General features: G+C 37.5%; 55 protein-coding genes, 1 pseudogene and 2 other annotated features (2 of these 58 cut by a window edge). Of the genes and pseudogenes, 46 read left to right on the top strand and 10 right to left on the bottom strand.

The window, feature by feature from the left end; all coding sequences use genetic code 11:
• Window positions 1–1097: the 5' portion of an IscS subfamily cysteine desulfurase gene (locus AC1DKZ_RS03950; RefSeq protein WP_002034158.1), read on the bottom strand. The gene continues 46 nt to the left of window position 1, outside the view; 1097 of the gene's 1143 nt are visible here — the first part of the coding sequence; its start codon is at window positions 1095–1097; the stop codon falls past the left edge of the window.
• A 153-nt stretch (window positions 1098–1250) separates the two neighbouring features.
• Between AC1DKZ_RS03950 and nadB the strand changes: the two genes are divergently transcribed.
• From nadB to AC1DKZ_RS03925, 5 genes and pseudogenes are all read left to right on the top strand, one after another.
• The gene (gene nadB, locus AC1DKZ_RS03945) at window positions 1251–2780 is read left to right on the top strand and encodes an L-aspartate oxidase (RefSeq protein WP_476995665.1); all 1530 of its coding nucleotides are present in this window, start codon (window positions 1251–1253) and stop codon (window positions 2778–2780) included.
• A 19-nt stretch (window positions 2781–2799) separates the two neighbouring features.
• On the top strand, window positions 2800–3633 hold the full coding sequence (nadC, locus tag AC1DKZ_RS03940; RefSeq protein WP_476995664.1) for a carboxylating nicotinate-nucleotide diphosphorylase: 834 nt from the start codon (window positions 2800–2802) through the stop codon (window positions 3631–3633).
• A 30-nt stretch (window positions 3634–3663) separates the two neighbouring features.
• Window positions 3664–4770 (top strand): quinolinate synthase NadA, encoded by a 1107-nt coding sequence (nadA, locus tag AC1DKZ_RS03935; RefSeq protein ID WP_242307585.1) that lies wholly within the window; start codon window positions 3664–3666, stop codon window positions 4768–4770.
• Between the two features lie 224 nt (window positions 4771–4994).
• Window positions 4995–5151: pseudogene (gene safA / locus AC1DKZ_RS03930) on the top strand (SafA/ExsA family spore coat assembly protein); the annotation flags it as partial.
• Window positions 5152–7166: 2015 nt separating this feature from the next.
• Window positions 7167–7811: a YhcN/YlaJ family sporulation lipoprotein gene (locus AC1DKZ_RS03925; protein ID WP_016100589.1), complete on the top strand. Its 645-nt coding sequence runs from the start codon at window positions 7167–7169 to the stop codon at window positions 7809–7811.
• Window positions 7812–7843: 32 nt separating this feature from the next.
• Here AC1DKZ_RS03925 and AC1DKZ_RS03920 read toward each other — a convergent pair whose 3' ends face one another.
• Window positions 7844–8278, bottom strand: coding sequence for a branched-chain amino acid ABC transporter substrate-binding protein (locus AC1DKZ_RS03920; RefSeq protein WP_476995663.1), 435 nt, complete (start codon window positions 8276–8278; stop codon window positions 7844–7846).
• A gap of 433 nt (window positions 8279–8711) precedes the next feature.
• Here AC1DKZ_RS03920 and AC1DKZ_RS03915 point away from each other — a divergent pair, with 433 nt between their 5' ends.
• On the top strand, window positions 8712–9227 hold the full coding sequence (locus AC1DKZ_RS03915) for a BofC C-terminal domain-containing protein (protein ID WP_113935639.1): 516 nt from the start codon (window positions 8712–8714) through the stop codon (window positions 9225–9227).
• A 13-nt stretch (window positions 9228–9240) separates the two neighbouring features.
• On the opposite strand, the gene AC1DKZ_RS03910 is transcribed toward AC1DKZ_RS03915, so the two are convergent.
• Entirely contained in the window at window positions 9241–10185 is a 945-nt protein-coding gene (locus AC1DKZ_RS03910; protein ID WP_219303582.1) for an iron-hydroxamate ABC transporter substrate-binding protein, read from the bottom strand.
• 189 nt (window positions 10186–10374) lie between these two features.
• Here AC1DKZ_RS03910 and ruvA point away from each other — a divergent pair, with 189 nt between their 5' ends.
• Genes ruvA through yajC form a run of 6 tightly spaced genes read left to right on the top strand, consistent with a single transcriptional unit; the run spans window position 10375 to window position 14708 of the window.
• On the top strand, window positions 10375–10992 hold the full coding sequence (ruvA, locus tag AC1DKZ_RS03905; RefSeq protein ID WP_016096077.1) for a Holliday junction DNA helicase RuvA: 618 nt from the start codon (window positions 10375–10377) through the stop codon (window positions 10990–10992).
• Between the two features lie 5 nt (window positions 10993–10997).
• Window positions 10998–11999 (top strand): Holliday junction branch migration DNA helicase RuvB, encoded by a 1002-nt coding sequence (gene ruvB, locus AC1DKZ_RS03900; protein WP_000344470.1) that lies wholly within the window; start codon window positions 10998–11000, stop codon window positions 11997–11999.
• Window positions 11996–12196, top strand: a complete 201-nt coding sequence (locus AC1DKZ_RS03895; protein WP_000138161.1) for a DUF2905 domain-containing protein — start codon at window positions 11996–11998, stop codon at window positions 12194–12196. Before ruvB ends, AC1DKZ_RS03895 begins: the two co-directional genes overlap by 4 nt.
• Before the next feature lie 19 nt (window positions 12197–12215).
• Window positions 12216–13268 (top strand): tRNA preQ1(34) S-adenosylmethionine ribosyltransferase-isomerase QueA, encoded by a 1053-nt coding sequence (queA, locus tag AC1DKZ_RS03890; RefSeq protein ID WP_113935637.1) that lies wholly within the window; start codon window positions 12216–12218, stop codon window positions 13266–13268.
• Between the two features lie 12 nt (window positions 13269–13280).
• Entirely contained in the window at window positions 13281–14420 is a 1140-nt protein-coding gene (tgt, locus tag AC1DKZ_RS03885; protein ID WP_002015319.1) for a tRNA guanosine(34) transglycosylase Tgt, read from the top strand.
• Between the two features lie 27 nt (window positions 14421–14447).
• Complete coding sequence (gene yajC, locus AC1DKZ_RS03880) at window positions 14448–14708, top strand: preprotein translocase subunit YajC (RefSeq protein WP_002015317.1); 261 nt, start codon at window positions 14448–14450, stop codon at window positions 14706–14708.
• A gap of 37 nt (window positions 14709–14745) precedes the next feature.
• On the opposite strand, the gene AC1DKZ_RS03875 is transcribed toward yajC, so the two are convergent.
• The gene (locus AC1DKZ_RS03875) at window positions 14746–15129 is read right to left on the bottom strand and encodes a TIGR04086 family membrane protein (RefSeq protein ID WP_002034133.1); all 384 of its coding nucleotides are present in this window, start codon (window positions 15127–15129) and stop codon (window positions 14746–14748) included.
• 103 nt (window positions 15130–15232) lie between these two features.
• Between AC1DKZ_RS03875 and AC1DKZ_RS03870 the strand changes: the two genes are divergently transcribed.
• Window positions 15233–15889 (top strand): DUF421 domain-containing protein, encoded by a 657-nt coding sequence (locus AC1DKZ_RS03870; protein ID WP_002015314.1) that lies wholly within the window; start codon window positions 15233–15235, stop codon window positions 15887–15889.
• Between the two features lie 29 nt (window positions 15890–15918).
• Here the strand turns inward: AC1DKZ_RS03870 and spoVB are convergent, their stop codons facing one another.
• Window positions 15919–17478: a stage V sporulation protein B gene (spoVB, locus tag AC1DKZ_RS03865; RefSeq protein WP_002034136.1), complete on the bottom strand. Its 1560-nt coding sequence runs from the start codon at window positions 17476–17478 to the stop codon at window positions 15919–15921.
• Between the two features lie 186 nt (window positions 17479–17664).
• Here spoVB and AC1DKZ_RS03860 point away from each other — a divergent pair, with 186 nt between their 5' ends.
• The 11 genes from AC1DKZ_RS03860 (at window position 17665) to AC1DKZ_RS03810 (ending at window position 32703) form a co-directional block, all read left to right on the top strand.
• On the top strand, window positions 17665–17949 hold the full coding sequence (locus AC1DKZ_RS03860; RefSeq protein WP_002015311.1) for a post-transcriptional regulator: 285 nt from the start codon (window positions 17665–17667) through the stop codon (window positions 17947–17949).
• Window positions 17950–18231: 282 nt separating this feature from the next.
• Entirely contained in the window at window positions 18232–20496 is a 2265-nt protein-coding gene (gene secDF / locus AC1DKZ_RS03855) for a protein translocase subunit SecDF (protein WP_476995662.1), read from the top strand.
• A gap of 306 nt (window positions 20497–20802) precedes the next feature.
• The gene (locus AC1DKZ_RS03850; RefSeq protein ID WP_476995661.1) at window positions 20803–21696 is read left to right on the top strand and encodes a cation diffusion facilitator family transporter; all 894 of its coding nucleotides are present in this window, start codon (window positions 20803–20805) and stop codon (window positions 21694–21696) included.
• Between the two features lie 101 nt (window positions 21697–21797).
• The gene (gene recJ / locus AC1DKZ_RS03845; RefSeq protein WP_002138444.1) at window positions 21798–24119 is read left to right on the top strand and encodes a single-stranded-DNA-specific exonuclease RecJ; all 2322 of its coding nucleotides are present in this window, start codon (window positions 21798–21800) and stop codon (window positions 24117–24119) included.
• A 65-nt stretch (window positions 24120–24184) separates the two neighbouring features.
• A complete protein-coding gene (locus tag AC1DKZ_RS03840; RefSeq protein ID WP_002015305.1) occupies window positions 24185–24697 on the top strand; it encodes an adenine phosphoribosyltransferase in 513 nt (170 codons plus the stop codon).
• A gap of 211 nt (window positions 24698–24908) precedes the next feature.
• Window positions 24909–27092: a GTP diphosphokinase gene (relA, locus tag AC1DKZ_RS03835; protein WP_002015304.1), complete on the top strand. Its 2184-nt coding sequence runs from the start codon at window positions 24909–24911 to the stop codon at window positions 27090–27092.
• Between the two features lie 17 nt (window positions 27093–27109).
• A complete protein-coding gene (locus tag AC1DKZ_RS03830) occupies window positions 27110–27550 on the top strand; it encodes a D-tyrosyl-tRNA(Tyr) deacylase (RefSeq protein ID WP_016092357.1) in 441 nt (146 codons plus the stop codon).
• A 289-nt stretch (window positions 27551–27839) separates the two neighbouring features.
• On the top strand, window positions 27840–28016 hold the full coding sequence (locus AC1DKZ_RS03825; RefSeq protein ID WP_001242605.1) for a hypothetical protein: 177 nt from the start codon (window positions 27840–27842) through the stop codon (window positions 28014–28016).
• Between the two features lie 54 nt (window positions 28017–28070).
• Window positions 28071–28301, top strand: a binding site (T-box leader).
• Window positions 28302–28370: 69 nt separating this feature from the next.
• A complete protein-coding gene (gene hisS / locus AC1DKZ_RS03820; protein ID WP_476995660.1) occupies window positions 28371–29642 on the top strand; it encodes a histidine--tRNA ligase in 1272 nt (423 codons plus the stop codon).
• 12 nt (window positions 29643–29654) lie between these two features.
• Window positions 29655–31430, top strand: coding sequence for an aspartate--tRNA ligase (gene aspS, locus AC1DKZ_RS03815; RefSeq protein ID WP_002067242.1), 1776 nt, complete (start codon window positions 29655–29657; stop codon window positions 31428–31430).
• Between the two features lie 505 nt (window positions 31431–31935).
• Window positions 31936–32703 carry a tRNA threonylcarbamoyladenosine dehydratase gene (locus AC1DKZ_RS03810; protein WP_000903181.1) on the top strand — a complete coding sequence of 256 codons (768 nt, stop codon included), beginning with the start codon at window positions 31936–31938 and terminating at the stop codon, window positions 32701–32703.
• A gap of 156 nt (window positions 32704–32859) precedes the next feature.
• On the opposite strand, the gene AC1DKZ_RS03805 is transcribed toward AC1DKZ_RS03810, so the two are convergent.
• Together AC1DKZ_RS03805 and AC1DKZ_RS03800 are read right to left on the bottom strand one after the other, a co-directional pair.
• The gene (locus tag AC1DKZ_RS03805) at window positions 32860–33501 is read right to left on the bottom strand and encodes an RsfA family transcriptional regulator (RefSeq protein WP_002145629.1); all 642 of its coding nucleotides are present in this window, start codon (window positions 33499–33501) and stop codon (window positions 32860–32862) included.
• 37 nt (window positions 33502–33538) lie between these two features.
• Window positions 33539–34825 carry a replication-associated recombination protein A gene (locus tag AC1DKZ_RS03800; RefSeq protein ID WP_002067244.1) on the bottom strand — a complete coding sequence of 429 codons (1287 nt, stop codon included), beginning with the start codon at window positions 34823–34825 and terminating at the stop codon, window positions 33539–33541.
• 395 nt (window positions 34826–35220) lie between these two features.
• Between AC1DKZ_RS03800 and cymR the strand changes: the two genes are divergently transcribed.
• The 7 genes from cymR (at window position 35221) to AC1DKZ_RS03765 (ending at window position 41627) form a co-directional block, all read left to right on the top strand.
• Window positions 35221–35637, top strand: a complete 417-nt coding sequence (gene cymR / locus AC1DKZ_RS03795) for a cysteine metabolism transcriptional regulator CymR (RefSeq protein WP_000704117.1) — start codon at window positions 35221–35223, stop codon at window positions 35635–35637.
• A 35-nt stretch (window positions 35638–35672) separates the two neighbouring features.
• Window positions 35673–36818, top strand: coding sequence for a cysteine desulfurase family protein (locus AC1DKZ_RS03790; protein WP_431181723.1), 1146 nt, complete (start codon window positions 35673–35675; stop codon window positions 36816–36818).
• A gap of 16 nt (window positions 36819–36834) precedes the next feature.
• Window positions 36835–37950, top strand: coding sequence for a tRNA 2-thiouridine(34) synthase MnmA (gene mnmA / locus AC1DKZ_RS03785; protein WP_431181722.1), 1116 nt, complete (start codon window positions 36835–36837; stop codon window positions 37948–37950).
• A gap of 110 nt (window positions 37951–38060) precedes the next feature.
• Window positions 38061–38720, top strand: coding sequence for a tetratricopeptide repeat protein (locus tag AC1DKZ_RS03780; protein ID WP_476995659.1), 660 nt, complete (start codon window positions 38061–38063; stop codon window positions 38718–38720).
• A 107-nt stretch (window positions 38721–38827) separates the two neighbouring features.
• Window positions 38828–41164, top strand: coding sequence for an SF1B family DNA helicase RecD2 (gene recD2, locus AC1DKZ_RS03775; RefSeq protein WP_002015289.1), 2337 nt, complete (start codon window positions 38828–38830; stop codon window positions 41162–41164).
• Window positions 41165–41291: 127 nt separating this feature from the next.
• Window positions 41292–41480 carry a hypothetical protein gene (locus tag AC1DKZ_RS03770; RefSeq protein WP_429683394.1) on the top strand — a complete coding sequence of 63 codons (189 nt, stop codon included), beginning with the start codon at window positions 41292–41294 and terminating at the stop codon, window positions 41478–41480.
• 18 nt (window positions 41481–41498) lie between these two features.
• Window positions 41499–41627: a YrzQ family protein gene (locus AC1DKZ_RS03765; RefSeq protein WP_002015286.1), complete on the top strand. Its 129-nt coding sequence runs from the start codon at window positions 41499–41501 to the stop codon at window positions 41625–41627.
• 36 nt (window positions 41628–41663) lie between these two features.
• Here the strand turns inward: AC1DKZ_RS03765 and AC1DKZ_RS03760 are convergent, their stop codons facing one another.
• On the bottom strand, window positions 41664–41876 hold the full coding sequence (locus tag AC1DKZ_RS03760) for a hypothetical protein (RefSeq protein WP_002015285.1): 213 nt from the start codon (window positions 41874–41876) through the stop codon (window positions 41664–41666).
• A 158-nt stretch (window positions 41877–42034) separates the two neighbouring features.
• Between AC1DKZ_RS03760 and AC1DKZ_RS03755 the strand changes: the two genes are divergently transcribed.
• The gene (locus AC1DKZ_RS03755) at window positions 42035–43120 is read left to right on the top strand and encodes an AI-2E family transporter (RefSeq protein ID WP_219303574.1); all 1086 of its coding nucleotides are present in this window, start codon (window positions 42035–42037) and stop codon (window positions 43118–43120) included.
• 44 nt (window positions 43121–43164) lie between these two features.
• On the opposite strand, the gene AC1DKZ_RS03750 is transcribed toward AC1DKZ_RS03755, so the two are convergent.
• Window positions 43165–43509 carry a PH domain-containing protein gene (locus AC1DKZ_RS03750; protein ID WP_476995658.1) on the bottom strand — a complete coding sequence of 115 codons (345 nt, stop codon included), beginning with the start codon at window positions 43507–43509 and terminating at the stop codon, window positions 43165–43167.
• A 238-nt stretch (window positions 43510–43747) separates the two neighbouring features.
• Window positions 43748–43966 (top strand) — a binding site (T-box leader).
• A gap of 41 nt (window positions 43967–44007) precedes the next feature.
• Between AC1DKZ_RS03750 and alaS the strand changes: the two genes are divergently transcribed.
• The 12 genes from alaS (at window position 44008) to AC1DKZ_RS03690 (ending at window position 56131) form a co-directional block, all read left to right on the top strand.
• Complete coding sequence (gene alaS, locus AC1DKZ_RS03745; protein ID WP_476995657.1) at window positions 44008–46650, top strand: alanine--tRNA ligase; 2643 nt, start codon at window positions 44008–44010, stop codon at window positions 46648–46650.
• Between the two features lie 78 nt (window positions 46651–46728).
• Complete coding sequence (locus AC1DKZ_RS03740) at window positions 46729–46995, top strand: IreB family regulatory phosphoprotein (RefSeq protein WP_000348591.1); 267 nt, start codon at window positions 46729–46731, stop codon at window positions 46993–46995.
• 3 nt (window positions 46996–46998) lie between these two features.
• Window positions 46999–47412: a Holliday junction resolvase RuvX gene (gene ruvX, locus AC1DKZ_RS03735; RefSeq protein ID WP_001221204.1), complete on the top strand. Its 414-nt coding sequence runs from the start codon at window positions 46999–47001 to the stop codon at window positions 47410–47412.
• Window positions 47413–47424: 12 nt separating this feature from the next.
• The gene (locus tag AC1DKZ_RS03730) at window positions 47425–47703 is read left to right on the top strand and encodes a DUF1292 domain-containing protein (protein WP_002034112.1); all 279 of its coding nucleotides are present in this window, start codon (window positions 47425–47427) and stop codon (window positions 47701–47703) included.
• 241 nt (window positions 47704–47944) lie between these two features.
• Window positions 47945–49015, top strand: a complete 1071-nt coding sequence (mltG, locus tag AC1DKZ_RS03725) for an endolytic transglycosylase MltG (RefSeq protein ID WP_476995656.1) — start codon at window positions 47945–47947, stop codon at window positions 49013–49015.
• A 215-nt stretch (window positions 49016–49230) separates the two neighbouring features.
• Window positions 49231–49872: an O-methyltransferase gene (locus AC1DKZ_RS03720; protein ID WP_012261742.1), complete on the top strand. Its 642-nt coding sequence runs from the start codon at window positions 49231–49233 to the stop codon at window positions 49870–49872.
• A 7-nt stretch (window positions 49873–49879) separates the two neighbouring features.
• The gene (locus AC1DKZ_RS03715; protein WP_002015276.1) at window positions 49880–50809 is read left to right on the top strand and encodes a peptidase U32 family protein; all 930 of its coding nucleotides are present in this window, start codon (window positions 49880–49882) and stop codon (window positions 50807–50809) included.
• Between the two features lie 18 nt (window positions 50810–50827).
• Window positions 50828–52108: a peptidase U32 family protein gene (locus AC1DKZ_RS03710; protein ID WP_002015275.1), complete on the top strand. Its 1281-nt coding sequence runs from the start codon at window positions 50828–50830 to the stop codon at window positions 52106–52108.
• Window positions 52109–52125: 17 nt separating this feature from the next.
• Entirely contained in the window at window positions 52126–52764 is a 639-nt protein-coding gene (udk, locus tag AC1DKZ_RS03705) for a uridine kinase (protein WP_002015274.1), read from the top strand.
• Window positions 52765–53040: 276 nt separating this feature from the next.
• A complete protein-coding gene (greA, locus tag AC1DKZ_RS03700) occupies window positions 53041–53517 on the top strand; it encodes a transcription elongation factor GreA (RefSeq protein WP_078213491.1) in 477 nt (158 codons plus the stop codon).
• 92 nt (window positions 53518–53609) lie between these two features.
• The gene (locus AC1DKZ_RS03695) at window positions 53610–55364 is read left to right on the top strand and encodes a peptidoglycan D,D-transpeptidase FtsI family protein (RefSeq protein ID WP_476995655.1); all 1755 of its coding nucleotides are present in this window, start codon (window positions 53610–53612) and stop codon (window positions 55362–55364) included.
• 116 nt (window positions 55365–55480) lie between these two features.
• Complete coding sequence (locus AC1DKZ_RS03690) at window positions 55481–56131, top strand: YrrS family protein (protein WP_476995654.1); 651 nt, start codon at window positions 55481–55483, stop codon at window positions 56129–56131.
• A 36-nt stretch (window positions 56132–56167) separates the two neighbouring features.
• Here the strand turns inward: AC1DKZ_RS03690 and AC1DKZ_RS03685 are convergent, their stop codons facing one another.
• Window positions 56168–56383 (bottom strand): YrzA family protein, encoded by a 216-nt coding sequence (locus tag AC1DKZ_RS03685; protein WP_002015268.1) that lies wholly within the window; start codon window positions 56381–56383, stop codon window positions 56168–56170.
• A gap of 137 nt (window positions 56384–56520) precedes the next feature.
• On the opposite strand from AC1DKZ_RS03685, the gene AC1DKZ_RS03680 reads away from it, so the two are divergent.
• Together AC1DKZ_RS03680 and mtnN are read left to right on the top strand one after the other, a co-directional pair.
• Window positions 56521–57159 (top strand): class I SAM-dependent DNA methyltransferase, encoded by a 639-nt coding sequence (locus tag AC1DKZ_RS03680; protein ID WP_219303571.1) that lies wholly within the window; start codon window positions 56521–56523, stop codon window positions 57157–57159.
• A gap of 14 nt (window positions 57160–57173) precedes the next feature.
• Window positions 57174–57671, top strand: partial view of a 5'-methylthioadenosine/S-adenosylhomocysteine nucleosidase gene (mtnN, locus tag AC1DKZ_RS03675; RefSeq protein ID WP_002015266.1) — the 5' portion only. The gene runs 198 nt beyond the window's last position; only the first 498 of its 696 coding nucleotides appear in the window; its start codon is at window positions 57174–57176; its stop codon lies beyond the right edge, outside the window.

Here is a 57671-nt window from a genome sequence, read left to right as displayed (position 1 = left end):
GCATGAATAGTTGTATCAATTTGTTCTTTCGTTGTGTGATGTCCGAAAGAAAAGCGGACATATTGTTTTGCCTCTTCATACGTTTTTCCAATTGCAAGCATTGTTTTTGAAGGGTCTTGTTTACCGACTTGGCAAGCACTTCCAGTTGAAATGGCTATACCATGACGGTTACATTCTAACATTGTATACTGACCTTCTATTCCTTTTATTGTAACCCCAATAATATGTGGTAAACAAGAAGTAGAATGTCCTTTCACTTCAATTTCTAGAGGAAGTGTTTGTAATTGCTCTAAAAAATAAGATCGTAATTGTTTAAAACGAAAGCTCTCTTCCTTTTGATTCTTTAATATATGCTCTGCGGCTGTTAAAAAAGCAGCGATTCCAGGAACGTTCACTGTACCAGGGCGAAAGCCTTTTTCATGAGAAGTTCCCGGAAATACTTGTTCCCAGCGAACTTGCGGATTTATATAGCAAGCTCCAACTCCTTTTGGTCCGTATATTTTATGAGCTGAAACAGAGAGACTATCAATCTCCATCGCTTTAACGTCTATTGGAAGTTTACCAAACGTTTGAACACAATCCGAATGAAATAAAACATTATATTTTTTTAAAAGTGCTCCGATCTCTGCAATGTTTTGAACGGTCCCGATTTCAGAGTTTCCGTGCTGTATACTTGCTAGAGCAGTATCTTCTGTAATAGCTGCTTCTAAATCTACTAAATGAATTATCCCACTTTTATCAACAGGAATCTCAGTAATAGTATAACCTTGCGATTGTAAGGATTGAAAATAACTTCGAATCGATGCGTGTTCCATAGGTGTCGTAATAATGTGCTTTCCATTCCTAGCATTTAGAAGGGATTGAATCGCAAGGTAGTTAGATTCTGAACCGCCGCTTGTAAAGAATACACCTTGTTCCTTACCCCCAATCATTTCTGCAAATGTTTCTCTACAAACTTGTAATAAAGATGATGCGCTTCCGCCGATATCGTGTAAACTTTGTTCATTTCCAAAATATGTTTTTGCCGCTGCTATATATGTTTCTAAAGCTTCTTCGCTCATAGGGGTTGTCGCTGCATAATCTAGATATATCATCATGTAATTTCCTCTCTTCAGTAAGAGTGACATTTGTTTTCGTTTTTAGAATGGTAGTGAAAATAAGAATTGTAAAAAAACTCTTGTCATTATTTTAAAACTATGTAAATATAGGTGTCAAGACAGTTGAAAAGTGTAAAGTAGGAGGCAACAATTATGCCAAGTGCAGATGTCTTGATTATCGGAAGCGGCGTTGCAGCGCTTCGTGTTGCGAAAGAGCTTTGTCACGAAAAGAATGTGATAATTATCACAAAAAAAACAGGACGTAATAACAATACACATTTAGCTCAAGGAGGAATTGCAGCAGCTGTTGCTACATATGACGATCCGAGTGGGCATTTTGAAGATACATTAGTGGCAGGTTGCCATTATAACAACGAAGAAGCAGTTCGTTATTTAGTTGAAGAGGGACCGAAAGAAATAAGTAAGCTTATTACGAATGGAATGAAATTTGATGGGGATGAAAAAGGGATCCACCTTGGTAAAGAAGGGGCGCATCGAAAACGGCGCATTTTACATGCCGGAGGAGATGCAACTGGTAAAAATCTATTAGAGCATTTAATACAAGAAGTAGTTCCGAACGTTACTGTCGTTGAGCATGAAATGGTACTCGATTTTATTATAGAAAATAATAAATGCATAGGAGCTTTAACGCGAAATAGTGAAGGGAAGCTGAAGCGTTACTATGCTGATAATACGGTGTTAGCATCAGGAGGAATAGGTGGTTTGTACGCCTTTACATCGAATGATGAGACAATTACAGGCGATGGACTTGCGATGATATATCGAGCTGGGGGAGAACTTGTTGATTTAGAATTTGTACAATTTCATCCGACAATGTTATATGTGGACGGGCGATGTTGTGGTCTCGTTTCTGAAGCAGTCCGTGGTGAAGGAGCTGTCCTTATAAATGGAAAAGGACAGCGTTTTATGATGGATATACATCCCGGGAAAGATCTCGCACCGCGTGATATAGTGGCAAGGGCTATTCATGAACAACTTCTTGCGGGTGAAACAGTGTACTTAAACATCGAAACCATTCAAAACTTTGAACAACGTTTTCCGACCGTCTCATCATTATGTAAAAAGAATGGTATTGATTTAAAAGAAAATTCTATTCCGGTCGTACCAGGTGCTCATTTTCATATGGGCGGCGTGAAGACGAATTGTGACGGAGAGACGTCCATTTCAAACTTATATGCGGTCGGTGAAGTGGCTTGTAATGGAGTTCATGGTGCGAATAGATTGGCGAGTAATTCATTATTAGAAGGTCTTGTGTTTGGAAGACGAATAGGAAAACACATTTTAGCTAAGCCAGCAGAGGAAAGAAAAAATGTGCCGGAAGAGAGAGGGAAAAGTTTTATAGCTCTTAATGATTTACCGTTGAAAGAAGAAATACAAGAATACATGATGAAGCATGTTGGGATTGTGCGAACTGAGAAAAATTTATCATATGCTCAGAGATGGTTTAGTAGGTACGGTGTGCGAAATATGATCTTACAATATGATGCACTTACAAATGAAGAGATAACGCTTATTAATATGTTAACAGTTTGTGAGCTTATAACAGTATCAGCTTTGCAAAGAGAAGACAGTGTTGGTGGTCATTATCGCATTGATTATCCAGAAAGAAATAGCGTAAAAAAAGAGATTATCCGAGTGAGAAGAAAACTACAACTTGTTTAATAAGGGGAAGAGGGATTTTATGAATACGTTAAAAGTTAAGGAAGCATTAAATCGATTTTTTCTAGAAGATATAGGAGAAAGAGATGTAACATCTCAGCTTATCTTTCCCGATAATGCACTTGCGAAAGGAACGTTTCTTGTAAAGGATACAGGGGTATTTGCAGGGGGCTTAGTAATTGAAGAAGGATTTAAATTAATTGATCAGAGAATTGAAGTTGAACTTCATAAAAAAGATGGGGATCTTGTAGAAAAAGGCGAAATAATTGCAACCGTGCAAGGCCCAATCGCATCATTATTAACGGCAGAGCGCGTTATATTAAACGTTATTCAGCGTATGAGCGGGATAGCGACGATGACACGTAAGGCGTTTTTTGCTTTAGATAGCAGTCATACACGCATTTGTGATACGAGAAAAACGATGCCAGGACTACGTATGTTTGATAAATATGCTGTAGTATGCGGGGGCGGATTTAACCACAGATTCGGTTTATATGATGGTGTCATGATTAAAGACAATCATATTGCTTTTGCTGGCTCGATTACAAAAGCTGTTACATCGGTGAAAGAAAGATTGGGACATATGGTGAAAGTAGAAGTCGAAACAGAGACAGAGGCGCAAGTAAGAGAAGCAGTAGAGGCCGGCGCAGATGTTATTATGTTCGATAATCGTACGCCAGAAGAGATTCGTGAGTTTTCAAAAATTGTACCAAGTGCCATCGTTACGGAGGCTTCAGGTGGTATTACAATTGAAGATTTATCAAAATACGGAAAAACAGGGGTAGATTATATTTCACTTGGAGCGTTAACACATTCAGTGAAAGCACTTGATATTAGTTTTAATATTGAGGCCTAATGAGAGTGGTTTAGAGGGGGAGAATCATAAATGGGTATTTTAGAGAAAGTTCAGCCAATCGAAGTAATGTTACCAGAGCGTTATCAAACGATGTCTACATTAGAGATGGAAGAGCGTGTCCGTGAAATTAAAGAAAAAATGGGGGCATTACTATTTATTCCAGGACATCATTATCAAAAAGATGAAGTGGTGCAATTTTCAGATGCAGCAGGGGACTCACTGCAACTCGCGCAAGTTGCAGCGAGTAATAAAGAGGCAAAATATATTGTGTTTTGTGGTGTGCACTTTATGGCAGAAACGGCAGATATGTTAACGACAAATGATCAAATTGTCATCTTACCAGATATGCGCGCCGGCTGTTCTATGGCAGATATGGCAGATATTGAACAAACAGAAAGAGCGTGGAAAGAGCTCACGAAATTATTTGGGGATACGATGATTCCATTAACGTATGTAAATTCAACAGCTGCGATCAAAGCGTTTTGTGGTCGTAATGGAGGGGCAACAGTAACCTCTTCTAATGCAAAACAAATGGTGTCTTGGGCGTTTACACAAAAAGAGCGTCTCGTCTTTTTACCAGACCAACATTTAGGAAGAAATACAGCGTATGATTTAGGTATTCCGTTAGAAAAAATGGCAGTGTGGAACCCGCATACAGATTCATTAGAGTACGATGGAGATATAGAAGAAATTCAAGTGATTTTATGGAAAGGCCATTGTTCTGTTCATCAAAACTTCACTGTGAAAAATATTGAAAATGTGCGAAAAAATCATCCGGATATGAATATTATTGTTCACCCTGAATGTTGTTATGAAGTAGTTGCTGCTTCTGATTATGCAGGATCAACGAAATATATTATTGATATGATTGAAGCAGCTCCGGCGGGAAGTAAGTGGGCGATTGGTACAGAGATGAATTTAGTGAACCGAATTATTCAGCAACATCCAGATAAAGAAATTATTTCGCTAAATCCGTTTATGTGTCCTTGCTTAACGATGAACCGAATTGACTTACCTCACCTGTTATGGGCACTTGAGAACATAGAAAGAGGAGAACAAATTAACGTTATTCGCGTAGAGAAACAAGTAACAGAAGAGGCAGTTCTTGCATTAAATCGTATGTTAGAGCGCGTTTAAAGCAGCGGGATTTCCGTTGCTTTTTTTCGTACATATAATCATAACAAGGATGAAATAGGCATACATTGTGTTGAGGAAATCATTGCGGTTTTTCTATGCTTATTCCACTTCGAATCATATTGAAAATAGAAGAAGTGATAAAAGTAAAAGAAGTTAATGTTGTTTAGAAAGTGTTACTTCAAAGTGTTTTTACTTATAGATAAGTTATACAGGAGGGGGAAAATTTGAAAATTCATATCGTGCAAAAAGGGGAGACCCTTTGGAAAATTGCAAAAAAGTACGGAGTGGATTTTGAAACGCTAAAAAAAACAAATACACAGCTTAGTAATCCAGATCTAATTATGCCAGGGATGAAAATTAAAGTGCCATCGCATAGCGTTCATGTGAAACAACAAACTGGATCGGGTTCAGCGCCCCCGAAACAATATGTAAAAGAGGTGCAGCAAAAAGAGTTTGCATCAACACCAACGCCACTTGGAATAGAAGATGAAGATGAGATCACGTATCAATCAACACCTATTACACAACAACCAGCTATGCAACAAACGCAAAAAGAAATGCAGATAAAACCGCAAAAGGAAATACAGGTGAAGCCGCAAAAGGAAGTGCAAGTGAAGCCGCAAAAAGAAGTGCAAGTGAAGCCACAAAAAGAAGTGCAAAAAGAAATTCCGATTCAAAAAGAGAAGCCAGTTGAAAAGCCGCCTGTCATTCAAAAACCACCTGTTGTAGAGAAAGTAGAAAAACTAAAACCTACTACGAAAGAAAACACTAAATTTTCTATCAATGTGTTACCACAGCCACCGCAACCACCAATTAAAGCGAAAAAAGAATATAAAATTTCAGATGTAATAAAAAAGGGAAGCGAGTTAATTGCTCCTCAAATTAATAAAATGAAACCTAACAATGTCATTTCTCCGCAAACGAAAAAAGAAAATGTAGGGAATATAGTGTCGCCGCAAGTGAAGAAAGAGAATGTAGGGAATATAGTGTCGCCGCAAGTGAAAAAAGARAATGTAGGGAATATAGTGTCGCCGCAAGTGAAGAAAGAGAATGTAGGGAATATAGTGTCGCCGCAAGTGAARAAAGARAATGTAGGGAATATAGTGTCGCCGCAAGTGAAGAAAGAGAATGTAGGAAGCATAGTCTCGCCACAAGTGAAGAAAGAAAATATAGGAAGCATAGTCTCACCAAACGTATCAAAAGAAAGTGTTATTATCCCGCAAGTAATACCGCCTAATATTCAAGTGCCGAATATAATGCCAATAATGGATAACAATCAAATGCCAAATATAATGCCAATAATGGATAACAATCAAATGCCAAATATAATGCCAATAATGGATAACAATCAAATGCCAAACATGATGCCGATAATGGATAACAATCAAATGCCAAACATGATGCCGATAATGGATAACAATCAAATGCCAAACATGATGCCGATAATGGATAACAACCAAATGCCAAACATGATGCCGATAATGGATAACAATCAAATGCCAAACATGATGCCAGTAATGGATAACAATCAAATGCCGAACATGATGCCGATAATGGATAACAATCAAATGCCAAATATGATGCCAATAATGGATAACAACCAAATGCCAAATATGATGCCGATAATGGATAACAACCAAATGCCAAACATGATGCCGACAATGGATAACAACCAAATGCCAAACATGATGCCGACAATGGATAACAACCAAATGCCAAACATGATGCCGATAATGGATAACAATCAAATGCCAAACATGATGCCAGTAATGGATAACAATCAAATGCCGAACATGATGCCGATAATGGATAACAATCAAATGCCGAACATGATGCCGATAATGGATAACAATCAAATGCCAAACATGATGCCATATCAACAGCCAATGATGCCACCATATCCGCAGTATCAGCAACAAAATCCATACAATCAAATGCCGTATCAACAAATGGCGCCGCAATATACTTCTATGCCAAATCCAAATATGATGCCAATGGATAATAATATGCCACCACTCGTGCAAGGTGAAGAAGATTGTGGATGCGGAGGAGAAAGTAGGTTATATAGTCCACAACCGGGTGGACCACAATATGCTAATCCTTTATATTATCAACCAACTCAGCCAGCATATGCACCACAGCCAGGAACGATGTATTATCAGCCGGACCCACCAAACGTATTTGGAGAACCAGTTTCAGAAGAAGAGGAAGTTTAAAAAAAGGTGGGGTTATTCCCGCCTTTTTTGTATTCGTGATAGTCAGGAATATGATGAATTTACATTAAGTGTTAGAAAATTCCTAGTGAAATATTAACAGTGTAAAAACTCTCTCGGTTACTCATCATAAGGGGGAGCTTTTCGAAAGAGAAGTTCATTCTAACAGAGGGGGTTTTTGTATTGAATACGAAAGTAAAAGTTATTGCTGCTTCTTTGTTAGTTACCAGTGCATTAGCTGCATGTGGTACACCAAAAGATAATAATGCGATGGATGGACGTAACTATAATTACGAGCGTACATCTTATAATGATACACACCGATATAATGATAATGTAACGCGTAACGATCGTTATACAGATTATGTAACATATAGAAACGGTCGTAATGACGCAGGATCCAACTATTATCGTGATGTAAATTACAACGGGCAAATTGCTAATCCACACCCAACTCGTAATATTACAATGAACAATTCATACATTAACAATGATGGTAAAACTGCGGAGAAAATTACGAATCGTGTGAAACGTATGAATAACGTAGACCGAGTTTCTACAGTTGTATATGGAAACGATGTAGCGATTGCGGTAAAACCGCGTAATACAGCGACGAATGAAACAGCAATGGCGAACGAAATTCGTCAAGCTGTTGTGAATGAAGTTGGAAATAGAAACGTATATGTTTCTGTAAGAAATGACATGTTTACTCGTGTCGATGCAATGAGTACGCGTTTACGTAACGGCACAGCTACAAACGATTTTAATCGTGACATAACAAATATGTTCCGAGACATTCGTTACGGTCTGACTGGTACTATGCGATAACAAATTAAAGAGGAAGGGCTAGCCCTTCCTCTTTATTCATCGTTGTCTTGTAAACGTCGTTTTTTTATAAAATAACTAATGGAGTAAGACGCTAAAAAGCATATGAAGAGAATACCACCTGTTAAAATAGCTTCAAATAGAGGTCTTTCTGGACTGAAAATGATATAAATAATAGCCATGATAATTCCTACAATAAGAGAGCGTAAAATAATTTTGTAATAAGGAGTTAACTTTATTTCCTTTTCGCTTTCTTCTACATCGATAGAAACGCTTAACTGTAAATAACTAAGTACAATACTTGTAAGAATAAATAATAACCACAATGGAGATTTCGTAATTTGATCCATTCCTTCTGTGAATCCGATATAGCCTAAAATTCCGATTATACCAATTGATTGAAAAAGAAAGGCAATACGTATGTTTTTTAACGTTTGAAGTATGAGGCGTTCATCTTTAATTTTTTTCAAGGCATTCATCCCCTGTTTATATTTATAGTATTAATTGTAATATATATATTACATTAATCAATTTATAGTTTACATAAATTTCAATTGGTTGAAAGAGGAAGAAAAATATATTTAGAAATATATTGCGCTTCTACCTTGTTAATGTTATATTAGCAAAGCGATGAGCTAATTTACGTAAGTCGAGAGATATGCTTAAGTGCTAAACACGCGAATGTGGTCGCCTGGTCTTTCGCCGTAAACGCATCAGACGCCTGCTTTGCAGGCGTCTTTCATTTTATATAAAAGTAAATGATACATGCAGATGAGGATTAACCCTTATCTGCATTTTTTATTTTCCTTAGAAATTTAATGCTATTGTTTATATGGATAAAACCCCCATTTCCGGAAAAGCTACAAATGAAAGTATGATTTTGCCTAGAAGAGGTGAACGGAAATGAAATGGATGCTAATTGCAGTGCAAGCTTTTGTTGTGATGTTTTGCTTAGCTTATGGATCCGATGTGAGGGCAGAAATAACAGAAAAAGTACCTGAAGTTACAATTTTATTAGAGCGTATGTATGTTGATGGAGAAGTAAGCGAGGAAATACTGACAGAAAAAGTAGCGGATTTAGAAAAGTTTTTGCAGCAATATAAAGAATGGCAACTTGTTGATCGTGATGATGTGCAAATCGTATTACAAAGGAAAGTTGATGATATTTCTCCTTTACTGAAAACGAGCGGTTATTTTGGTGTTTCAGAGGAAGGGATATTGCAAATTTTTAAAGGGGTACCGAAAAGTGATAACGCGATCCATTCCTTCTTTCAAATTGATATGAAAAAGCTTGAAAGTTATGAGCGTGCGGAATTGAAACGTGGTATTCGCATAAAATCAAAAGAAGGTTTTGTAAAGACAATCGAAAAAATGAAGCAGTACGCAGTGCAAAATAAGAAAAAAAGCAGCTCAGGGTGAGCTGCTTTTTTTCTTATTTATTCTTAGCTAAAATCTCTTTTGCGATTTCATCAATTAGCATATCTTTTCCGATTGGATTGAATGCTTTCGTATTGAAGATTTCATTCGATACTTCATATACGTGATTGTTTTTTACTGCTTTATTATCTTTCCAAACCGCACTGTTTTTATAGTCTTCGTACACTTTATCAGCTTCTCCGCCGAAGTTTACAATAAACATTTGATCAGGCTGGAATGCAACAAGGCCTTCAAGTGATACTTGTGCCATCGTTTGTTTTAAATCTGTGCCTTTTGTTGCTGGAAGTTTTAAGTCGTTAAAGATGATGTCACCATATCCGAAGCTACCGTATACACGGAAGTTTTGTGGTGTTACTGCAACGAACATAAAGTTCTCATCTTTTGTTTTCTCTTTAATTTTTTTAGATAAAGAGTCTGCTTTTTTATCGTAATCTGCAATCCATTTGTCGGCTTTCTTTTCTTCGCCAAATAGTTTACCTACTTCTTTAAACTTACCGCGCCAGTCTTCTAGATTTGTTTCTAGAACAACTGTCGGTGCCACTTTTTCTAGTTGATCATAAATTTTCAATTGACGATTGTTTAAAATAATTAAGTCTGGTTTTAAAGCTGTAACAGCCTCTAGGTCAACTTTAGGTGCCCAGTACCAGCCGACTGCCTTTACCCCGTCTAGCTTGTCCGTTAAGTGATTTTGGATTTTATCTTTATATGTGTTTGCTGTGCCAACAGGTTTATGTCCAAGGATTAATAATTCCTCTGTTGATCCAGATAAATCAACAATTCTCTTTGGATTAGCTGGAATTGTTGATTCCCCTTTAGCATGTTTTACAACTTTTGTTTTCGGTTGTTCTTTTGCTTTTGCTTCTTCTTTTTGAGAAGAACAGCCAACGATAGAAAGAACAACTAGCATAATAGTAAATAAAATAAATAGCTTTTGTTTCATCCTGATGTAACTCCTTTAATTAATATTGATAATCATTATCGACTTCTGTATATTAATGTTCTTTTTGTATTTATGTCAATAGAAAAAAACGGAAATTGTAAACGGGGAACATTTGTTGGGGCAGTCTCGCTTTTCTATTGTTAAATATGTTAAAATGGAATACATGATTTGAGAGGGAGAGATCGTATTTTGTTTGAATATGTTACAGGTTACGTGGAGTATGTAGGACCGGAATATGTCGTAATTGACCATAATGGAATTGGTTATCAAATTTTCACACCAAATCCGTATGTATTTCAAAGAAGTAAGCAAGAAATCCGTGTCTATACATATCATTATGTGAGAGAAGATATTATGGCACTTTACGGGTTTAAAACACGTGAAGAGCGTTTATTATTTACAAAATTGTTAGGTGTATCGGGGATTGGACCAAAAGGTGCTCTTGCAATTTTAGCTTCTGGTCAAACCGGACAGGTCGTTCAAGCGATTGAACATGAAGATGAGAAGTTCTTAGTGAAGTTCCCAGGCGTCGGAAAGAAAACAGCGCGCCAAATGATTTTAGATTTAAAAGGAAAACTAGCAGATGTTGTACCAGATGCGTTTGTTGATTTGTTCTCAGATACTGAAAGTTTTGATGCGAAGAAAGGTTCATCAGTTGAACTTGATGAAGCACTGGAGGCACTGCGTGCACTTGGCTATGCAGAACGAGAAGTCTCTCGCGTTGTACCAGAGTTATTAAAAGAATCACTAACGACGGATCAATATATTAAAAAGGCACTTAGTCTTTTACTAAATGGTAAGAGGTGAGTATAATGGACGAACGTCTCCTTTCAGGGGAATCTGGATACGAAGATGCGGATTTAGAGTATTCATTACGGCCACAGACGCTCCGTCAGTATATTGGCCAAGATAAAGCGAAACATAATTTAGAAGTGTTTATTGAAGCGGCGAAAATGCGTGAAGAAACGTTAGATCACGTACTTTTATATGGCCCACCTGGACTTGGTAAAACGACGCTTGCGAATATTATTGCCAATGAAATGGGTGTTAACATTCGAACGACGTCAGGTCCCGCAATTGAAAGACCAGGAGATTTAGCGGCTGTATTAACAGCACTTCAGCCAGGAGATGTATTATTTATTGATGAAATTCATCGTTTGCATAGATCTATTGAAGAAGTGCTATACCCAGCGATGGAAGACTTTTGCCTTGATATCGTTATTGGGAAAGGACCGTCAGCTCGCTCTGTACGTCTAGATTTACCTCCATTTACGCTAGTTGGGGCAACGACGCGTGCAGGTGCATTATCAGCACCACTTCGTGACCGTTTCGGTGTACTTTCACGATTAGAGTACTATACAGTAGATCAGCTTTCTGCGATTGTAGAACGTACAGCAGAAGTGTTTGAAGTTGAAATAGATTCGTTAGCAGCATTAGAAATTGCAAGACGTGCCCGTGGTACACCTCGTATTGCGAATCGTCTATTACGACGTGTACGTGACTTCGCACAAGTTCGCAGTGACGGAACGATTGCGATGGAAATTACACAAATGGCGTTAGAACTATTACAAGTAGATAAATTAGGACTTGATCATATCGACCATAAATTACTGCTTGGTATTATTGAAAAGTTCCGCGGTGGTCCAGTTGGATTAGAAACTGTTTCAGCAACGATTGGAGAAGAATCGCATACGATTGAAGATGTGTATGAACCGTATTTATTACAAATTGGCTTTTTACAAAGAACGCCAAGAGGTCGGATCGTAACACCGCTTGCATATGAGCATTTCGGAATGGAGATGCCAAAAGTATGACGGAGATGCCAAAGCTGCTTATTACAGCTGGTATTTTGCTCATTGTTGTTGGATTAGCTTGGAAGTTCATAGGAAGGCTTCCAGGCGATATTTTTGTGAAAAAAGGTAACGTTACCTTTTATTTTCCTATCATTACATGTATTGTGTTAAGTATTGCATTATCTTTCATTATGTATATAATAAATCGATTCAAATAAGAAATAGGTGGATACAGTTATGGATATTAATCTGTTTGATTTTCATTTACCAGAAGAACTCATTGCACAAATTCCGCTTGAAGAGCGTGAAACATCAAGATTGATGGTGTTAGACCGTGAAACAGGAGATATTGAGCATAAACATTTTACGGACATTCTTTCTTACTTACAAGAGGGGGATTGCTTAGTTTTAAATGAAACGAAAGTGATGCCAGCTCGCTTGCACGGTGTGAAAGAAGATACAGGTGCACACATTGAAGTGCTTCTTTTGAAACAAGAGGAAGGCGATAAGTGGGAAACGCTTATAAAGCCAGCGAAGCGTGTAAAAGAAGGAACTGTCATCTCTTTTGGTGAAGGAAAGTTAAAAGCAACTTGCATTGGAACAGCAGATCAAGGTGGGCGTCAACTTGAGTTTTCATATGACGGCATCTTTTATGAAATTTTAGACGAGCTTGGAGAAATGCCACTTCCTCCATATATTAAAGAGACGCTAGAAGATCGCGATCGTTATCAAACGGTATATGCGAAGGAAATCGGTTCAGCAGCAGCACCGACGGCTGGCCTTCACTTTACAGAAGAGTTACTTGAGAAATTGAAGCAAAAAGGCGTCGGGTTAGCATTCATTACACTCCATGTAGGACTTGGAACATTTAGACCAGTTTCTGCAGATACTATTGAAGAGCATCATATGCACGCAGAGTATTACCATATGTCTGAAGAGACTGCGGCTTTATTAAACCGCGTGAAAGAGGATGGCGGCCGTATTATTACTGTAGGTACGACATCAACACGTACGTTAGAAACGATTGCGACAGATCATAGTGGTAAGCTTTGCGCAGCTTCTGGCTGGACAGATATTTTTATGTACCCAGGATATGAATTTAAAGCAATTGATGGTTTAATTACAAACTTCCATTTGCCGAAATCAACATTAATTATGCTTGTAAGTGCATTTTCAAATAGAGATAATGTACTTCATGCTTATAATGAAGCAGTAAAAGAAAAATATCGTTTCTTTAGTTTCGGTGATGCGATGTTCGTTGCATCTCACGCTAAAATGAGAAACAAATAAAAGGAGTAAATTATGACAGCAATTCGTTATGAATTTATTAAAACTTGTAAACAAACGGGTGCGCGTTTAGGTCGAGTGCACACGCCACACGGCTCATTTGATACACCGACATTTATGCCAGTTGGTACACTTGCAACAGTTAAAACAATGTCACCAGAAGAATTAAAAGCAATGGATTCTGGCATTATTTTAAGCAATACGTATCATTTATGGCTACGTCCAGGCCACGAAATTATTCGTGAAGCAGGTGGCTTGCATAAGTTTATGAACTGGGATCGTGCAATCTTAACGGATTCAGGTGGATTCCAAGTATTTAGCTTAAGTGATTTCCGACGCATTGAAGAGGAAGGTGTTCATTTCCGCAATCACTTAAATGGCGATAAATTATTCTTATCTCCAGAAAAGGCGATGGAAATCCAAAATGCATTAGGTTCAGATATCATGATGGCATTTGATGAGTGTCCACCGTTCCCTGCTACTTTTGAATACATGAAAAAGTCTGTAGAGCGTACAAGCCGCTGGGCAGAGCGTTGCCTAAAGGCGCATGAACGTCCACAAGATCAAGGTTTATTCGGTATTGTACAGGGCGGGGAGTTTGAAGAGCTTCGTCGTCAAAGTGCGAAAGATCTTGTTTCAATGGACTTCCCTGGCTATGCTATAGGCGGTCTATCTGTTGGTGAACCGAAGGATATTATGAATCGTGTTCTTGAGTTTACAACACCACTTCTTCCTGATGATAAACCACGTTACTTAATGGGTGTAGGTTCTCCTGACTCGTTAATTGATGGTGCGATTCGCGGTGTTGATATGTTTGACTGCGTACTTCCAACTCGTATCGCTCGAAATGGTACATGTATGACAAGTGAAGGTCGCTTAGTTGTGAAAAATGCGAAATTCGCTAGAGACTTCGGGCCGCTTGATCCGAACTGTGATTGCTACACATGTAAAAACTATTCTCGTGCGTACATTCGTCACTTAATGAAATGTGATGAAACGTTCGGAATTCGTTTAACGTCTTATCACAACCTTCATTTTCTGTTAAACTTAATGGAGCAGGTGAGACAAGCTATTCGTGAAGACCGTCTTGGCGATTTCCGCGAAGAGTTCTTTGAACAGTATGGCTTTAATAAACCGAATGCTAAAAACTTCTAATACATAATTTAAAAGGAGGAACACAAGATGAATGCAGGTATGATGAATATCGTTATGATTGTTGCGATGTTTGCGATTTTCTATTTCTTATTAATTCGCCCGCAACAAAAGCGTCAAAAAGCAGTTGCACAAATGCAAAATGAAATCAAAAAAGGTGATGCTATCGTAACAATCGGTGGTTTACACGCTACAATCGAATCAGTGGATGAAACAAAAATTGTTGTTAAATCTGGTGGTGCACACTTAACTTTCGATCGCAATGCGATTCGTGAAGTTGTGAAAAACTAATGATGAAGGCCCTGCATGAAATGTGCAGGGCCTTTTTTTAACTATTTTGTTTTGACATATTTACACCGAAAATACCTCCGAGTGTACTCGCACCCATTAATGCTAATTGGTAGAGTAACTGTGAGTTCGATAAAGTTTGAGAGAAGCCTAAATAGTTAACGAGAAAGACGAGAATAGCGAATGTAAGGCCTGTTGTGAAACCTACTAGCCATCCTTTTCCTTGTGCCTTTTTACCAGCAATAAATCCAGACATAAGCATAGACAGAAGGGCTATTATAAAAATAATAATTACTAATGTCCCTTCATTAATATTCGTAAATTTTAATAAAAGAGCCATGACCATACTTGTAATAGATGCGAGGATTAATAGGGTAATAATACCGAAGCCGATTGCGCTCGATAATTTTTTCGTTCCATCCATTATGCATTCCCCCTTTTTAATACAAGCATATTTTCATTTTGTTTAAGTTAGACTAGTTTCTTTTTTGTAGGGGAGCCTATAAGTAAAAAAAGGGGATGTAGAAATGGAATGGGTATCAATAATCGGACGAACAATGCTTTTGTATATAATCATTTTAATTATTTTTCGTCTTATGGGTAAACGTGAAATTGGAGAATTAAGTGTATTAGATTTAGTTGTATTCATTATGCTCGGTGAAATGGCTGTAGTGGCAATTGAAAATACAGATAAATCACTTTGGCATCAATTAGTTCCAATGACTTTTCTTATGTGTATACAAATCATTTTGTCGGTCATTTCTTTAAAGTTCCAGCGTTTTCGGCATTTAATAGAAGGGGAGCCTGCGATTCTTGTGAATGCAGGTAAAATTGATGAAAAAAAGATGCGGAAGCAGCGATATAACATAGATGATTTATTGATGCAACTACGTGAGCAAGGAATCGGAGATGTGCGTGATGTAGAATACGCTATTTTAGAACCATCTGGAAAGTTGTCTGTCTTTCAAAAACAAAAAAGTAAAAAGAGCAAAAATGATACACCAATTTTTACACTCCCACTAATTATTGATGGAGAAATTCAATACAATCATTTGCAAATGATTGAACATACAGATGGGTGGCTCGTTGAGAAACTGAATAACTTAGGTTATAAAGATGTGAAACAGATTTTATATTGTAGTTTTCAAAATGGACAGTTTTTCGTTGATTTGAAAGAAAATTAGAGGCTTACCATTTTGAATGGCAAGCCTGCTTACTTCAAAAATGAAAGTTTCCGAATGATAGGGAGACGACTTAATTCTTCTTTTCGAATGAGTTTGAAAACGAAGAGGAGAACGATATAAACGATTGTTGTTAAAGTGATTTCCCATAATGTTTGTATGCCAAGTGAATGAGAAAAAACGATATACTTATGAAGATAAAAACCGAAGGTACCAGCAATCCCGATAGCAATTCCGCCGAAAATATAGTCTTTTGCATAAATGGTAAATGCAATTTTCTTTAAAACAGTGGCGTAGTGAAGGAATGTTACGGTTACTATATTTGCTGCGATGGCGAGGGCAACCCCCATCATTTGGAACTCTGGGCGTGAAGCGAGTACAAAGATAACGATTAATTTTACGATAGCGCCAATGAATGTGTTCATCATAGCAGCGCGTGCTAAGTTTAAAGCTTGCAGCACAGATGTAAGGGGACTTTGAAAATAATGAAATAAAAAGCAAGGTGCAAGAAGCTGGATGAACGCGGCCGCGTTGTCTGATCCGTACATGAGAGTTAAAACTGGAGAAGCAAATACATATAATATAACGACCGACCATCCGCCGGTTATTAAGGAAATTCGAAGTGCTTGTTGTAATCGGTGTTCTACTAATTTGTGCTGTCTCTTTGCCATTGCCTCGCTAATTGATGGGACGAGTGCTGTAGAAAGAGCATATGTAATAAAGGCTGGCAGTGATAGAAGTGGGAACGCATATCCGTTTAATATACCGTATTGCTGAGTTGCGACAGAAGCAGCAACGCCGGCGATCGCTAAGCTTTGCATAACGACGATAGGTTCAAAGAAATAAGAAACGGAACCAATTAAACGGCTTCCTGTAGTTGGTAAAGCAATGTCCATAAGGGAATAAAATGTATTTTTACTCTCCTTTACAGTAGTGAAAAATCCAGAGCGTATAGATAAATGTTTTTCGCGTTGGAATAAAGTAAGTAAAAATAATAAAGATGCAACTTCACCTAGAACAGCTGATAGCATAGCACCGGCTGCAGCATATTCTACGCCGTAAGGTAAAAATAAACGAATGCATACAGCGATAATTGTAATGCGGACAACTTGTTCTATGACTTGAGCGTAAGCGCTCGGCTTCATGTTTTGTTTCCCTTGGAAATAACCACGTAAAACAGAAGAAACTGCAATAACGGGGACGACAGGTAAAATAGCCATTAATGGATAGTAAGTTCTTTCATCTGTTAATAATGTTTTTGCTAAAATAGGTGTGAGTAGCATAATCCCAATTGTTAAAATGATACTAATAACGGATGTAACGGCTAGCGAGACAGTTAATATTTTTTTAACTCTTTGCTTATCGTTCACTGCTTCCGCTTCTGCTACAAATTTTGCAATTGCAACAGGAAGGCCAATTTGTGTTAATGTAATTGCTAAAATGAAGGTGGGGACAGCCATCATATAAAGGCCAACGCCTTCTTCGCCTAAAATACGTGCCATTACAATGCGGTTAATAAATCCAAGGATTTTTGTAATAAAACCGGCTATCATTAAAATAAATGCACCTTTTAAAAAGCTTTGTCTCGTCATACTCTTCTCCTACCTTCTCAAAATCAATGGAATGATTTACAATAATTTATATGCACGTATGAGACAAGAATGACAAGCATTTAAGAGAGTGAAGTATGAATTGTACTCTTGAAAGAAGTTATTGCTGTCCATTAGAGCGGGATTAAAAGCGACTTTTCGTGCTGAAATAAGAAGGAGATGTTATATATGTTGGATAAAGAGGCTTTGGTAGAATCATACCGCGGACAGTTACAAGTCGTTTTAGAAAGTAAAGTAGAAGAGTTTCAGTTGTTCGGTTACGACCGAGTGACAGATAATGATATTTGGAAGTTTCTCAAGGCGAAAAAGTGGAAAAAGATAGACAGTGATGTTAGGTTATATGAATTAGTAAATGATGTATTAAGAGTAAGTACTAATGAATATATGAATTATTTAACTGTTGAAGCATATCAAGCGCCACTTTGGTCGTTTGATGAATATGAAAATAAATAACCGACTGTAATTGGTTTGTTCTTCCTTTTGCAGTATAATGATAGGTATTGATAAAGAGGAATTAATTATGTCTAAGATTATATATAAAGGAGGTAGTGAAGAGGAAAAATAAATAATGAATAGTGTAGGTATTGTGAAAAGCTTACCGACACAGCTAGTGATGAACTAGCGAAAATACATGTATTTTATAGAAAGTAAGTCTACTAACTAGGCGTATGCACACGTGCGAAAATGAATCGTAAGAGATTTATTGGAAGTGTTAGTAGCAGAAAGAGGGTACATATGGCAAAGCGTGGTACAAGAATTGCCGCCTTTTTCCTCATCGTTTTATTAATTGGTGGAGTAATTGGTGCGGCAGGAAAAGACATAGCAAAAGGAATTAGTCTAGGACTAGACCTTCGCGGTGGTTTTGAAATTCTGTATGAAGTAAAACCAGCCAAAAAAGGTGATAAAATCGATCGTGATGCACTTGTAAGTACAGTAGGTGCTCTTGAAAATCGTGTCAATGTTCTTGGTGTAAGTGAGCCGAACATTCAAATCGAAGGGGAAGATCGAATTCGTGTACAGCTTGCTGGTGTACAAGATCAGCAAAAAGCACGTGAAATGTTATCAACACAAGCGAAACTAACATTCCGTGATGTGGATGATAACCTTCTTATGGACGGAACGGATTTAAAAGGCGGCGGAGCGAAGCAAACATTTGATGAGCAAGGCCGTGCGAGCGTAGGTCTTACACTAAAAAGCGCTGAAAAATTCCGTGAAGTAACTGAAAAGATTTCAAAAATGCCACCACCAACGAATTTAATGGTAATTTGGCTTGATTTTGAAGAAGGAAAAGATTCATATAAAGCAGAATCTGCAAAACCGAATCCGAAGTTTTTATCAGCAGCAACAGTAAGCCAAGTATTTAACCAAGCTGAAGTATCTATCGTAGGTGGAAACTTTACAGTTGAAAGTGCGAAAGAACTTTCATCTTTATTAAATGCAGGTGCACTTCCTGTTGATTTAAAAGAAATGTATTCAACATCTGTTGGAGCGAAATTTGGTCAACAAGCATTAGAGCAAACGATTTTCGCTAGTGCGATTGGTATTGCTATTATCTTCTTATTCATGCTTGTATTCTACCGTTTACCAGGACTTGTAGCGGTTATTATGTTAGGTTTATACATTTTCGTTACATTACTTGTCTTTAACTGGATGCATGCAGTTCTTACATTACCAGGTATTGCGGCATTAGTGCTCGGGGTTGGTATCGCAGTTGATGCGAATATCATTACGTACGAGAGATTGAAGGAAGAGCTTAAAATTGGTAAGTCGATGATGTCAGCATTCCGTGCTGGTAACCATCGTTCATTATCGACAATTTTAGATGCGAACATTACAACAATTGCAGCAGCTGGTGTATTATTCGCTTACGGTAATAGCTCTGTAAAAGGATTCGCAACAAGTTTAATCGTAAGTATTTTAGTTGGTTTCATTACGAACGTATTCGGTACTCGTTTCTTACTAGGTTTACTTGTAAAGAGCCGTTACTTTGATAAGAAACTATCTTACTTTGGTGTTAAGCAAAAGGATATTATTCCAATAACAAAAGGTGCAGTACATCCACCGACGAGATTTGATCGTATTAATTTCGTAAATATCGGTCATAAATTTTTCTTATTCTCAATTGTAGTTGTAATTGCTGGGGCAATTATATTACCGATTTTCAAAATGAATCTTGGTATTGACTTTGCAAGTGGTACACGTATCGACTTGCAATCAAAACAAGCAACTACTGTTTCTAATGTTCATAAAGATTTGAAAGAATTGAACATCGATGTGAAGGAAGAAGATATTGTACCGACCGGAGATGACAATAAAGGTTTCGCTGTTCGTACGTTAGGCGTTTTATCGAAAGATGAAATTGCGAAAACAAAAACATTCTTTAACGATAAATACGGTACAGAGCCAAACGTAAGTACAGTTTCGCCGACAATCGGTAAAGAGATTGCACGAAATGCATTCATCGCGGTTCTGATAGCTTCATTGGTTATCATCTTATACGTAAGTATTCGTTTCCGCTTCACATATGCATTATCTGCGGTAATCGCATTGTTACATGATGCGTTCGTTATGATTGTTGTGTTTAGTATTTTCCAATTGGAAGTAGACTTAACGTTTATTGCGGCAGTATTAACAATCATTGGTTATTCCATCAATGATTCGATTGTTACATTCGATAGAAACCGTGAGTTATACAAACAGAAAAAACGAGTTCGCGACATAAAAGACCTAGAAGAAATCGTAAACTCAAGTATTCGTCAAACAATTGGTCGTTCAATTAATACAGTGTTAACAGTGTTATTCCCAGTAATCGCACTACTTATTTTTGGTAGTGAATCACTGCGTAACTTCTCACTTGCATTATTAATTGGATTAGTTGTAGGTACGTACTCTTCTATTTTCGTTGCTTCTCAAATTTGGTTAATGCTTGAAAACCGCCGTTTGAAAAAGGGCAAAAACAAGAAGAAGGTTGAGAAAGAAGAACCTGAACCGCAAGTATAAAAAAGATGATGTCTCATTATGAGGCATCTCTTTTTTCGTTTGTGGATACAATAAGATAGCAACTTTTGAAAGAATGAAATGGAATAAAGTGGTGATGTTATCGCTGATTTTGTTAAAATAAAGTGAAACTTTAATAAATGGGGGTTTTGTTCATCCCCACTTATTATTAGCCCTCACCAATCGGGCTTTTACGGGCAGTTGATCTCCCACCTAACTTCCTTGTATTTGCCGGATTTTGAGGTGGGGGCTTACTGCCCGCAAATAGCGGGATAAAAAGATAGGTTAAGAAAAGAAGGGATTTTAATTATGGAAAAAGATGAACGTTTTAAACAGGCCGAATTTGGTGCTATTGTCGGAATCGTTGGTAATATTATATTAGCGATTGTAAAAGCGGTAATTGGTTATATTGGAAACAGTAAGGCACTTTTAGCGGATGCAGTGCATTCTGGATCAGATGTAATTGGCTCGTTAGCTGTACTTTTTGGATTACGAGCAGCAAAGCAACCGCCTGATGAAGATCATCCGTATGGTCATGGTAAAGCGGAATCGATTTCAGCGATTATTGTTGCGGTATTATTATTTATTGTTGGAATAGAGATAGCGATTTCGTCTATAAAAGCTTTTTCACAAGATTTAGAACCACCAAAAGGAATTACGATTTTTGCAGTTATTCTTTCGATTGTAGTGCAAGAAGGGATGTTTCAGTATAAATATCGATTAGGGAAGAGGATAAATAGTGATGCAATTATTGCAAATGCATATGAGCACCGTTCGGATGTGTTTTCTTCAATTGCAGCTTTAATCGGCATTTGTGCAGCTATTATCGGTGGTAAGTTAGGTATAGATTGGCTTGTATATGCCGATCCAATTGCAGGATTATTTGTCTCAATTCTCGTTGCTAAGATGGCGTGGAGTATTGGAGCAGAAGCTATTCATGCAACGCTCGATCATGTTCTGCATGAAGAAGATGTTGTTCCGCTTAGGGAGGCAGTTTTTCAAGTGGAAGGTGTGAAGAAAATCGGCTCTTTATATGCAAGAGAACATGGCCACTATGTTATTGTTGATATTAAAGTATCTGTAGATCCATATATCACTGTAGAAGAAGGTCACCGCATCGGAAAACATGTAAAAGAAAAACTTATGAAACAAGATAACGTACAAAATGTTTTTGTACATATTAATCCGTATTCTCCAAATTAAACATAACGGATATTTAATTATATAGATATCGAATCGTAGTTTGCATTATATTGTCACCCCTTAATCTGTCTTGTATAATGGATAGGTTAAGGGGTGATTTCGTGTTACAACCGAAGACGCGTTGGAAAGAAAAAGAATATAATGAGGAACTAGTGAGTGAATTAGCAAATAAATTGCAACTATCACCTCTTGTGACTTCATTATTTCTTGGCAGAGGCTTAAATACAGAAGATAAGATTGTAGACTTTTTAAATACAGCAGATCAAGAATTTCATGATCCATTTTTACTTGAAGGAATGGATCGGACTGTAGAACGTGTGAAAAAAGCTATTGAAAATGGAGAACAAATATTAATATTTGGCGATTACGATGCGGACGGAGTAAGTAGTACGACTGTGTTATATCTTGCTCTCAAAGAATTAGGTGCAGAAGTAGAGTTTTATATTCCAAATCGTTTTACTGAAGGCTATGGGCCAAATGAAGAAGCGTTTCGTTGGGCACACAGTGCAGGGTTCTCACTAATTATTACTGTCGATACTGGTATCGCAGCGGTACATGAAGCGAAGGTAGCGAAGGAACTTGGAATAGATCTTATTATTACAGATCATCATGAGCCACCACCAGAATTACCAGAGGCACTTGCGATTATTCATCCGAAATTAGAAGGCGGTGTTTATCCGTTTCATTATTTAGCGGGTGTTGGTGTTGCATTTAAAGTTGCACATGCACTTTTGGGGCGTGTACCAGAGCATTTGTTGGAAATTGCAGTAATCGGTACGGTAGCCGATTTAGTATCGCTTCACGGTGAAAATAGATTATTAGTACAGCGTGGACTGAAGCATATGCGAATGACTCGAAATATCGGTTTAAAGGCGTTATTTAAAGTCGCTAACGTTTCGCAAAGCGAAATTACAGAAGAAAGCATCGGATTCTCACTCGCACCTCGTATTAATGCGGTTGGTCGTTTGGAAGATGCAACACCTGCTGTACACCTTTTATTATCAGAAGATCCAGAGGAAGCGAAAGAGCTAGCTGAAGAAATTGATGAGCTGAACAAACTTCGAAAAGATATTGTAAAGCAAATTACTGAAGAAGCTATCGCTGAAGTCGAAAATAATTTCCCGCCAGAAGAAAACAAAGTATTAGTCCTTGCAAAAGAAGGTTGGAATCCAGGGGTAATTGGAATTGTCGCTTCTAAGTTAGTTGAACGTTTTTATCGTCCGACGATTGTATTAAGCATTGATCCTCATAAAGAAACAGCAAAGGGATCGGCTCGTAGTATTGCAGGATTTGATTTGTTTGCAAACCTTTCAGATTGCCGTGAATTGTTACCGCATTTCGGAGGTCATCCGATGGCAGCGGGAATGACGCTTAATATGAATGATGTGGATGAATTAAGACGCAGGTTAAATGAGCAAGCAGATGTAATTTTAACAGCAGAAGATTTTATTCCGATTACAGCAGTGGATGCATTTTGTAAAGTAGAGGATGTAACGCTTGCCGCGATTGAGGATATGCAAAAGTTAGCGCCATTTGGCGTAGGAAATCCGAAACCGCGTATTGCGGTGAAAGATGCCGACTTAGAAAGTATCCGTGCAATTGGATCTGATGGTTCGCATTTAAAAATGGCTCTTCGTGATGGACAAGCAACACTGGACACGATTGGATTTGGATTTGGTACTTATGCGAAAGAAATCTCTCCAGTTGCGAAGGTTTCTGTAGTAGGAGAAGTGTCCATTAATGAATGGAATAACTTTAAAAAGCCGCAATTAATGGTGCAAGATATTGCTGTAGAGGCATGGCAATTATTTGACTGGCGTAGTATGCGTAATGTAGAAGCAAATTTAGCAGAACTTCCGAAAGAAAAAATAACAATGGTGTATTTTTCTGAAGAGGTATTGAATAAATTTTCTTTAGAAGGCTATAAAGAACAGCTCGTGCATGCATCAGAGGTAGCTCATTTTGATGATCAATACATTGTGCTACTTGATTTGCCGAAAGGAACAGATGAATTAGGTGATGTATTTAAGGCTGGATTCCCAGCTCGAATTTACACGCTATTTTATCAAGAGAATAATCATTTATTTAGTACGGTCCCAACGAGGGAACATTTTAAATGGTACTATTCTTTCTTAAGCCAAAAAACACCATTTTCTTTAAGGCAATATGGGGAACAACTGTGTCGTCATAAAGGTTGGTCAAAAGATACAGTAAATTTCATGACACAGGTGTTTTTTGAGTTAGAATTTGTTACAATAAAAGACGGTGTCATTTTTATGGCAGACAAAAAACAAAAGCGTGATTTAATTGAATCGAACACATATCGTGAGAAAATGAACCACTTACAATTAGAGAAAGAATTGGTTTATAGCACATATCAGCAACTATATACATGGTTTGAAACGATTCGTGATCATAAATAAGTAGAACAGTTAGGGTAAAGGATTTGTATTTACAAACCTTTTATATCTGAGGAGGATTCAGAAATATGGATTTCAAGCAACATATCGCAATTGTACCAGATTATCCGAAAGAAGGTATTGTGTTTAAAGACATTACACCTTTAATGAACGACGGAAAAGCATATAAAGCAGCAACAGATGCAATCGTTGAGTATGCAAATAAAAGAGACATTGATGTTGTAGTAGGACCAGAAGCGCGTGGTTTTATTATTGGTTGCCCAGTTTCTTATGCGTTAGAAGTAGGTTTCGCACCAGTTCGTAAATTAGGAAAATTACCACGTGAAGTAATTACAGTTGACTACGGTAAAGAATATGGAACGGATGTTTTAACAATCCATAAAGATGCAATTAAGCCAGGCCAACGTGTATTAATTACAGATGACTTATTAGCTACAGGTGGAACAATCGAAGCGACAATTAAACTAGTTGAAGAACTTGGTGGAGTTGTAGCAGGAATTGCATTTTTAGTAGAGCTTACTTACTTAGATGGTCGTAAAATGTTAGATGGTTACGATGTATTAGTATTAGAAAAATACTAATCATTATATAGGTGAAACTACGGTGATAAAAAAGTACCCGTGAATCTCTTGGAGAGGAGCGGGTACTTTTGTATAATTGCACAAAAAAACATGGTGAAATGTCAGTAAAATCTTTTCCTTTTCACAATTCACAATCATTGGGTTATAATGATAGAATATAATTTATTCTATTCAATAAAGATAAAGTCAATTTTCAATAAAAGGTGATTCGATGGCAAATGAGCAAGTACTAACAGCTGAACAGGTACTCGAGAAAGCAAGTCAATATTTAGCGGATGGAGATATTGAGCTAGTGGCACGTGCCTATGAATATGCGCGTGATGCACATAGCGAACAATATAGAAAATCGGGTGAACCATATATTATTCACCCAATTCAAGTTGCAGGTATTTTAGTTGATTTACACATGGATCCGGCTACAGTATCGGCAGGTTTCTTACATGATGTAGTGGAAGATACAGAAATTACATTAGAAGACATTGAACGGGAATTTAATAAAGAAATCGCTATGCTTGTCGATGGTGTTACAAAGCTTGGAAAGATTAAATATAAATCCCATGAGCAGCAACAAGCAGAAAACCATCGCAAAATGTTTATTGCAATGGCTCAAGATATTCGAGTTATTTTAATTAAACTAGCTGATCGTCTTCATAACATGCGTACATTGAAACATTTGCCTCAAGAGAAGCAGCGTCGCATTGCGAATGAAACGTTAGAAATCTTTGCACCTTTAGCACATAGACTCGGAATTAGTACTATTAAATGGGAGTTAGAGGATACGTCACTTCGCTATTTAAACCCGCAGCAATATTATCGTATTGTGAATTTAATGAAGCGTAAACGTGCAGAGCGTGAAGAATATTTAGATGAAGTAATGACTGGCATTCGCGAGAAATTAAAAGAGGTTTCAATTCAACCTGAGATTTCTGGAAGACCAAAACATATTTACAGTATTTATCGTAAAATGGCATTGCAAAATAAACAATTCAATGAAATTTACGATTTACTAGCTGTACGTGTCGTTGTGAATAGTATTAAAGATTGCTATGCGGTGCTTGGAATTATTCATACGTGCTGGAAACCAATGCCAGGTCGTTTTAAAGATTATATTGCAATGCCGAAAGCAAATTTATATCAATCTCTTCATACGACTGTAATTGGACCAAAAGGTGATCCGCTAGAAGTGCAAATTCGTACGAAAGAAATGCATGAGATTGCAGAATTCGGAATCGCGGCACATTGGGCGTATAAAGAAGGTAAAGCAGCAGAAACAACGGGTACATTAGAGAAGAAACTAACTTGGTTCCGTCAAATATTAGAATGGCAAAATGAAGCTTCTAATGCAGAAGAATTTATGGAGTCATTAAAAATTGATTTATTCTCTGACATGGTATTCGTCTTTACACCAAAAGGCGATGTAATGGAATTACCACTTGGCTCTGTTCCAATTGATTTTTCGTATCGTGTCCATTCGGAAATTGGAAACAAGACAATTGGTGCAAAAGTAAATGGGAAAATGGTGACGCTTGATTATAAGTTGAAAACTGGTGACATCATTGAAATTTTAACATCGAAACATTCGTATGGTCCAAGTCAAGATTGGGTAAAGCTTGCTCAAACATCTCATGCGAAAAATAAAATACGTCAATTCTTTAAGAAACAACGTAGAGATGAAAATATTGAAAAAGGCCGTGAACTTGTTGAAAAAGAAGTGCGTGGCTTAGAGTATGAGATGAAAGAAGTATTAGCGCTTGATAATTTAAAACGTGTCGCTGAGAAGTTTAACTTTGCAAATGAAGAAGATATGTTTGCAGCAGTTGGATATAACGGAATTACAGCAGCGCAAATTGTTACGCGACTAACGGACAAGTTCCGTAAACAACGTGAAGAAGAAGACATCGTTGAAGTTAAAGAAGTTCGTAAACCGATGAAAATTCGAAAATGGGATTCTGGTGTAAAGGTAAGTGGTGCAGATAATTTGTTAATTCGTTTATCAAAATGCTGTAACCCAGTTCCAGGTGATGATATCGTTGGGTATATTACGAAAGGTCGAGGCGTATCAATTCACCGTTGCGATTGCGTCAATGTGCATACAGAAGAAGCGGTGGAGCGTTTACTAGAAGTAGATTGGGAAGGTAGTCCTGAAAAAGAAATTGAGTACAATGTTGATATTGAAATTTCAGGCTATGATCGTCGTGGTTTATTGAATGAAGTATTACAAGCTGTTACAGAAACGAAGACGTATATCTCAGCTGTTTCTGGTAGAAGTGATCGTAATAAGATGGCAACGATTAACATGTCGATTTCTATTCGAAACTTACAACACTTGAAAAAAGTAGTAGAGCGCATTAAACGTGTTCCAGAAATTTATGCCGTACGACGCATGATGCATTAATAGGGAGTGTAGAAAAGATGAGAGTTGTTTTACAACGATCAAAGGAAGCGTCTGTCACAGTAGATGGCGAGATTGTAGGACAAATTCCATTCGGTTTAACATTACTAGTTGGCATTACGCATGAAGATACAGAAAAAGATGCGACTTATATCGCAGAAAAAATTGCAAACCTACGTATTTTTGAAGATGAGAGCGGAAAGATGAACCACTCTGTACTTGATATGAAGGGACAAGTTCTATCTATTTCGCAATTTACATTATACGGAGATTGCCGCAAGGGAAGACGTCCAAACTTTATGGATGCTGCGAAACCTGATTATGCAGAACATTTATATGATTTCTTTAATGAAGAAGTTCGTAAACAAGGACTGCATGTGGAGACAGGACAGTTCGGAGCAATGATGGACGTGTCTTTAATCAATGATGGTCCGGTGACCTTAATTGTGGATAGTAAATAGTGTTGCTTAAGAAGAGGGGATTATATAATCCTCTCTTTTTTATACATTGTTGTATGTTTTGTTTATTTATCCCGCTATTTGTGGGAGTAAGACTCTCATCTCAAAATTCGGCGACTGCGAGGGAGTTAGATTGGGAGTCGGACGAATAATCAGTGGAGATGGACAAAACCCACTGATTAAAGTTTCACTTTAATTGGAATCAATAGCTGTTTTCAGTTATGTATAACTCTTTCATCAATATGGAACAATAACAAGTAAAACATCCATATTGAATGTGAGGGATATACGTATGCGTATGAATGAAAAAGGGCATTCTGTTACAAATGGTGCAAATCAACTGTTTAACGTGAATTTTCATGATTTTATTTCAAAAGAGCAAAACAATACTTCAATGGAGCTTGCTTCAGAGTTCGGAATTTCACTGCAAGATGTAAAGCGCCTAAAGAAGCAAATTGAGCGCTCTTAGAGCACTTGACAATCCTACTCAACAAACGTATAGTAATTTTATATTTACATATGAATATAGCCGTTGATAGAGGAGAGTAAATGAGATACACATGGAAAGAGAAGAAATGTCCTAGGCTGAAAACATTTCTACATGATGACTGATTGAATGACACTCTGTAGGTTTCAACTTGAAAGGCTTATACGCTTAGTAGAGATGAACGCAAATTTAAGCGTTATTAAAAAAGTGGAAGCATACGTGCTTCAATTAGGGTGGCACCACGGGTATAATACTCTCGTCCCTACTGTTCAAACAGTAGAGGCGGGAGTTTTTTTATTTTTATTAAGATTAAAACAATTTGAGGAGGAACTGAATATGTCTATTCAAATCCCACGCGGAACGCAAGATATTCTTCCAGGTAGTGTTGAGTTATGGCAGTATATCGAAGGGCAAGCGCGCGACATTTGCCGTCGTTACAATTATAAAGAAATTCGTACACCAATTTTTGAGCACACAGAGCTATTTTTACGTGGTGTTGGTGATACGACAGATATCGTACAAAAAGAAATGTATTCATTCCAAGACCGTGGAGAGCGTAGTTTAACATTACGTCCAGAAGGTACTGCACCTGTTGTACGTTCTTACGTTGAGAACAAAATGTTCGGTGATGCAACACAACCAACAAAATTATACTATATCGGCCAAATGTTCCGTTATGAAAGACCACAAGCAGGTCGCTATCGTCAATTCGTACAATTCGGTATTGAAGCAATTGGTAGTAACGATCCAGCAATTGATGCAGAAGTAATTGCACTTGCTGTAGAGTTTTACCGCGGTATGGGTTTAAAAAATATTAAAGTTGTATTAAATAGCTTAGGTGATGCAGCGAGTCGTCAAGCACACCGTGATGCGTTAATTGCTCACTTTGAGCCGCGCATCGGAGAATTCTGTTCTGATTGCCAATCTCGCTTAGAAAAAAACCCTCTTCGTATTTTAGACTGTAAGAAGGACCGTAATCATGAATTAATGAGCACGGCACCATCTATTACAGAATACTTAAACGAAGATTCAGCAGTATACTACGACAAAGTACAAGAACTACTAACGATGATGGATGTTCCATTTGAGAAAGATCCGAATTTAGTACGTGGTTTAGACTACTACCAACACACTGTTTTTGAAATTATGAGTGAGGCAGAAGGTTTCGGTGCTATCACAACATTAAGTGGCGGTGGCCGTTATAACGGACTTGTACAAGAAATCGGTGGACCGGAAATACCAGGTATCGGTTTTGCGATGAGTATTGAGCGTTTAATTATGGCGCTGAAGGCTGAAAATATTGAGTTACCAATTGAACATAGTATTGATTGTTACGTTGTAGCACTTGGTGAAAAAGCGAAAGACCGTGCTGCAAAAGTTGCGTTCGATCTTCGTAAAGCTGGATTATCAGTTGAAAAAGATTATTTAGATCGCAAAATGAAAGCACAATTTAAATCTGCAGATCGTTTAAATGCGAAATACGTAGCTGTATTAGGGGAAGATGAGCTAGATAAAGGCATCATTAACTTAAAAGATATGGCAACAGGCGGACAAGAAGAAGTAGCGTTAGATGTATTTGCTTCATATGTAGCAGAGAAATTAATATAGGGGGAACTTAAAGTGGCTGAAAGAACACATGCATGCGGGAAAGTAACAGTAGAAGCGGTTGGACAAACAGTTCAATTAAAAGGTTGGGTACAAAAACGCCGTGATTTAGGTGGATTAATCTTTATCGACTTACGTGACCGTACAGGTATCGTACAAGTTGTATTTAATCCAGAAACATCAAAAGAAGCGTTAGAAGTAGCAGAAACGATTCGTAGCGAATACGTATTACACGTAGAAGGTACAGTTGTTGAACGTGGTGAAGGCGCAATTAATGATAATATGGCAACTGGTCGTATTGAAGTACAAGCATCGAAAGTAAATGTATTAAACGCAGCGAAAACAACGCCAATCATTATTGCTGATGATACAGATGCATCAGAAGATGTGCGTTTAAAATATCGTTACTTAGACTTACGTCGTCCTGCAATGTTCAACACATTCAAAATGCGTCATGACGTAACGAAAACAATTCGTAACTTCTTAGATACAGAAGAGTTCTTAGAAGTTGAAACACCAATTTTAACGAAGAGCACGCCAGAAGGAGCTCGCGACTATTTAGTACCAAGCCGTGTGCATGATGGTGAATTTTATGCATTACCTCAATCTCCGCAGCTATTTAAACAGCTTCTTATGGTCGGTGGATTTGAACGTTACTATCAAGTAGCACGTTGTTTCCGTGACGAAGATTTACGTGCGGACCGTCAACCGGAATTCACGCAAATTGATATCGAGGCATCATTCTTAACACAAGATGAAATTTTAGAAATGATGGAGCGTATGATGACGAAAGTCATGAAGGATGCAAAAGGTGTAGAAGTTAGTGCACCATTCCCTCGTATGAAATATGCTGATGCAATGGCTCGCTTTGGTTCTGATAAGCCGGATACACGCTTTGAAATGGAACTAAAAGACCTATCTGAATTTGCAGTAGGTTGTGGATTTAAAGTATTTACAAGTGCTGTAGAAAACGGCGGACAAGTAAAAGCGATTAACGCAAAAGGTGCAGCGAGCAAATACTCTCGTAAAGACATCGATGCATTAACTGAATTCGCCAAAGTATACGGTGCAAAAGGTCTAGCTTGGCTTAAAGTTGAAGAAGACGGCTTAAAAGGACCGATTGCGAAATTCTTCGGTGAAGAAGATGCAAACGTGTTAATGAGTACATTAGAAGCGGATGCTGGTGACTTATTACTATTCGTAGCAGATAAGAAAAGCGTTGTTGCAGATAGCTTAGGTGCACTTCGTTTACGTTTAGGTAAAGAGCTTGAGTTAATTGACGAAAGTAAATTTAACTTCCTATGGGTAACTGATTGGCCACTTCTTGAGTACGATGAAGATGCAGATCGTTACTTCGCAGCTCACCACCCATTCACAATGCCATTCCGTGAAGACGTTGAGTTATTAGAAACAGCACCAGAAAAAGCACGTGCACAAGCATATGACCTTGTATTAAACGGTTATGAGCTTGGTGGTGGATCACTTCGTATTTACGAGCGTGACGTACAAGAAAAAATGTTCAAGGCACTTGGATTCTCACAAGAAGAAGCACAAGAACAATTCGGATTCTTATTAGAAGCATTCGAATACGGTACACCACCACACGGCGGAATCGCATTAGGTTTAGACCGTCTTGTTATGTTACTTGCAGGTCGTACGAACCTTCGTGATACAATTGCATTCCCGAAAACAGCAAGCGCAAGCTGCTTATTAACAGAAGCGCCAAGCCCAGTTGCAGAAGCTCAGCTTGAAGAGCTAAGCTTAAAATTGAGCTTGAAAGAAGAGAAGTAAGAATAGAGTCTAGATGGTTATACTAACCCCATCTAGGCTTTTTTTATAGAGGTTGTTTAAAAAGTCCGGTTCAGATAACCGTCGCATCTCATCGTTGCTTATGCTAGTCCGGTGCTCGAGTAGTAAAGCTACACTGTGCTCCTCCTAGCATAAGTGCCTCGATCTGCTCGGTTCTCTAAATCCACCTTTTTAAACGTATATTGAAGAGGTTGTTTAAAAAGTCCGGTTCAGATAACCGTCGCATCTCATCGTTRCTTATGCTAGTCCGGTGCTCGAGTAGTAAAGCTACACTGTGCTCCTCCTAGCATAAGTGCCTCGATCTGCTCGGCCATCTGAATCCTCCTTTGTAAACTTGCATTTAGGAAGAAGTAAAAGCCCGGTTTACACTATGTTTTCATTTTTAAAATATGTATTTTTAAGGATTCTATAACTTTTTCTATACAAATAGTCGGAAAAACGCTAGAATACATGGTAGACCATTTTTGTAATAGGAGTGTAGAGCTGAATGTTACATCAATTTTCACGTAATGAATTAGCCTTTGGAAAAGAAGGCCTTGAAATATTAAAAAATAGTACAGTCGGTATTTTAGGTATTGGCGGCGTAGGATCATTTTCGGCAGAAGCGTTAGCACGTTCTGGCGTAGGACGTCTTGTATTAGTTGACAAAGATGTTGTAGATATTACAAACGTAAACCGTCAAATTCACGCGTTAGTATCTACTGTAGGACGTTCAAAAGTAGAATTAATGAAAGAGCGTATTGCAGATATTAATCCAGAGTGTGAAGTAATTGGACTAGAGATGTTTTATACAGATGAAACATATGAAGAGTTCTTTAAACACGGTTTAGATTTCGTAGTAGATGCATCTGATACGATTACGTTCAAAATTCATTTAATTAAACAATGTTTACGTCGTAAAATCAAAATTATCTCATGTATGGGTGCGGCAAATAAAATGGACCCAACTCGTTTCCGTATTGCGGACATTTCTAAAACACATACAGATCCAATTGCGAAAGTAATTCGTACGAAGCTTCGTAAAGATGGTATTAAAAAAGGTGTAAAAGTTGTCTTCTCTGACGAAAACCCAATCGTAATTCGTGAAGAAGTACGTAAAGAAATCGTACCAGACGAAAATGCAAAAATTCGTAAAGCAAAATTACCACCTTCTTCAAATGCGTTCGTACCATCTGTGGCTGGTTTAATTATGGCAAGTCACGTTGTACGTGAGCGTATTAAAAACGTAGAAGTGAAGCGTGTAGGGCAAGAATAAAAAGGAAGCATATATCGTTTAGGATATATGCTTTTTGTATGTTTTAAAGAAATATCGATGTCGAATCGTTAATATAATTACATTTACTGTGGTGCTTTTTCACTAAGGGAAAATAAACAGGGATGTCACTTAGTTGAAAAAGTGGCATCCCTGTTTTTAGTTTTCTGCAGAATATATAATATCTAAATTTCCATTTTGATCGGTTTTGAAAATCGGAGCAATTTGCTCTTCTTGTTCTTCGACCGAAACAAGTTTTCGAGCACGATCCATAATTCTAACAAGCATTGCATAATCTTCTTCGATTGCTTGTTGTTTTTTTGTGAGAACAGCTAATTTTGCTTCGAGTTCATTATTCGTTTTTTTCAGGGAAGTGAGCTGATCTTGTAATACGTCATTTTCAGTTTGTAACTTTGCGAGTGAAGGGTTATTGTGCTCCAAGTTTTGCAAAAATGAGATGACATTTTGCATTGTAAGATCTTGTTTATTTGGGGCGATATCTTCTGAAAACTCGGCATCGATTACGAGTTGCCGAGTTTGTGTGAACTGCTCTTTTTCTATTTTAGCTTCCGAACGCTTTAATTCTTTACGTTGTTTTTTTGCAATTTGCACCGCATCTTCATAATATGGTCTTACTTCAGCATTCCATCTAAATCCACAAGCTGCTGAAGTTCGGTTTAATGTATCACCAACTTCATCGAATGCTTTTATTTGTGTACTTCCGCTGCGAATATGTCGTAAAACAGTTTCTGCTAAAAGGAGATCGTCTTCTTTTGTCCATGCATCTTGACGTGTTTTCATAAGCGAACCCTCCGTAATGGTGACGTTTTCGCTTATATTACCCTTTATTCTTCGTTTTATGCGAACTTTGTAATCTTTCATAAACAGTAGAAAGTGCTTGTTCAAATTTTCCTGTCGTTTTCGGTTTATAATATTGCTTGTTTTTAATTTTATCAGGTAAGTATTGTTGTTGTACCCAACCGTTTGGGTGATCGTGTGGATATAAGTATCCGATGCCTCTTCCTAACGATTCGGCTCCTTTATAATGACTATCTTTTAAATGACTTGGAATATCGCCTGTTTGGCCATTACGTAAATCGTGTAGTGCGGCATCGAGTGCTTTATAGGCCGAATTTGATTTCGGTGATAGACAAAGTTCAATAACAGCATTTGCAAGTGGTATGCGTGCCTCTGGGAAGCCGACCCGTTCAGCTGATTCAATCGCAGCAAGTGTACGTTGTCCAGCTTGTGGGCTAGCAAGTCCGATATCTTCATATGCCATAATAAGCAGACGTCTACCGATGCTTTGTAAGTCACCAGCTTCAATAAGACGTGCTAAATAATGAAGTGCGGCGTTCACATCACTTCCGCGTACTGATTTTTGAAAAGCAGATAAAACGTCATAGTGAGCATCGCCACCTTTGTCGTGAACGAAACTCTTTTTCTGTAAGCATTCTTCTGCGATTTCAAGTGTAATTTCCGCAGCTTTGTCGTCAGTTGTAAAGCTAGATAAAACAGCTAATTCAAGTGCATTATAAGCTGAACGCATATCTCCGCCTGACGCATTTGCAAAGTGATGTAATGCTTCATCCGTAACAGTTACATCATATTCCCCAAGCCCTTTTTCTTTATCTTCAAGCGCTCGTTTTAAGCCAATTAAAATATCATCTTCTGTTAATGCGTGTAATTCAAAGATTTGACAACGACTTCGAATAGCAGAATTAATAGCATGGAACGGATTGCTTGTCGTTGCACCAATTAAAGTAAGAAGTCCGCTTTCTAAATGGGGTAATAGAAAGTCTTGCTTCGCTTTATCTAGCCTATGAACTTCATCCAAAATTAAAACGAGGTGCCGATGCATCTTCGCTTCTTGTACGACAACTTCCATATCTTTTTTATTATGAGTAACAGCGTTTAAGAGGCGAAACAGGGTTCCAGTACTTCCTGCAATTGCGCTAGCGATTGATGTTTTTCCTGTGCCTGGAGGACCGTATAAAATCATTGATTGAAAATGATTTGCTTGGACCATTCGCCATAAAATCTTGCCTTCACCAACTAAATGCTGTTGTCCGATAATTTCTTGAATATTTGTAGGGCGCATTCGATGTGCGAGTGGTTGTTTCATTTGACCCTCTCCCTTAATGTATAATCTCATTCTATCGTATCATTTTTTTTGATGAAATTTGAAATATGATGCTGTTTTGTGGGGAAAATGAATACGAATATTCCTATTTTTCTTTCAATTGTAATAATTTCCGAGTTTTTCAATGTGATTTTATGTTATCATTTTGATACACAAGTTGAAATTTCTTATAATACTATATTATGCTATAATTTCATAGGATTTTAAATTGTGTTCTTTTATAAAGTGAAACTTTAATTAGTGGGGGTTTTGTTCATCCCCCACCTAACTTCTTTGCTCCAGCCGAATTGTGAGGTGGGAGTTTTACTGCCCGCAAATGGCGGGATAAATAAGATATAACCAATAGAAGTGAAAATTTGAAAAGAGGTGCAAAATAGATGAAGATTTCAACAAAAGGCCGCTACGGCTTAACAATTATGATCGACCTTGCAAAAAAGTTTGGTGAAGGCCCAATTTCATTAAAATCAATTGCACAGGCACATGACCTATCTGAGCATTACTTAGAGCAATTAATTTCACCACTTCGTAACGCTCGCCTTGTAAAAAGTACGCGCGGGGCATATGGCGGATATGTATTATCTGATCAGCCAGTCAACATTACAGCTGGAGATGTAATCCGTGTACTAGAGGGTCCAATTAGTGTTGTAGAAATGATAGAAGAAGAAGAACCAGCACAACGCCAATTATGGATGCGTGTTCGTGATGCGGTGCAAGAAGTATTAGATAGTACAACTTTAGAAGATTTAGTACGTTATGAGGAAGAAAATCACGGGGGCTATATGTTTTACATTTAATTCCTTGTGAAACGATTTGGAAAGAAGGAGATTTAATGGAACGCATTTACTTAGATCATGCTGCGACATCTCCGACTCACCCAGAAGTGGTCGAAAAGATGATTCCATATATGACAGAAACATTTGGAAACCCGTCTAGTATTCACTTTTATGGGCGTCAAACGCGCCATGCGGTAGATGAGGCGAGACGTGTGTGTGCACGTAGCATTCACGCGAGTCCAAATGAAATTATATTCACGAGCGGTGGTACAGAAGCTGATAATTTAGCGCTTATAGGTGTAGCGCGTGCGAATCGTCATAAAGGTAACCACATTATTACAACGCAAATTGAACATCATGCGATTTTGCATACGTGTGAATTGTTAGAGCGTGAAGGATTTGAAGTGACGTATTTACCTGTTGATGAAACAGGGCGTGTTCAAGTTTCTGACATACAAAAGGCACTAACGGAAGAGACGATTCTTGTATCTATTATGTTCGGGAATAATGAAGTAGGGACAATACAACCAATTGTGGAAATAGGAAAGTTGTTAAAAGAGCATCAAGCTTATTTCCACACAGATGCTGTACAAGCTTACGGTTTAATAGAAATAGATGTGAAAGAGTTTGGTATTGATTTATTATCGATTTCCGCTCACAAAATTAACGGCCCAAAAGGTGTAGGGTTCCTATATGCTGGTGCAAATGTGAAATTTGAACCGTTATTAATAGGCGGAGAGCAAGAAAGAAAACGTCGTGCTGGTACTGAAAATGTACCTAGTATTGTTGGACTTCAACATGCAGTTTCGCTAGCTGAAAAAACTCGTGAGCAAAAAAATGCCCAATATGAAGAGTTTAAAGATATAATGGTATCTGTCTTCAAAAATGAGGACATTCATTTCGAGGTAAACGGAGACTTGGAATATCGCTTACCACATGTGTTTAATATAAGTTTTACAGGAATGAATATTGAACCGTTTCTTGTAAACCTAGACTTAGCTGGTATTGCAGTATCAAGTGGTTCTGCTTGTACAGCTGGTTCGATTGATCCATCACATGTATTAGTGGCGATGTTCGGAAAAGACTCCGATCAAATACGTTCATCCGTACGCTTTAGTTTCGGATTTGGAAATACGAAAGAGCAAATTGAAAAAGCGGCGTACGAAACAGTGAAAATCGTGAAGCGATTAACACAAAATTAGCATGGGAGGTGACATGATGAACAAACTACCTCAAGAAACACGCGTTGTCATCGGGATGTCCGGTGGCGTCGATTCATCTGTAGCAGCTCTTTTATTAAAAGAGCAGGGTTATGATGTAATCGGAATTTTTATGAAAAACTGGGATGATACAGATGCAAATGGTGTCTGCACAGCAACAGAAGATTACAATGATGTAATTGAAGTGTGTAACCAAATCGGCATTCCGTATTATGCAGTAAACTTTGAAAAACAATACTGGGATAAAGTATTTACGTACTTTTTAGATGAGTACCGAGCTGGTCGTACACCAAACCCAGATGTAATGTGTAACAAAGAAATTAAATTTAAAGCATTTTTAGAGCATGCAATTGCACTTGGTGCTGATTATGTAGCAACAGGTCATTATGCACGCGTTGCTTATATGGACGGCGAATATAAAATGCTTCGCGGCGTTGATGACAATAAAGATCAAACATATTTCTTAAATCAATTAAGCCAAGAGCAACTATCAAAAACAATGTTCCCATTAGGTGAATTAAAGAAACCACAAATTCGCGAAATGGCGACAGAAGCTGGTTTAGCGACAGCGGCGAAGAAAGATAGTACTGGTATTTGCTTCATCGGTGAGCGTAACTTTAAAGATTTCTTAAGTAACTATTTACCGGCGCAACCAGGTATGATGCAAACATTATCTGGTGAAGTGAAAGGGAAACATGATGGTTTAATGTATTATACAATTGGACAACGTCATGGCCTTGGTATTGGTGGTAATGGTGATCCGTGGTTTGCTGTTGGGAAAAACTTGAAAGAAAACATTTTATATGTTGACCAAGGATTCCATAACGAACTTCTATATGGTGATGAAGTTATTGCTACGAATGTAGGCTGGGTAAGTAATAAAGCGAAGGAAAAAGAATTTACGTGTACAGCGAAATTCCGTTATCGTCAAGCAGACAATAAAGTAACGGTTCAAATCGTTGATGAAAATACAGTTCGTATTCTTTGTGATGAGCCAATTCGTGCGATTACGCCAGGCCAAGCAGTTGTTTTCTATGATGGAGATGAGTGCTTAGGCGGCGCTACAATTGATGAAGTATATCATAGTGGTAAGAAATTAGATTATTTAGGATAACACGAGAAGCCTCTGCCGATTAGCGGTTAGAGGTTTCTTTTACATAAAGCGAATTTTCGTTCGCTTGGAAAATACATTCTTTGTTATAATTTGTTGTAGAGGTGAAGGATATGTCAAACAAACTTGAAACAGGTATTAAATATATGCAAGAAGGAAACTGGGAAGAAGCAGCTAAAAATTTCACAGAAGCAATCGAAGAAAATCCGAAAGATGCGCTTGGATACATTAACTTTGCGAATTTATTAGATGCATTAGGTGATAGTGAGCGAGCAATTGTATTTTATAAACGTGCATTAGAATTAGATGGTAAATCTGCGGCTGCTTATTATGGCTTAGGAAATGTATATTACGGTCAAGAGCAATTTGCAGAGGCAAAGGCTGTATTTGAACAAGCGATGCAAGCGGGATTACAATCAGCTGATGTAACATTTATGTTAGGTATCACGCATGTGCAACTTGGCAATGACCGTCTTGCGCTGCCATTTTTACAAAGAGCAACTGAATTAGATGAAAATGATGTAGAAGCTGTTTTCCAATGCGGACTTTGCTTCGCGCGACTAGAACATATTCAAGAGGCGAAACCTTATTTTGAAAAGGTATTAGAAATGGATGAAGAGCATGCAGATGCGTATTATAATTTAGGTGTTGCGTACGTATTCGAAGAAAATAACGAGAAAGCTCTTACTTTATTTAAGAAAGCGACTGAAATTCAAGCAGACCACTTTTTAGCTGGTAATGGTATTCGTTTATTAGAGCAAGAAGCTGAATAAAGTGAAATTATAGTTTAATGCGCAGTTACCCCTCATCTAAAGACTGTGAAAGAGGTGGGGGATGTACTGCTCATTAAAGTGAAAAGAACTCGGAAAGGAGAGGAAATATGGGAAATCAACATGCAATGGATTTGTTTGAGGAAGAAAAAAAATTTATAAAAGCGCAAGTTCTTCATACCATTTTCCACAACGAAGAAAACCTCTATTCCGTTGTCAGTATGAAAGTCATTGAAACGAATGAAACATACGACGAAAAAAAAGTAATGATAAACGGTCATTTTCCCCGTATGCATGAAGATGAAGTGTTTACATTAACAGGTCATTTTAAAGACCACCCAAAGTATGGAAAACAATATTTAGTTGAAACGTTTAAAAAAGAACTGCCACAAACAAAAGCAGGTATGGTGCAATATTTAGCGAGCGATTTATTTAAAGGGATTGGAAAGCGTACAGCCGAAAAAATCGTGGACCATCTTGGTGAGCATGCGATTTCTAAAATTATGGATGATCCGGATGCGTTAAGTGGTGTTGTAAACAAGCAAAAAGCGCAGGAAATATATGAGACGATTATTGAGCATCAAGGGCTCGAGAAAGTGATGAGTTTTTTAAATGGTTACGGTTTTGGAACAAAACTTTCTATTAAAATTTATCAGCAATATAAAGAGATGACATTAGAAGTGATTCGTAATAATCCGTATAAACTTATTGAAGAAGTGGACGGAATTGGATTTGGAAGAGCAGATGATATAGGGCGTGCAATCGGAATAACGGGCAATCACGACGACCGTGTACGTGCAGGGTGTTTTTATACGTTAGAGAATATTTCATTACAACTCGGTCACGTGTATATGGAAAAAGGTCAGCTTGTAAGAGAAACGATGTCACTTTTAAATAATCAAGAAGGCAGAGTGACTGAGGAAGATATTGTAGGCTGCGTTGAAATGATGCAAAGCGAAGGGAAAGTCATTATAGAAGAAGAGCGAGTGTATTTAGCTTCTTTATTCTATTCTGAGAAAGGCGTTGTAAAGTCAATTCGTCGTCTTATGAATCAAGAAGAAACCCCTGCATTCCCTGAAGCAGAAGTGTTAAAAACATTAGGAGAAATTGAAGAACAGCTAAAGGTACAGTATGCGCCGCTTCAGCAAGAAGCAGTTCAAACTGCACTTCATAAGCCGATGATGTTATTAACAGGTGGACCAGGGACGGGGAAAACAACAGTTATTAAAGGAATTGTTGAAATGTATGCGTCACTTCACGGAGTATCATTAAATCCGAATGAATATAGTGATGATAATCCATTTCCAATATTATTAACGGCCCCAACTGGAAGAGCGGCGAAGCGCATGAGTGAATCGACAGGACTTCCAGCTTGCACAATTCATCGTCTGCTTGGATGGACGCCAGAAGGATCTTTTCAGCGCAATGAAACAGACCCTGTACAAGGGAAGCTCCTTATTATTGATGAGTTTTCGATGGTAGATATTTGGCTTGCAAATCAGCTATTCAAGTCACTTCCGACAAATATTCAAGTTATCGTTGTAGGTGATGAAGATCAGTTGCCATCTGTAGGACCTGGACAAGTGTTAAAAGATTTATTGAATGCAGGTGCGGTTCCAACGGTCAAGCTTACAGAAATTTATCGTCAAGCGGAAGGGTCATCTGTTATTCAACTTGCCCATGCGATAAAAGACGGAACACTTCCACCAGATTTAGCGCAAAATAAAAAAGATCGTTCATTTATCAGCTGTGCAGGTGCTCAAATTGTTGAAGTTGTAAAAAAAGTATGTGAAAACGCGAAGACGAAAGGGTTTAGCGCAAGAGATGTACAAGTGTTGGCACCTATGTACCGCGGACCGGCAGGTATTAATGTGTTAAATGAAGCTCTCCAAGAAGTGTTCAATCCGAAAAAAGAAAAAAGTAAAGAAATTGCCTACGGTGACGTTGTATACCGCAGAGGTGATAAAGTACTTCAATTAGTCAATCAGCCGGAAAGCCAAGTATTTAATGGTGATATCGGAGAAATCGTTTCGGTGTTTTATGCGAAAGAAAACGTTGAGCAACAAGATATGATTATCGTTTCATTTGATGGGATTGAAGTAACGTATACAAAGCCAGATTTAAATCAAATTACACATGCATATTGCTGCTCGATTCATAAATCACAAGGTAGTGAATTTCCGATTGTTATTATGCCGATTGTAAAAAGCTATAACCGTATGTTACGTCGTAATTTAATTTACACGGGTATTACAAGGAGTAAGAAATTCCTTATTATTTGCGGGGAGGAAGCAGCGTTTCAATCCGGTGTAAATCGCCTTGATGATGCAATGCGTCAAACGACTTTAGCTGGCCGATTGCAAGAATCACAAGGAGAAGTGCAGATGGTGACGGTTAATGGTGAAGAAATGGACGTGGAAAACATTTCACCGTATGATTTCATGTAACAAGGTGAAATTATATAGTGAACCTTTCAAACGTATAACGTTGAAAGGTTCTAGCAATGTATAAATGAATGCAGTTTGGACATAATGGCGAATAGAATCTGGGAGACTGTAAGGAGATGAAAGCCATATGTTCAGTTGTCCAAATTGCAAAGGGAAAGACATCGGAAAAATAGGTGTCAACCAATTTTATTGCTGGAATTGTTATATCGAATTATCGGTTTCAAAGGGGGAAATCCATACACATCAAGTAGAGGAAGATGGTTCATTAAGCTCTCTTGATGATTTATTTGATGATAATGAAAGAACGATCGGATAACGAAAAGGGGGATTTACTTTGAATCTACGCAATTCATTAATCGCATTAGGTGTTGGAGCTGCAGCATATCAATATGCTCGCAAACAAGATGTATTCTCAAAACGCAATGTGAAAAAAGCACGTAAGATGATTAAGTCTTATTTATAAGGCGTAAAAAACTCCCTTTATGATAAGGGAGTTTTTTTATGCGCTTGTATGCAAATATAAAAGTCCGATTTCAGAGAAGAGATAAGATAAACCGTAGCATCCAACGCCAAGCATTCCATAATGCCATAAGTGCTTAGCTCTTTCCTTTCGTGAGGAACGAATAAAGAAGCCTTTCCAAATACCAAACCCGATACAAATCCATTCAAGAAGCATAAAAAGTGCGGATAATGCAAGCATAAATAAGATCATTATGAACCCTCCTGATTATATTTTGACATTCTGTATTTTCAGGGGTGGTTGTCCTTATTATGTTAAATATATGTACGTCTTTAAAAAACAGTATGGTCTGTATAAAAAGATTTTAAAACTTTTGCACATAACCTAACCTATTTATTTTCAAAATAAAGATGGAGGAGGTTTTTCGTGTGAAGAATCTTAAAATCATTTGGATATATCGTTTAGGATTATTGTTACTCGTTTTTCTTTGTTTGCTCGTCTTTTTAAAAATTAAGCCACTATGGGCACCGATTATTTTTGTATTTAAAGTGGCGATCACACCGTTCTTTATTGCTTGTTTTATTGCTTATTTATTACACCCTTTAATTGAAAAAATCCATAAGGAAGGAATGCCACGCACACTTGCTATTTTGCTCATTTATATTCTTTTCTTTGGCGGAATTGGCTATGGAATTTATAAAGGAACGCCAGTTGTTATTAAACAGTTACAAGAAATTAATGAACAATTTCCACAGTTTACAAAAATGTACGATTCTTGGATGGATGGAGTTACAGAACAAACAGCGAATTTCCCATCATTTATTCATGAAAAGGTGAAACAAATTTTTGGTGGTGTAGAAACGAAGATTCAAGCGCTTTTAAATAAAGTCATGAGCACAGCTCGTGGTGTACTGGATTCGTTACTCATTATTTTCTTAATTCCATTCATTGTATTTTACATATTAAAAGATTACGGTGAGTTTTATCATATATTTTGGAAATTAGTCCCGAGTAAGTGGCGTAGTACGGGTCAAATGCTTGCGAAAGAAATTGATAAGTCACTCGGAAGTTATATTCGAGGACAGTTATTTGTTTGCTTAGTATTAGGGGGAGTATCTGTTCTTTCTTTTTGGTTTATCGGTATGAAATATCCATTGCTGCTCGGCATTATTATTGGGGTAACGGATATAATCCCGTACTTTGGTCCTATTTTAGGGGCGATTCCCACGTTGATGATTGCGGCAACGGTATCAACGAGTTTACTCATTAAGGCGGGGATTACAATTGCTATTTTGCAATTTTTGGAAAGTAACATTTTATCGCCTTACATCGTTGGTAAGTCGCTTCGTATGCATCCCGTTATTATTATGCTCGCATTACTAGTTGGAGGAGAGATAGCCGGGATTGTAGGATTGCTAATATCGGTTCCAATTTTAGCTGTTATTCGTACAGTGATCGTTCATGTGAGGCCTCTTTGGAAAAGAGAAGATATTTAATGTGAAAGCCCTCTATCTATAGAGATAGAGGGCTAATAATATGGTTATTTAGAGAGTTGTTCTTTTATTTGCTGAACAATCCCGCTCAGGTCATTTGTTTGAAGGTGTTTTATTCTTTTCCATTCATCATCATACATAAATACAATTTGATTGCTGAAAAGTCGTTTCTGTTCTTTTAGATTAGAAATTTTTGCGAAAGAGTACTCTTCAAATATTGGGTTTTTGCTTAAATCTGGTCCGTAAAAGAAGAGCCTTTTGTTCGTTAAGATTAACAGTCCTGGCCTTGCGACGGAACGATATATAAATATATCTAATGAGCATGCTGCGTAAAACAATATAGTTTCGTCCGTAGTTAACATGTTTTTAGCTTTGTTCAATAAGGTTGTCATTGTGATCGCTCCTTCATTAATAATAATTTAATTATAACAAAAAATGTAATATTTAGAAATTTTTATAAAGTGTTTTTTTATGAGGAGATTCCTATTTGGTAATAAATGCATAATATATTTAAAGGCTGTTAAGAATGAATAGTAGAATAGCTATGATTAATAAGCAATTGATACAATATAAATGATTATCTACATTGACAAACTTAAGAGAATTCTATTATATTTAGTCATATAATACATTAAATCAATGACGGAACAAGTACGTTACAGTCCATTTGTAGAGAGAAGCTTCCACTGGCTGAAAGGAGCTTTAAATGAAGGGTAACAGAAAGCTAATCCTGAGAGCAGCTAATCACTGCCGTCTTGCCACGTTACGGCACCATGAGGTGATGAATTGATTGTTATAATAATCAATTCATAATTAGGGTGGTATCGCGAGTTAACTCTCGTCCCTTTTATTAGGGGCGGGAGTTTTTTATATTTAAGGAGGAAAATACAATGAAACAACTAACAGGCGCACAAATTCGTCAAATGTTTTTAGACTTTTTCCAAGAAAAAGGACATGCAGTAGAACCAAGTGCATCACTAGTTCCTCATGAGGATCCATCTCTTCTATGGATTAATAGTGGTGTAGCGACATTAAAGAAATATTTTGATGGTCGTGTAATCCCACAAAATCCACGTATTACAAATGCACAAAAATCAATTCGTACAAACGATATTGAAAACGTTGGGAAAACGGCTCGTCACCATACATTCTTTGAAATGTTAGGGAACTTCTCAATCGGTGATTACTTCAAAGAAGAAGCAATTACTTGGGCTTGGGAATTTCTAACGAGCGACAAATGGATCGGATTCGATAAAGAATTACTATCTGTTACAATTCATCCGGAAGATGAAGAAGCATTCACAATTTGGAATGAGAAAATGGGTGTTCCAAAAGAACGCATCATCCGTTTAGAAGAAAACTTCTGGGATATCGGTGAAGGACCAAGTGGACCGAATACAGAAATTTTCTATGACCGCGGTGAATCTTACGGTAATGACTTTAGTGACCCAGAATTATATCCGGGCGGAGAAAACGAGCGTTACTTAGAAGTATGGAACCTTGTATTCTCTCAATTTAACCATAATCCAGACGGTTCATATACGCCACTTCCTAAGAAAAACATCGATACAGGAATGGGTCTAGAGCGTATGACATCTATCGTTCAAGATGTACCTACGAACTTTGATACAGACCTATTCATGCCGATGATTGGTGCAACAGAATCAATTTCTGGTGAGAAATATCGTAATGGCGATTTAGAAAAAGATATGGCGTTTAAAGTAATTGCTGACCATATCCGTACAGTAACATTCGCTGTTGGTGACGGTGCTCTTCCATCTAACGAAGGCCGTGGTTATGTGTTACGTCGTTTATTACGCCGTGCTGTTCGTTATTCTAAGAAATTAAACATCAACCGTCCGTTCATGTTTGAATTAGTACCGGTTGTTGGAGAAGTAATGAAAGACTTCTATCCAGAAGTACTTGAAAAGAAAGATTTCATCGCAAAAGTTGTGAAGAATGAAGAAGAGCGTTTCCATGAAACACTTCATGATGGTGAATCAATTTTAGCTGAAGTAATTGCAAAAGCGAAAGAAGAAAAAACAACTGTTATTTCTGGCGTAGATGCGTTCCGCCTATACGACACGTACGGTTTCCCAATTGAATTAACAGAAGAATATGCAGAAGAAGCTGGTATGACAGTTGATCAAGCGGGCTTTGAAAATGAAATGGAGAAACAACGTGAGCGTGCACGTGCTGCTCGTCAAGACATTGATTCTATGCAAGTTCAAGGCGGTGTACTTGGTGAAGTTAAAGTAGCGAGCGAATTCGTTGGTTACGGTACAGTTGCAACAGAAAGTAACGTTGTTGCACTTGTGAAAAATGGTGAGTATACAGATAGCTTACAAGCAGGTGAAGAAGGACAATTAATGCTTGATGTAACGCCATTCTACGCTGAGAGCGGTGGGCAAATTGCAGACCGTGGTTATCTTCTTGCTGACGGCGTGAAAGTTGTTGTAAAAGACGTACAAAAAGCACCAAATGGTCAAAATTTACACAAAGTTGTTGTTGAAGAGGGTACATTAACGAAAGAAGCGGCTGTAAAAGCTCTTATCGATACGAAAAACCGTAGTAGCGTTGTGAAAAACCATACAGCAACTCACTTACTGCACCAAGCATTAAAAGATATACTTGGAACGCATGTTAACCAAGCGGGTTCTCTTGTAACATCTGAACGTTTACGTTTTGACTTCTCTCACTTCGGTCAAGTACAAGCTGATGAATTAGAAAAAATTGAGCGTATCGTAAACGAAAAAATTTGGGGAAGTATTGATGTTGCGATTTCTCAAAAAGCAATCGAAGAAGCGAAAGAAATGGGCGCAATGGCATTATTCGGTGAAAAATACGGTGATGTTGTACGCGTTGTACAAGTAGGCGATTACAGCTTAGAGCTTTGCGGTGGTTGTCACGTTGATAACACAGCTTCTATCGGTATTTTCAAAATCGTTGCTGAGTCTGGTATCGGTGCAGGAACTCGTCGTATTGAGGCGGTAACTGGTAAGTCTGCATACGAATTAATGAACGATCAAGTAGGTTTATTAAAAGAAGCAGCAGGAAAAATGAAAACAAATCCGAAAGATATTTTAACAAGAGTTGATGGTTTATTTGCTGAAGTAAAACAACTTCAAAAAGAAAACGAATCTCTTGCTGCGAAATTAAGCAATATCGAAGCTGGAAACTTAACTGATTCAGTAATGACAGTTGATGGCGTGAACGTATTAGCGGCAAAAGTAAATGTTGCAGATATGAACAACTTACGTACAATGATGGATGACCTTAAAAATAAATTAGAGTCTGCAGTTGTTGTATTAGCGTCTGTAAATGACGATAAGGTAAATATTTTAGCTGGCGTAACGAAAGATTTAATTAGTCAAGGTTACCATGCGGGTAAACTTGTGAAAGAAGTAGCTTCTCGTTGTGGAGGCGGCGGTGGTGGCCGTCCTGATATGGCACAAGCAGGCGGTAAAAACCCAGCGCAAGTAGAGAAAGCTTTAGCGTTTGTACAAGAGTACGTTAAATCTGTTTCAAAATAAAGAGATAGTAGTGTACAATGGTAGGGAGAGGAGAATTTCTTCTCCCTATACTTACTACTTACAAGTGAGGTGCTTGAAATGGACGGTTTTGATAAGACAATGAAGTTTAGCATTCAAGATGAAAAACAGAGTGTCCATGTAAATGATGTACTTTTAACTGTGTATGATGCACTTCAAGAAAAAGGTTATAATCCGATTAACCAAATCGTCGGTTATTTATTAAGTGGAGATCCAGCATACATACCTCGCCATAAAGATGCACGAAGCATCGTTCGCAAGCTTGAACGTGATGAGATAATTGAAGAGCTTGTGAAGTCTTACTTGAAACATCATCGTGAGGAGTAGTTTATGCGGATATTAGGTTTAGATGTTGGTACTAAAACAGTCGGTGTTGCAATGAGCGATGAGATGGGCTGGACAGCACAAGGGCTGGAAACAATCAGGATTAACGAAGAACGAGGCCACTTTGGTTTTGACCGTATTTCTGAGTTGGTAAAACAGTACAATGTGGACAAAATAGTAGTAGGTTTACCTAAAAATATGAATGGTACAATCGGCCCTCGTGGTGAAGCGTGCCAGCAATTTGCAGAAAACCTGCGAAATCTGTTACAATTAGAAGTTGTAATGTGGGACGAGCGTTTGTCGACGATGGCAGCGGAACGTCTGCTCATTTCAGCTGATGTGAGCCGTAAGAAGCGAAAACAGGTAATCGATAAGATGGCTGCAGTCGTGATCTTACAAGGATTTTTAGATAGTAAATAAGAGGTGACCAAAATGGAAGAAAATCAAATTACAATTGTAGACGAAAAAGGAAACGAACATTTATGTGAAATTATTTTCACTTTTGATGCTGAAAAATTCGGCAAAAAATCTTACGTAGTCTTCTCTCCAATCGGTGAAGTAGACGAAGATGGAGACCAAATCTTCGATGCAATGGCATACGAGCAAAGCGAAGAAGAGGGCGGAACATTACTTTCAATTGAATCTGAAGAAGAGTGGGAAATGGTACAAGAAATGTTTAACACTCTTGCTGATGAGCAAGAAGAAGAATAGTAATGGATAAAAAGGCGAACTGTGTACACAGTTCGCCTTTTTTGTATTCATATGCAAAATGACAGATTTTTTGTCGAAACTACTTAATTGTTTATAGTATAATAAGACGGGTTGTATGAAAAAAGGCTTTAAATAAGTAGCTGTCACCGATTATTTAGAAATGATTGGTTTTGCTTTATGTTTGTAGGGCATTGTATAGAGGAAGTGTATACGGTCTACAATTAAATAAGGAGGAAGAATTTTGGTAGAGAATCAAGTGAAGAAGAAGCGTAGACGCATTTTTTTAATTTCGATTATCGCACTGCTTTTAGTTTGTGGATCAGTCTATGCGTATATTTCATCTGCATTAGGGCCAGTTGATAGTGGAAATAAAAAAGAGATTGAGGTAGAGATTCCAAAGGGGTCATCTACAAGTAAAATCGGTGAGATTTTAGAAGAAAAAGGTGCTGTGAAAAGCAGTACAGTTTTTAGTTTTTATACGAAATTTAAGTCGAAAAGCTTACAAGCAGGTACATATTTATTAAATCCTTCGATGAGTGCTAACGATGTCATTGAACAAATGTCATCTGGCAACGTACATCGTCCGGCTCTTTATAAAGTGACGATTAAAGAAGGGGCGCAAGTAACTGAAATTGCTGAAGTGATTGCGGCAGAATTAAAGTGGAATAAAGATGATGTTGTGCGTCAATTAAACGATAAAGCATTTATTCAAAAAATGCAGCAAAAGTATCCGAAGCTATTAATGGATAAAATTTTTGATAGCAACATTAAATATCCACTAGAAGGATACTTATATCCAGCAACGTATTCTTTCTATAAAAAGGATACGAAATTAGAAGAAATTGTAATCCCGATGCTTGAGAAAACAAATGCAATTATTGTTCAAAATGAGGCGAAAATGAAAGCGAAGAACTGGGATGTTCATCAACTTCTCACGTTGTCTTCACTTATTGAAGAAGAGGCTACTGGCTTTACTGATCGCCAAAAAATCTCTAGTGTTTTCTATAATCGTTTAGCGAAAGGCATGCCGCTTCAAACGGATCCGACGGTATTATACGCGCTTGGAAAGCATAAACAACGTGTATTATACGAAGACTTGAAAATAAACTCACCGTACAATACGTATGTTGTGAAAGGGTTGCCAGTTGGACCGATTGCAAACTCTGGTAAACATTCAGTGGAAGCAGCGTTAGATCCTGCGCAAACAGATTATTATTATTTCTTAGCTGCACCAAGTGGTGAAGTGTATTATGCGAAAACATTAGAAGAACATAATGCATTAAAGCAAAAATACATTACGAAAAAACAGTGAAATGGGGAGGGATAGCGAAAAGGGTCGCATATCCCTCTTTTTTGTGGTAAAATATATCGGGTTAAAAACTGGCAGAAGAATCGTTTTTAATATCAAAACGGGACGTACAAGCTAAGGGTGAAACTGGCTTGTATTTTTATTGCATTCTATGTGTGAAAAGACAAAGGTTGACGCGTCATAGAGGCACTTCTCCATGTAAATAAGGAGGACCAATTATGGAGGATGCAGTTAACGAGTACCTATTATCATTTATTGATCCAAAAGATAAATTAATTCTTGAAATGGAAGAGTATGCAACTGAAAACCATGTGCCGATTATGGATCGACTTGGAATGGAATTTATGCTGCAATTTTTACGTTTAGTTGGACCGGAAAGTATTTTAGAACTTGGAACAGCAATCGGTTATTCTAGTATTCGTATGATGCAAGCTATTCCGAACTCTCGCATTGTGACAGTAGAGCGCAATCGTGAACGATATGAAAAGGCACTTGAATATATAGAATGTTCCTCGGTAACAGACCGTATTTCTGTTATTTACGGTGATGCTTTAGAAACGGGCGAACAAGTGAAAGAACATGGAACATTTGATGTTATTTTTATTGATGCAGCGAAAGGGCAGTATCGTCGCTTTTTTGACTTATACGAACCGTTATTAAATCCTGGTGGCGTTATTATTTCAGATAACGTTATGTACCATGGTCTTGTGACGACAAAAGAGAAAATTGAAAATAGACGTACCCGTGGTTTGATTCGTCGTATTAAGACGTACAATGAATGGCTTATGAATCATGAAGGATATGATACAACGATTTTCCCAATTGGCGATGGAGTGGCTGTAAGTAAAAAGAGAGGGTGACAAAAGTATGAAGAAACCTGAATTGTTAGTAACGCCTAGAGCGGTGGCGGATATTGAACCTCTTGCGAAAGCAGGGGCAGATGCAGTAATGGTTGGTGAACAAAAGTTTGGTTTACGTTTGGCAGGAGAGTTTTCACGTGAAGATGTGAAACAAGCTGTAAACATTGCACATGAAAATGGTGTGAAAGTATACGTTGCAATGAATGCGATGTTCCACAATGATAAAGTAGAAGAATTAACGGACTATGTTGCCTTTTTAAATGAGGTAAATGTAGATGCGATTGTTTTCGGAGATCCAGCGGTATTAATGGCTGTTCGTGAAGTTGCACCAAATATGCAACTTCACTGGAATACAGAAACGACAGCAACAAACTGGTTTACTTGTAACTATTGGGGGCAAAGAGGAGCGAAACGCGCTGTATTAGCTCGTGAGCTTAGCTTAGATGAAATTGCTGAATTAAAAGAAAATGCTGAAGTGGAACTTGAAGTGCAAATTCACGGTATGACTTGTATGTTCCAATCGAAGCGTTCACTAGTAGGAAACTACTTTGAGTATCAAGGGCGTAATCTCGACATCGAAAAGAAAAAGTATGAAGAGAATATGTTCTTATACGACCCAGAACGTAATAACAAATATCCAATTTATGAAGATGAAAATGGTACTCACATTATGAGTCCGAATGATATTTGTTTCATCGATGAGTTAGAGGAACTAATCGATGCTGAAGTCGATAGCTTAAAAATTGATGGTGTCCTAAAAAGTTCTGAGTACATTATTGAGGTGACGAAGAAATATCGTAAGGCGATTGATTTATGTGTAGAAGATCGTGATGCGTATTATGACGTGAAAGATGATTTATTTAAAGAGATAGAAGAAATACAACCGGTAAATCGTCCGTTAGATACAGGATTCTTCTTTAAAGAAACGGTTTACTAAACGAGGAGGGTGTAGGAAATGACTGTACAAGAAATTTCACGAGTGATCGATGGCAAACGCGTTATTGTGAAAAAACCTGAACTGTTAATCCCTGCGGGTAACTTAGAAAAATTAAAAGTAGCTATCCATTATGGGGCAGATGCTGTATATTTAGGTGGACAAGAATTTGGTCTTCGTTCTAATGCAGGTAACTTTACGCTGGAAGACATGGCAGAAGGCGTTGAATTTGCAAAGAAATATGGAGCAAAAATATACGTGACAACAAATATTTTTGCACATAATGAAAATATGGATGGGCTAGAGGAATATTTAAAAGGGATTGAAAAAGCTGGCGTAACGGGAATTATCGTTGCCGATCCGCTTATTATTGAGACATGTAAACGTGTAGCTCCTTCTGTTGAGGTGCATTTAAGTACACAACAATCACTATCCAACTGGAAAGCAGCACAGTATTGGAAAGAAGAAGGTTTACATCGTCTTGTATTAGCTCGTGAAGCAAGCTATGAAGAAATGAAAGAAATTAAAGAAAAAGTTGATGTTGAAATTGAAGCATTCGTCCATGGTGCAATGTGTATCGCGTATTCAGGGAGATGTACATTAAGTAACCATATGACAGCGCGTGACTCTAACCGTGGTGGTTGTTGTCAATCTTGCCGCTGGGATTATGATTTAGTTCAAACGGTATCACAACATAAAGATGCAAAAGAGCTTCCTCTATTCCAAGAAGAAGATGCTCACTTTGCGATGAGCCCAAAAGATTTAAATTTAATCTTATCAATTCCGAAAATGATTGAAATTGGAATTGATAGCTTAAAAGTTGAAGGACGTATGAAATCTATCCATTACGTAGCGACTGTAGCAACTGTATATCGTAAAGTAATTGATGCGTATTGTGCGGATCCGGATAACTTTGAGTTTAAACAAGAATGGTTAGATGAACTTGATAAATGTGCAAATCGTGATACAGCTCCTGCATTCTTTGAAGGGGTTCCAGGACATCAAGAGCAAATGTTTGGAAATCATAGTAAGAAAACAACGTATGATTTTGCTGGTTTAGTGTTAGATTATAATGAAGAAACGGGCATCGTAACGCTTGAGCAACGTAATCACTTCAAACCAGGACATGAAGTGGAGTTCTTTGGGCCAGAAATAGAAAACTTTACGCAGACGGTGGAGAAAATTTGGGATGAGGATGGAAACGAATTAGATGCAGCGAGACATCCGTTGCAAATCGTGAAATTCAAAGTGGATCAACCAGTGTATGTGAATAATATGATGCGCAAAAACATACTTCAATAAGAAAGAGTGGTAGTCGAATGGGGACGAATAAGCCTGTTGTAATTGGAATCGCTGGTGGTTCAGGATCAGGAAAAACAAGTGTAACGAAAGCGATTTTTGACCATTTTAAAGGTCATTCCATTTTAATCTTGGAGCAAGATTATTATTACAAAGATCAAAGCCATTTACCAATGGAAGAACGTTTAAAAACAAATTACGATCATCCGTTAGCGTTTGATAATGATTTGTTAATTGACCATTTGCAGCAGTTGCTTGCATATGAGCAAGTGGAAAAGCCTATATATGACTATACATTGCATACGCGTTCAGAAAAAATTATTCCAGTTGAGCCGAAAGATGTAATCATTTTAGAAGGAATTCTTATTTTAGAAGACCCACGTCTTTGTGAGTTAATGGATATTAAGGTGTTCGTTGATACAGATGCAGACCTTCGTATTTTACGCCGCATGCAGCGCGATATTGAAGAGCGCGGTCGTACAATGGATTCAGTTATCGACCAATACGTAAACGTTGTACGTCCAATGCATAATCAATTTATTGAGCCTTCTAAGAAATTCGCGGATATTATTATCCCTGAAGGTGGACAAAACCATGTTGCAATTGATATTATGGTTACAAAAATTGCAACAATTCTTGAACAAAAAGTAAATTTGTAATAGCATAGTAAAAGATATACGATAGGAAGGGATTTTTTCCCTTCTTATCGAATACAATGAAACATGAAACCTCACCTACCAATAGGTGAGGGCATATTTATATCAACTTTCCATACATACCTTCTTTATATAAGGAAGAATTGGAGAATAAGGGGTTGTATGTGACAACTCCACTAGTGCTACGTGTGCTAGAAACCTCCGCTATATAAGCGGAGGAGTTTTCATATGGAACTCCTCTTTTTTTCGGGGGATTGGTATATAAAAGGAGTGGAAAACATGGCAACAGAAAAAACATACCCTATGACGCAAGAGGGTAAGCAAAAACTAGAGAACGAAGTTGAACAATTAAAAACAGTAAGACGTAAAGAAGTTGTAGAGCGTATTAAGATCGCACGTAGCTTCGGAGATCTTTCAGAGAACTCTGAGTATGATGCAGCGAAAGATGAGCAAGCATTCGTAGAAGGACGTATTACACAACTTGAAAACATGATTCGTAATGCGGTTATCATTGAAGACAATGGTGAAGAGTCTACAGTTGTAACATTAGGTAAAACAGTAATATTTAAAGAGTTACCAGGTGGAGACGAAGAAGCGTACATAATCGTAGGTAGCGCAGAAGCCGATCCATTTGAAGGAAGAATTTCTAACGATTCTCCAATCGCAAAAAGCTTATTAGGTAAGCAAATTGGTGAGAAGGTAGCAATCCAAACACCAGGTGGAGAAATGCAAGTAGAGATTATCTCTGTAAAATAACGTAAAAAATCACTCGTGTAAAAACGAGTGATTTTTTATTTGTATAAAAGGTGAAACACCTCGTCTAAACTACAATAGACGAGGTGTTTTTTATGAAAATGAAACGGAGAATTATAATTGTTTTAATTTGTTTTATGGGTGTGATTTTTTTATTACTTTGTCGTTTAATCCAAATACAGATTATAGATACGGAATCATTTACTGACCGAAATATCAATCTGATTGAAAAAAGTGTTACGCAACGAACACAATCACTTACAGTAGATAATGGAAGAGGGCATTTTACAGATCGAAATGGTAAGGAAATTGGTGAAGAGAAATATCCAGTCTTAATTGTTTTTCCGTTTTTACAAATAAAAAATGACATGTTAGAGAAAATTGCGCATATCATTGGTGTGTCGAGACAAGAGATAAGACTGCAAATGAAAAATAAGAATCAAGCATTTATATTACGAAAGGAGAATACCCCATTTCAATTAACGCTCGAGCAGATGAAGAAGGTAAATCAATTAGTTATTTTAGGTATTGTAGCAGCAGAAGTTCGACTGAAGCAAATGGGGGAGGCAAATCATTTAATTGGTGATGTGGGAGAGAATGAACAGGAATTTCAAAAGCGTTATGGAGAAATGAAAAAAACTTCGAAACAAACGCCAATTGGTATTTCTGGATTGCAACAATCATTTGATGAATTTTTACTGACTGATGGAGAAGCGAAAATACTATATCAAGTGGATCGACAAGGAGAACCGATTTTTGGGAAGCAGGCGAAATACACTTCACCAGGAAATCCATTTTATCCAGTTACTATTCAAACAACAATACATAAAACGTTGCAACGACGAGCAGAGAAGATTATAGATGAAAACGGAATAAAAAAAGGTGGGTTAGTATTACTAGACATAAAGAATAGTGAAGTTGTAGCAATGGTAAGTAGGCCTTCTTTACAGATGAATGATAGGAGGATATATAAATCTACACTTGAAAATCAAATGTTAACTCCTCATTTTCCGGGGTCTGTTTTTAAAACAGTAGTTGCAGCAGCAGTAATTGATGAGAATTTGGTGCGGTTTAATCGTACATTTAACTGTAATACGGATTTATACGGTGAAAATCTTCCACAAGTTATGATGGGGTCATTAAACTTTAAGGAAAGCTTTGCTAGAAGCTGTAATCGAACGTTTGCCGTATTAGGTAATGAACTAATGCAAAAGGATAGGGGAGTATTAGAAACGTATTTAGAGGCCTTAGGAGCAAGTGAGAAGGTAGGTTGGAAAGGTTCAGTATTTCATACACCAGAATTTGAGCAATTGCCAGAAGAAAAGAGTGCTATTATTTGGGAAAGCGAAGAAAATAAAGATAGTAGAAAAGCGATTGCTCAAACGATGGTCGGACAAAAAGATGTACGTGTGTCACCTCTAGCTATAGCGAATATAATGGCGACAATTGCTAGAGGTGGAGAGAAGATGGAAGTGAAAGCTGTGAAAAAAATAGTGTATAAAAATGGAACCGACTTTTTTATATTTGAAAATCATAAATTAAATGGGAAACAGCTTTCTTATGAAACGATGAAAAAATTACAACAGTTGTTAAGAGCCGTTGTAACGATGGAGAAAGGAACGGGAACCGTATTCCGTTCGTTGCCACTAACTGTCGCTGGAAAATCTGGGACGGCACAAACAGGAAAAGGAGAGAGGGTGAATCGCTGGTTTGCAGGTTATTTTCCATATGAAAACCCAAGATATGCTTTAGTTGTAGTTGATATAGAAACAGATAGTAATGAAAATGTAGTCACACCAGTTTTTGCAGAAATGGTAGAGTCAATTCATCAATTAGAAATTGAAAAGTAATCTTGCAATTATTTATGAAATGTTTTCATTTCGTGAAAATATTATTGTAAATGTTCAACCTTTCTAGATTTAATGTTACAATAGCAAGTATGAAAAACTGCATGGAGGTTTGAAGAATGGCAGGAGGATCTAGATTCCAACAGAAACAACAAAAACGTCGTCAAAACGGTGTTTTAAATATTGCAATCGCTATTGTATTAGTAGCAGTAGCTATTGTAGCATATCAATTGTTTGTTCCTGACACAAAAGAGCAAGCGTCTTCTAATGATAAAAAGGTAGCTCAGCAAACAACAAAAGAGAATAAAGCTGAGAAAGCTAAAGGTAAAGAAGAGCCGAAGAAGAATGAGCAAGATAAGACAGAGGCTAAGAAGAAGGAAGAAGAAGAGAAGCAAAAGGCTGAGGAAGAAAAGAAAAAAGCTGAAGAAGAAGCGAGAGCTAACGAGAAAGCACCAGCTGAAAAAACACAGTCACAGGCAACAGATGCTTATACGAAATCTTCTTGGAAGCCAGTAGGTACAGAGCAAGGTGCAACACCTGCGATGACGTTTAAAAAAGGTACAGCAGATTGGAATGAGATGAATCAAGCGATTTCAGCTGCAATTGACGTTCCAGTAAATCAATTAGTTATCCATAGAATTGGAAATAACGGTAAGAATAAAGCTTACGGTAACGTACAAGATAAACAATCAGGTAAAAAATATTATGTAAATATTGATTGGGTAGACAATGAGGGCTGGAAACCAGTACTCGTTCAAACTCTAAACTAAAAAAAGAGAGGCTCTTAAGAGCCTCTCTTTTTTTAGTTAGCGTAATTTCTTTAATTTAAAATGAACAACCGCACTATAATAAGGTCTTTTGCTTTCAGGATCCATAATCATTTGGTGAGAAATATGATGAACTTCGAGCATAAGTGCTTTATTATTATCAATTTGTTCGTTAATTTTTTTTTCTAGAGAAACTAAGTTTGCAGCCTCGAAAAATTCTACTTTATCTTCTAACATTTCAAAGGTAAATGACACGAAGATGCCCCCTCTCCTATGATAATCACCTATAGTGTAACAAAGAAAAGAAGGAAATACTACGCACATTTCAATTGACATTTTTAGAAAGAGAGAATATCATACTGATAAAACCGATAAGAAAAAGGGGAATTTTTATGGGAACAGAATTTAATGGTTTATTTGATGAATGGGCTCATACGTACGACTCATTTGTACAAGGCGAAGATATACAATATAAAGAAGTTTTCGCCCGTTATGAGGACATTTTAGAGGATGTAGTTAACAAGTCATTTGGCAACGTATTAGAATTTGGTGTTGGTACTGGCAATTTAACAAATAAATTATTACTTGCTGGTCGCACAGTTTACGGTATAGAACCGTCACGCGAAATGCGTACTATTGCAAAAGAGAAATTACCAAAAGAATTTTCAATTACAGAGGGTGATTTTCTTTCATTTGAAGTCCCAAATTCAATCGATACTATTGTGAGCACTTACGCATTTCATCATTTAATAGATGAAGAAAAAGACGTAGCAATTGCGAAGTATAGTCAATTGCTAAACAAAGGTGGTAAAATAGTGTTTGCTGATACGATATTTGCAGATCAAGATGCATATGATAAAACTGTCGAAGTAGCAAAACAAAGAGGTTTTCATCAGTTAGCAAACGATTTGCAAACAGAATACTATACACGTATTCCGATCATGCAATCTATTTTTGAAAACAATGGCTTCCACGTAACGTTTACGAGATTAAATCATTTCGTTTGGGTAATGGAGGCAACTAAGCAATAGAAAGAGGGATTAGATTGAGAATTGCTGTAATTGGAGCAATGGAAGAAGAAGTACGTATTTTACGTGACAAACTAGAACAAGCAGAAACAGAAACTGTTGCAGGTTGTGAATTTACGAAAGGGCTATTGGCAGGGCATGAAGTAATCTTGCTAAAGTCTGGTATTGGTAAAGTAAATGCAGCGATGTCAACGACAATTTTATTAGAAAAATATAAACCTGAAAAAGTAATCAACACTGGTTCAGCTGGTGGATTCCATCATTCTTTAAATGTTGGAGATGTGGTTATTTCAACAGAAGTTCGTCACCATGACGTAGATGTAACAGCATTTAACTACGAATATGGTCAAGTGCCAGGAATGCCACCAGGATTTAAAGCTGATGAGGCATTAGTTGCATTAGCTGAGAAATGTATGCAGGCAGAAGAAAATATTCAAGTTGTAAAAGGTATGATTGCAACAGGTGATTCATTTATGAGTGATCCTAACCGCGTTGCAGCAATTCGTGATAAATTT

This window comes from Bacillus sp. 05T21 (genome assembly GCF_056396785.1).
The sequence above is the reverse complement of the archived record's forward strand: the minus strand, read 5'-3'. Positions and strand labels throughout refer to the sequence as shown.

Bases quoted from the DNA above. Each gene is read 5' to 3' on its own strand.
- tgt (WP_002015319.1), top strand. From the start codon at position 13,281: ATGACAGCAATTCGTTATGAATTTATTAAAACTTGTAAACAAACGGGT.
- ruvB (WP_000344470.1), top strand. From the start codon at position 10,998: ATGGACGAACGTCTCCTTTCAGGGGAATCTGGATACGAAGATGCGGAT.
- ruvX (WP_001221204.1), top strand. From the start codon at position 46,999: ATGCGGATATTAGGTTTAGATGTTGGTACTAAAACAGTCGGTGTTGCA.
- AC1DKZ_RS03695 (WP_476995655.1), top strand. From the start codon at position 53,610: ATGAAAATGAAACGGAGAATTATAATTGTTTTAATTTGTTTTATGGGT.
- AC1DKZ_RS03850 (WP_476995661.1), top strand. From the start codon at position 20,803: ATGGAAAAAGATGAACGTTTTAAACAGGCCGAATTTGGTGCTATTGTC.
- yajC (WP_002015317.1), top strand. From the start codon at position 14,448: ATGAATGCAGGTATGATGAATATCGTTATGATTGTTGCGATGTTTGCG.
- AC1DKZ_RS03715 (WP_002015276.1), top strand. From the start codon at position 49,880: ATGAAGAAACCTGAATTGTTAGTAACGCCTAGAGCGGTGGCGGATATT.
- udk (WP_002015274.1), top strand. From the start codon at position 52,126: ATGGGGACGAATAAGCCTGTTGTAATTGGAATCGCTGGTGGTTCAGGA.
- AC1DKZ_RS03790 (WP_431181723.1), top strand. From the start codon at position 35,673: ATGGAACGCATTTACTTAGATCATGCTGCGACATCTCCGACTCACCCA.
- AC1DKZ_RS03800 (WP_002067244.1), bottom strand. From the start codon at position 34,825: ATGAAACAACCACTCGCACATCGAATGCGCCCTACAAATATTCAAGAA.
- AC1DKZ_RS03680 (WP_219303571.1), top strand. From the start codon at position 56,521: ATGGGAACAGAATTTAATGGTTTATTTGATGAATGGGCTCATACGTAC.
- AC1DKZ_RS03810 (WP_000903181.1), top strand. From the start codon at position 31,936: ATGTTACATCAATTTTCACGTAATGAATTAGCCTTTGGAAAAGAAGGC.
- nadA (WP_242307585.1), top strand. From the start codon at position 3,664: ATGGGTATTTTAGAGAAAGTTCAGCCAATCGAAGTAATGTTACCAGAG.
- AC1DKZ_RS03750 (WP_476995658.1), bottom strand. From the start codon at position 43,509: ATGACAACCTTATTGAACAAAGCTAAAAACATGTTAACTACGGACGAA.
- cymR (WP_000704117.1), top strand. From the start codon at position 35,221: ATGAAGATTTCAACAAAAGGCCGCTACGGCTTAACAATTATGATCGAC.
- secDF (WP_476995662.1), top strand. From the start codon at position 18,232: ATGGCAAAGCGTGGTACAAGAATTGCCGCCTTTTTCCTCATCGTTTTA.
- alaS (WP_476995657.1), top strand. From the start codon at position 44,008: ATGAAACAACTAACAGGCGCACAAATTCGTCAAATGTTTTTAGACTTT.
- hisS (WP_476995660.1), top strand. From the start codon at position 28,371: ATGTCTATTCAAATCCCACGCGGAACGCAAGATATTCTTCCAGGTAGT.
- AC1DKZ_RS03875 (WP_002034133.1), bottom strand. From the start codon at position 15,129: ATGGATGGAACGAAAAAATTATCGAGCGCAATCGGCTTCGGTATTATT.
- AC1DKZ_RS03690 (WP_476995654.1), top strand. From the start codon at position 55,481: ATGGCAGGAGGATCTAGATTCCAACAGAAACAACAAAAACGTCGTCAA.
- AC1DKZ_RS03805 (WP_002145629.1), bottom strand. From the start codon at position 33,501: ATGAAAACACGTCAAGATGCATGGACAAAAGAAGACGATCTCCTTTTA.
- AC1DKZ_RS03755 (WP_219303574.1), top strand. From the start codon at position 42,035: ATGGAGGAGGTTTTTCGTGTGAAGAATCTTAAAATCATTTGGATATAT.
- AC1DKZ_RS03860 (WP_002015311.1), top strand. From the start codon at position 17,665: ATGTTGGATAAAGAGGCTTTGGTAGAATCATACCGCGGACAGTTACAA.
- recD2 (WP_002015289.1), top strand. From the start codon at position 38,828: ATGGGAAATCAACATGCAATGGATTTGTTTGAGGAAGAAAAAAAATTT.
- AC1DKZ_RS03720 (WP_012261742.1), top strand. From the start codon at position 49,231: ATGGAGGATGCAGTTAACGAGTACCTATTATCATTTATTGATCCAAAA.
- AC1DKZ_RS03780 (WP_476995659.1), top strand. From the start codon at position 38,061: ATGTCAAACAAACTTGAAACAGGTATTAAATATATGCAAGAAGGAAAC.
- AC1DKZ_RS03830 (WP_016092357.1), top strand. From the start codon at position 27,110: ATGAGAGTTGTTTTACAACGATCAAAGGAAGCGTCTGTCACAGTAGAT.
- greA (WP_078213491.1), top strand. From the start codon at position 53,041: ATGGCAACAGAAAAAACATACCCTATGACGCAAGAGGGTAAGCAAAAA.
- AC1DKZ_RS03895 (WP_000138161.1), top strand. From the start codon at position 11,996: ATGACGGAGATGCCAAAGCTGCTTATTACAGCTGGTATTTTGCTCATT.
- AC1DKZ_RS03825 (WP_001242605.1), top strand. From the start codon at position 27,840: ATGCGTATGAATGAAAAAGGGCATTCTGTTACAAATGGTGCAAATCAA.
- relA (WP_002015304.1), top strand. From the start codon at position 24,909: ATGGCAAATGAGCAAGTACTAACAGCTGAACAGGTACTCGAGAAAGCA.
- AC1DKZ_RS03740 (WP_000348591.1), top strand. From the start codon at position 46,729: ATGGACGGTTTTGATAAGACAATGAAGTTTAGCATTCAAGATGAAAAA.
- AC1DKZ_RS03730 (WP_002034112.1), top strand. From the start codon at position 47,425: ATGGAAGAAAATCAAATTACAATTGTAGACGAAAAAGGAAACGAACAT.
- AC1DKZ_RS03915 (WP_113935639.1), top strand. From the start codon at position 8,712: ATGAAATGGATGCTAATTGCAGTGCAAGCTTTTGTTGTGATGTTTTGC.
- mnmA (WP_431181722.1), top strand. From the start codon at position 36,835: ATGAACAAACTACCTCAAGAAACACGCGTTGTCATCGGGATGTCCGGT.
- AC1DKZ_RS03870 (WP_002015314.1), top strand. From the start codon at position 15,233: ATGGAATGGGTATCAATAATCGGACGAACAATGCTTTTGTATATAATC.
- AC1DKZ_RS03710 (WP_002015275.1), top strand. From the start codon at position 50,828: ATGACTGTACAAGAAATTTCACGAGTGATCGATGGCAAACGCGTTATT.
- nadB (WP_476995665.1), top strand. From the start codon at position 1,251: ATGCCAAGTGCAGATGTCTTGATTATCGGAAGCGGCGTTGCAGCGCTT.
- nadC (WP_476995664.1), top strand. From the start codon at position 2,800: ATGAATACGTTAAAAGTTAAGGAAGCATTAAATCGATTTTTTCTAGAA.
- AC1DKZ_RS03840 (WP_002015305.1), top strand. From the start codon at position 24,185: ATGGATTTCAAGCAACATATCGCAATTGTACCAGATTATCCGAAAGAA.
- queA (WP_113935637.1), top strand. From the start codon at position 12,216: ATGGATATTAATCTGTTTGATTTTCATTTACCAGAAGAACTCATTGCA.
- AC1DKZ_RS03760 (WP_002015285.1), bottom strand. From the start codon at position 41,876: ATGATCTTATTTATGCTTGCATTATCCGCACTTTTTATGCTTCTTGAA.
- AC1DKZ_RS03770 (WP_429683394.1), top strand. From the start codon at position 41,292: ATGTTCAGTTGTCCAAATTGCAAAGGGAAAGACATCGGAAAAATAGGT.
- AC1DKZ_RS03910 (WP_219303582.1), bottom strand. From the start codon at position 10,185: ATGAAACAAAAGCTATTTATTTTATTTACTATTATGCTAGTTGTTCTT.
- spoVB (WP_002034136.1), bottom strand. From the start codon at position 17,478: ATGACGAGACAAAGCTTTTTAAAAGGTGCATTTATTTTAATGATAGCC.